This is a genomic window from Paracoccus aminovorans, from assembly GCF_001546115.1.
Lineage (GTDB): Bacteria > Pseudomonadota > Alphaproteobacteria > Rhodobacterales > Rhodobacteraceae > Paracoccus > Paracoccus aminovorans_B.
Genome location: NZ_KQ955208.1, coordinates 916,021 through 969,935 on the forward strand (window position 1 = coordinate 916,021; position 53,915 = coordinate 969,935).

Genomic DNA, 53,915 nt, shown 5'->3' on the forward strand with positions numbered 1-53,915 from the left:
CAGATGAATTTGTAAACTCCTTGTCCCCGATAAATGTGAAATCTTGGTTTCCGAAGGTGTTTGTGTTGGCGTCGATATTTCTTAGATCGACAATATCCCCGTCCAAACGGTTGAAGTCTACGATCACATCGCGTTCCGCGCCCACTGGAGATACGAATTGATCGATGAAGACAAACGTGTCTGCGCCTAGTCCACCATGCAACCAGTCTTTCCCCAAGCCTCCGTCGAGAATGTCATTACCTTCGCCTCCGTAGAGGAAATCGCGACCCGGATTGCCGAAAAGCATGTCGTTGCCCGAGCCTCCGAAAAGGGTGTCGCTTCCTGTTCCGCCGTAAAGCGTATCCTGCCCAGCTCCACCTTGAAGAATGTCGTTATCCGCCCGGCCAACTAGGTAGTCTGCACCAGCCCCGCCATATATCGTGTCATTCCCCGACCCACCACGAGCAAAGTCATTTCCATCACCTCCAAAAATGAGGTCATTGCCTGCTCCGCCAAATATTTTGTCGTTATCGTTGTTGCCGTGAAGGGTGTCGTTACCATGACCGCCGTGGAGTTCATCCGACCCGGCCCCGCCCTCAACTACGTCAGCCCCTCCTCCGGCGAATATTGTGTCATTGCCGGTGCCTCCTGACATGAAATCGTTTCCGTTGTTGCCTTGGATCAGATCGTTGCCCGCCTCGCCCCTGATTGTGTCATTCCCAGGCCCGCCATTCAGACGATCATTGCCGTTTCCGCCAAGAATAAAGTCATTCTCCGAGCCGCCGAATATCAGATCGTTCCCATCACCCCCACGGATCGTATCAGCATCGGAGCCGCCCGCTATCGTATCATGCCCCGCTCCGCCGAATATCAGATCGAAGCCCTTACCACCTTCGATCATGTCATTGCCATCGCCCCCGAAGACAGTATCGTTTCCCATATGCGCCCTGATGTAGTCTTGACCGCCTCCTCCATAAATCAGGTCGTCCCCGCGCCGGGCATCGATCAACTCGTCGGCCGCGCTACCGGAAATGTTTACACTCTGGTGCACTCCTTCAGTCGCGTTGATCACGCGTGTTGGATTGAAACGAGAAGTAATGGACGATGACAGAGAGTTTGCCGGATTTTCATACTGAATGGTCGGAAGCACGCTGGGCAGCTCGTGATTCCAAGCTAGGAAGTGCTCCTCGTCATGCCATGTTCCGTCCGCACCTTTCACCTGTCGTGCACCCTCCAGAGCATACAAGGCGCGGCCGCCTTGCTTGTTGATGATCTGCAGCCATTGCTGTCCAAGATATTCAACAAAGGAAACGTTAACGCCAGTAATCGCTTCCGGTTTGTTCAGGTCGAGCTTTTGATTTGCGATCCATATTTCGTCGGAGTTGCCGTCGAAGTCATCCAGTCGGCCGACTACCGTTCCTTTCATGTTGGCAACGTTGTCGAAGTAGAACTTATCGTTTCCAGCCTCAGCGAAGATGTGGTGTCCGTGCTGAATCGACCGCGAGCCGGACACGCCCATATCTAGTCTGAATGTGTCATTTCCTCCACCCGCATGGATGTGGATTTGGTTCGCGGGCTGGCCGTCGGTCTTGACGAAAAACGTGTCGTCGCCTTCGGTTCCGACCCCATGCGCTGAACCGCCGTTGCGCGAATCGATCCTGTATGCCGATCCGCCTGAATCGCCGCCGCCATCGTCGGGATGGTGGCCGCCGTGGAAAATCACAGTCATGGATATGCCCTCTTGCTGTGGTGGGTTGAGTGTTTTGCACCATAGCCAGAGTAGAATTAAGATAGCGCTGGGATCACCTACCTATATACCTTCAAATAGATTGTAATTTTAAATGACTTTTCGTTGTTTACCAAAACGACGGCAAGGCGCTCCTCGCAGAGCGCCTTTATCGTCCGTTAGCAGCTTCAGCAATTTGATAAGTTTATTGGACCGCGCATGACTTGTCTTTGCGATCAATGAATTTGTACCGGTTGGATCCTAATTTTTCGTGAAGATGAAGTTAATTAATCATTGATTTTGAAAATTTTAGATAGCGCAAAGATTTGCCGCTCCGACTAACCCGCCCCGCCTCGCGCGGGGCTTTTTCATGAGGACACCATGACCAATCCCATCGCCGCGCTTTTTGCGTGGCTCTCCGGCGTGTTCGGCTCCCAGGCCAATGCGAAGAAGGCGGCCGGCGCGACCGGCGCGGCCGGGGTCATCGCCGCAGCCGCCATCTTCATCGGACCATGGGAAGGCGAGCGCACCGAGGCCTACCTCGACCGCATCGCCCAGCCGCCCGTCTGGACCGTCTGCTACGGCGAGACGCGCGGCGTGAAGGCCGGCGACCGCTACACCAGCGCGCAATGCACCGACATGCTCATGGCGGCGCTTGCGACCTATCGCGACGGCCTGACCCGGTGCGTCCCGGCGCTGCCGCAGCAGCCCGAGGGCGTGCAGGTGGCGCTGGTGTCCTGGTCCTACAACGTCGGGACGAGCGCGGCCTGTGGCTCGACGCTCGCGAAGAAGGCCAATGCCGGCGACTGGCAGGGCGCCTGCAACCAGCTCCCGCGCTGGGACAAGGTCGGCGGCAAGCCCGTCAAGGGCCTGACCAACCGGCGCGCGGCTGAAACGAAACTCTGCCTCAATGCACTGAAAGGACAGTGACCATGCTCAAAGGCTCCATCGCGCTCGTCATTCGCTACCTGCTGCTGATCGGTGGCGGTGGCCTGGCCTCGGCCGGCATCATCACCGCGACCCCTGACCTCGGCTATTACTGCTTCGACACCAAGGTTGTCGCCGATGCGACTGCCACCGGCATCGCCCTGGCTCTGGGCGGCGGTGTCTCCGTGGTCGGCGGCATCGGCTGGCGGTTCTGGGCCAAGAAGGGCGGCGGAGTGACGTGAATATCCGTGCCTAGAGGTCGGGCATAGCCCTAGAACTATTTCTTGCGCTTCTTTTTTGCGGAAGCAGCCCCGCGGGCGGCTTCCAGCGCTTCCCTACCAAGACGCGCGGCTTTTAATGATGCGGTCAATTCGGCCCGCTTCCGAGTTTGCTCATCAATTATCAGTCTTGCCTCGGACGCGGTTCGATCCATGGCCCTCAGGGGCGTGGGGGTGCGAAAAAGGGCATTTGTCTTATTCAACATTCTACGTCTCCAAATGAATTCAGCCCGGATATAATCCGGGCTGGTTCAAAATCAGGCCAACATCAGGTTGCTGGCAGATTGGCGGCCATCCCGCCCGGATTCGACTTCGAAAGTCACGGCTTGACCATCAGAAATGCTGTGAAGGCCCGCACGCTCAAGCGCAGAAACATGCAGGAAAACATCCTTGCTGCTCTGGTCGGGAGCGATGAAGCCGAAGCCTTTGTTGGCGTTGAACCATTTCACGGTGCCATTGGCCATCGTGATATCTCCTTGTGGATTTGTCGCTCGCTGATTGCAGCGACCTGGCTTGATCAGTTCAAAAGCAGACTGAAGCCAAAAGGAGACAGGATGCAGAGGAAATAACGTAGCAAGCCCTCTATGCGCCCATGCAAGGAATAAAGCAAACACTTCCTTTTTTAATTTTTTTCCACCAATGTCGTGGGCGAGGAAATGCCGGATGCAGGCTGAGATTTTGAAGATTAATCGATGAATAAACAGATGCTTGCAAGATAGTCTGTTCCGCAATGATGTAATTTGGCGCGACGCAGCCTATGTTTGGATCGTGCCTTCCACCACGCAAAGGGCCAAGCAAATAAGTATGGCCTTCAGGTTGCGCCGCTGGGTTCAGCCTGATTGCAGCACTCCCGGTGAAGCGGCGCAACAAGGCATGACGATTCCTTTGTGCCGGCATGCGTTGCAGCTAGTAGCCGAGGGGCGTGGCGGTGGGTTCATCCCACCGCCATTGTTTGTCCTTAAGCAGGAGATCCGAACATGATCAGATGCGTGTCGCTGACAGATACATTGAGCGGGTTGACCGAAGTTTTCCAGAATCCACCCTGGCATCTGGACGGCATCAGGCACCATGTCAGAGGAAGCCTCGTGAAGCTGCGGCATGACGACGGCCGCGAGAGAATGATTCCGGTAAAGCTTGGCACAACCGGCTTGGACGAGCGCTTTGCAGGATGGACAGGGGGCGGGAGGTCAGTCCTCCCCATCTCCTGATCAGGCGGTCATGGCGTCTGAGGCTAGCGGGTATCGAGGCCGAGGGCGGCTCTTTTGCGTTCAACGTGTCGCGAATGTCGCGGGTGTCGCAGGGGTCCGACCTGTAAAACTGTCGAAATATGCAGGGCGCTTTGGCAGCCGGCATACGCTAACCAGGACAGAGTTCACACGTTAAGACATTGTGCCATGAAGCATTTATTCGCCGCCGTCGCCCTCGTCGCCATATCTGGCTGCTACCCGGCGGCCCCCGAGATCAACGCCCCAGCCAGCGACAGCATCAAGGGCGTGGCCTCGGTCATCGATGGCGACACCATCGACATCCACGGCGCGCGCATCCGTCTGAACGGCATCGACACACCGGAAAGCGGGCAGCTGTGTCAGGACGCACGCGGCAAGGATTGGCGCTGCGGCCAGCAAGCCGCCCTGGCCCTCTCGGATCGGATCGGCCGGCAACCCGTCAGCTGCAACCCGACCGACACCGACCGCTACGGCCGGGTGGTGGCGGATTGCTTCGCCGGTGGCGAGAACCTGAACCGCTGGATGGTCCACCAGGGATGGGCGGTGGCCTATCGGCAGTATTCGACGGCCTATGTCTCGGCCGAGGACAGCGCCAGAACCGGGCGACGCGGGCTCTGGCAGGGACAGTTTGACATGCCCTGGGACTGGCGGTCGCAGCGCCGTAACCGGGCCGAGGCGCCGATGCCCCGCCTGCTGCAACTAGCCGGGCGGTCCTATTCCTGTAGCCCCCGCAAGACCTGCAAGGCCATCGGCAGCTGCGAAGAGGCCCGCTGGTATCTGGAGAACTGCTCCTGGGGCGGCAAGCTGGACCGCGACAACGATGGCATTCCCTGCGAGAGCATCTGCTGATCAGCCCGCCGCCGGCTGCCACTTGGCCACCATGCCCTTGATCTGCGTCGGCGGGTCGATCCGATACCAGTGCCCGTCGTCGTGCAGGAAGTATTTGCCGGGGACATCGTAAGCCCCCAGCGAGTCCCGCATCCTCACCTTGCAAATGGTTCCGTCAGGGACGGCCTCACGCACCGGGCGCCAGTCTGTCATTCCCCTTCCCTCCAAGGGGCCATGGGCGGCATGTCGTCGCTGATCTCGATGCTGTGCAATGCGCCCCTCAGCTGGTGCCACAGCTCTAGCAGCGCCGCCCACCACGCGAGATAGGCCCGGTGCTGAGCCGCGACGCTGGCCGCCGTGCCGGTGTAGATGATTGGGCACACGTCGCCCAGCCGTTCGCGCCTCTTGCGCTGCCGGGAACGCCAGATCCACGGGCTGCCCGCCTTGGGCCTGACCGTTGCCGTCCAGCGGCCCTCCTGCTCGCACCAGGACCAGCTTGCCGGGGCGACGCCGGGCTTGACCGCAGGCTCCCAGTCGGGGACGCGACGCGCGCGGGCCAGCTCGGCGATCTGCGTGGCCATCCTGCGGCCGCCCAGGTTCTCGGGCAGGCCCTCGACCACGGCCGCGATAATCTGCGCGTCAGTCGCCGGGGAACTGCTCCCGCCACCGTCGACCTTGCAGCCGAGTTCCGCGCGGCGGGCCATGACCCAGATCGGGCCGACCGCGACCCGCTCGAATTCCCGGGCGCCGTATTCATCGAAATCGAGCTGGGCCTTTTCCGTGGCGAAGGCCCATTCCAAAGCCTGCTGGATCGTCATCGCGCGAGCGGGACGGCTGGCCTTGGGCACATGCTGGTGCATGGTCATTTGCGCCTCCTGGCTTTCTCCTTGCGCGCGATTGCACGCTCGTCCGCGAGTTGTTGAAGCTCGTCGGCAATCGCCGGGCTGTAGGCGATGAGGCCCAGCCATTCGGGGATGTCGGGAACAAGGCCGATCCGGTGCGCCTCGGGCTTCGGATCGGGCATCCAAGGCTCAGGATGGCGACGCGGGTGGCGATGCAAGGTCAATTGCCCATCCAGGTCGCGGGACATGCTGAACACGTCCACCGCGCCGGATTGGCAGCGGCAGAACACGTTCACCTGCGAAAAGTTGTCGGGATCGAACAGGTTTGCCGCGTGGCTTAGAAAGCGCAGGCCGATTTCAAGCTGCGCGTCAACTTTGGCCGCCTCGCGCATCACCGCTACCAGATCTTTCCCGGTCACCGCCTGCGCGTCGATTTCCATCCAGGCCGCAAGGCGCTCGCGTCCGTATGCGATGCGTGCCGGTGCCCCTCCCGATAGCAGGGCAGTAATGCCGGGAATGTCCCGATGCCTCAGCGAGAAGCGGCTCGTTTCGTGGCTGATCATCTTCACCGCGCACAACGCGGCCTTTTCAAACTGCACCAAGGCCGGCGTGAGCAGGTCCAGCAGCGTCGGGATTGCCGCCTGCAAGTTCGCCACGGCCTGCCGCAGCATCGCCAGCCTGTGTCTTTGCAGATAGTCGCTGCTCAGAGCCGCTGCCTTCTCCTTGCCAAAAAACCGATCAGCGCAGCAATGGCCGCAAAGCGCGATCCGCCCATCAGCCAGGGAGACGGTATACCCCCGCTTGTGCGGGGTGCGCTTGGCGCAGAAGGCGCAGGGCTGCTCATCGTCGGCGACGTAGGAGTTGAGATAGGAGACCGGGACCACACCGCGCTCCACGACCGGCGTCAGGTCCGGTTGAAGATCCGGCCGCGAGATGACAAGGCCAGTGCCGTCATCGGCCCGCAGGGCGCCTGCATATCCTTTGCGAACGTGCCGCATGGCTTATCCTTCCTCGTTAATGGGGGTGCGGGTGGCGGCGAAGACGGCGAAGTCCTCCCGCAGGGCGGTGATCAGCGCCTTGTCCGGGTCAATGCCCCGGGTGAAATCGCGGTTGGCCAGAAAATCCATCCACTCCAGCCGGGCGGCGATGCCTTCCGCAGTCGGGGTGCGCAGATTGTCCAGCAGGTGCTCCAGTGCGGAACGCCACGCTTCTGACCACCTCTCCGGCGTGTAATCCGGGTCGAAGGCAATCCGGTCGTCGGTGCGCGCCTCCTGGGCCAGGAAAGCCGCCCAAGCGCTTGGGACCGCGTCGGGGACGAGACCAGTGGCCCGCATGGCCGCCCACATTTCGGGGGTCGGGCCGTCCGAATATCTGAAATCTCGATAGCCCCAGGAAGTATTGCCCGGCTCGGTCAACGGTTCGATGGCATCCCGGATCGCCGCCTCTAGATCGGTCGGGGCGAAAACCGCATCCTCGGACCCATAGACCTCCAGAAGCTCACGGCAGCGCGCCAGCCTCTTGGATTCCTTCTCGGCACGGCGGGCGGCCTCGCGGGCTTTGTATCCCGGTTCGCGCTCTTCCATCCAGTCGGCAAACCCCGTGAAGAAATTGGCCGACTGAGGCTGGACGGGTGCGTCTAGCTGGGCCAAAGCCCTGGCGAGGGTCAGCCCTGCCTTGGCCGCCACCAGCGTCGCTTGGGCGCGGGCTGCCTCGCGCTCCCCGGCCGTCGCCCCCCTGTCGATCAGGGCGCGCAGCTTGCGGAGTTTCGCCTTGTCCAATTCGGACATGGTTGCATGTGCGGTCATAGCTGTTCCTTGAAATTGAGCATCTGCATGGCCCGCAGCAGATCGGCCGCGAGACAGAGGGCTGCGCTGGGCGTGAGACGGACGGCTGCCACCTGCTGGCCTTCGCGCCAGACGTGAAGGACTGGCCCGGGACGGACGGTAATCAGCTGGGCCGGCAGAATCGCAGAATCGCAAGAATCGCAACGGCGTCGGGCGCTTTCGGGGCGCTGGCTCCGAGGGTCAAAAGGCATGCCCGGCCCTCACGATGCGATAGGCTTCCTTCCGCGCCGCACCCCTGATCACCTCGCCCTCAGGCAATGGCATGAGCCAGCCATTCAGGACGAGTTGCATCAACGGCTTGGACAGCCTGGCTCGGTCACGAATCGAATTCGGCCCCCGATTCAGGATTTCCGAAGGCGTCACGTCCTGATGCGGCCAGCTATCAAGCAGCCAGCGGCGCAGCATCTCGGCCCGGTTGGTTTCCTCGGATATGGCCCCGGCCTCGGCCAGCCGCCGAGCTTCCCCTAGATAGAAGCGGGCAAGCTCGATGCCCCATGTCATCGCCTCGGGCGCCACCTCTTGGGTGTCCAGATCAGTCCAGAGGGTCAGCACCCCGGCGATGCGCGCGGCCTGTTCCGCCGCCTTGGAGCCATAGGACCGGATCTGCTCCAGCGCACCGCCCTGTGCCTGGGCCAGTTCGGTTTCCTCGTAGAACCGCCAGAGCAGATCGCGCGCCCGAGCCGAGAGCGGCAGCGTGACGGGCCGCAACTCGCGTTCCGTGTCGCCGGTCGGCATGGGGATGGCGAGGATCTGGGCCAGCCGGGCCGTGAAGGCATCGAGGTTCAACCGGCTGCCAGCGTCATGGCCCCGGCGCAACCGCGTGCCGATGGCGCTGGGCGGCTCGGTGATCAGGAACCGCGCCAGGAAGCCTTGGCCCGCTGCCAGCGGATCGGCCAGGAAGGGATGGGCGATGATGGGCTGCACCATGACGTGCATGGACAGGCGGCGGCCGGGATAATCGCTGGTGCCGTCGCCGGCCCGCATCCGGGTCAGCTTGTCGCCGTTCCAGAGGCTCGAATAGCCGGCGATGGTCTTGAGCCGGTTGTCGGTGTTCATTCCGTGCCCGCCGATGAAGCTGCCGCCCTCGTCGGTGAACAGCCCGACCGAGGGCCGTCCGGCCTGGTAGAACTTGAACAGCCCTTCAATGGTCGGTTCCTGAAAAGTCAGGTTCGGTTTCAGGGGTTCGACCGGCCCCGGGCCGAGGTTCTGCAAATCGGCCTGGGCCTTGAGCGCCTTGCCGGGGTCAGCCCCGGCGGCCTCGCTCATGAGGCGCTTGCGCTTGCCCTGCCAGATCTCGGCGACCACCTCATATTCGCGAAACGCTTCGCGATAGGTCACGGCTTCGCGGGCTTCATGTTCGCGGATGCCTGCCATCAACAGACGGTCGCAGGTGGACTTGCGCTCCCCGCTCTCCGCTATGGTCAAGCAGAACAGTGAGCACGGCGCGGTGCCGCCCCCGAGGATTTCCACATCGGCGAAGCCCTGCACCGCCAGCGCGGCAATGGAGAGCGCCGACTGCGCGGCGATGGCGGCGGGCGCCTGGGAAATGTCCTGCACCGCCTCCACGGCCGCCAACAGCGGGCCGAGGGCATGCACGGGATAGGGCTCGCCCGGCGGGATTTCCCGCATGAGCGGCTGCGGCCCCTCGGTCTTGAACGGGATAGGTTCGGGCATCGCATTCATGCGCTGGCCTCTTTCTTGTTCAGGACATCGTTCCAGTCCCGTCCCTCGGGGGCTGGCAAAAGACTGACGGACCAGCCCATGGCGCTGGCGCGTTCGGCCAGCTTGTTGGCGGCTTCCCTGCCCGCCTTGTCACCATCATTGGCAATGGTCAGACGCCTGGGAGGGGAAGGCAGGCGAAGACCAGCGATGCCGGCACAGGACAGTGCCGCCCAGATCGTCGCGGGGCGGCCCAGCAGGCCGCAGGCGAGGCTCAGCGCCGTCTCGATGCCCTCGGCTACCACTAGCGTTTCACCGCCTTCTGCCAGCCGCACAGCGCCACCGAGCGCCGCGCCCAGCATGGCCTTGGGCGGAGCTAGCTCGGCCTTGCCGTTACCGCTCGGGCGCAGATAGGTCCGATGCACCGCCAGCCGGGAAAGCCCCTCGATCCGCGCCACCATGGCCGGGACGCGGCGGGCGCTGGGGTGCCAGCAGTCGGGATGGAAGCGCAGGCTATCCGGCAGGACGCAGGTGATGCCCCGGCCCCGCAGGTAGGATTCCGCGATGGTGCCATGAATCGGCAGCGCCTCGCGCCAGCAGGCCAGGGCGCGCTTTTCCGCTGCATCGGCGGCGGCGTCATCCTCGGCCTTGCGCTTGGCTATTTCGGCCGGGCTCAGAGGCTCGGGGCGATAGTCCCGCGACAGCGCGCCCCGCGCGCGCAGAGCATCCAGAATGTCGATAAAGGCGCAGCCGGTCTTGCAGTTCAGCAGCAACCGGCCGTCCGGGGCATCGGCCAGCGAGAGCGAAGGCTTGCGGTCACCATGGGCCGGGCAGCAGGCAAGGCCATAGCGGCCATACCACTTGCCCCCCAGCGATTGCGTGAGGGTGTGGGCGTCTGTCATGCCGCGCCGCTCTTGCTGGCCTTGCCCAGCGTTTCCATGACCGTCGGCAACAGGTCGAGCCGAAAGGCCATGCCCTGCTTGCCCGGCCGCATCGTCCCCGTTCCGTCGTCAAACCAGACGCGGATATTGATCAGGTCATGGCCCTTGAAGTTCTCCGCTGTGATGCGGATTTCTTCGCGGCCGTTCTTCTTGATGATGCCCAGGTCCGTCATTCGGCGGCCTCGCGACCAGGGGTCACGCTGGACCGAAGGACATAGCGCGCGTGATGGCCGGGGAACGGGCCGTCATGGCTCTCGTGGATCGTCTCGATGCAGACACCGGCCTTTTTCAGCTTGAATACATAGGCCGACCAGCGCGGCCCAGGCTGCTCGATGGGCGTGCAGCCCTTCGACCCGGTGCGCATCAAGTGCTCCAAGGCCCAGCGAGCCCGGCCTTGAACAGCGACCACGCGGGGTTCCGAATCCCCGTCGCGAATAGTGAATGCCCGTGCGGGCCATTGCTCTTTAAAGCTCATTCCTTGCCTCATGTATTGCGGGCAAGGGCGCTGGGCGCTATATTCGCGGTAACCATCTTACCGCTAAACGAATGCGCCGCCGCCCTACTTCCCGGGGGTGGCGGTTTCGTTATGCGACGCCGGCCAGTTCGGCGCGGCCGCGTTCCCATGCTTCAAGCTCCGAGAGCTTCCAGCGGGTGCATCCGGGCGTCAGGGTGATGGGCTTCGGAAAGCTCGGGTCGATTTTCGGCCAGCGCCACGGGGTCTTAGGATGAACTCCGTAGCGTTGAGCAACTTGAGAGGCAGATAGGTATGTAACAGACATGTTGCCCTCCAATCGGTAGCGATTGGAGGCAATATGCCTGGATTAGCAGCACGCGAGAACAATGGCAGAACACGCAAAATTTTCATCGGGGTTTTGCACATGCCTCTGCCAGAAACTATCATCTCTTGCCTAAGGTTTTGCTCACTTCTGCCCTAAGCTTCGTTTGATCGTGTCGATAGAGATGCGCTCGCCCAACTTTTCTTCGATCCTTCGCGCCACCGTGGGCCAACTGTCGCGTCCTTTGCCTGATGGATAAATTTCAGTGAATGCTTCGGCCGCGATGTCCTGCTTGCGGGGCCGCCCCCCGATGTTTGGCACGTCTCCGTGCAGGATGCTTCTCATCACTTTTTGATGTTTTTGCCCCCTGTTCTCGCAGAAGCTACGCCATTCATCCCCAGCGAGTCGCTCTGGCAGACAGAAAAACCAACCTTCATAGGGAGCAAGCAGGTCTATCAGTAACTGTAAAGAATGGGTTCCTTCGGAACTCATTTTTTCGATAAGCCTAGGTCATGTTGACAAATGGCGGAGCCAGAGGCGGATCGACGTGATATCGATGAAGCCAAGGAAGCTTTCGGCGGTCTTGTCGTAGCGGGTGGCGACACGGCGAGCGTTCTTGAGCTTGTTGAAGCGCCGCTCGACAAGGTTCCGCAGCCGGTAGAGCCTGCGATCGACAGCGACACGGAGCCTGCGAGACTTGCGCATCGGGACCACCGGCAGGATGCTACGCGCCTCCATGGTTTTGCGAACCTTGGCGGAGTCATAGCCGCGATCGGCCAGCAGGATGCAAGGCTCCGGCAGGTTGTCGTCCATGACCAGATCAAAGCCCAGGTAGTCCGATGTCTGGCCCGGCGTGATGTCCGACCTCATTGGCAGCCCGGCAGCATTGACGCGCAGGTGGACCTTGGTCGTGAAACCACCTCTTGAACGGCCAAAACCCTGTCTTGGAGTCCCCCTTTTGCGCCCGCTGCCTGATGATGGGCGCGGATCACGGTGCTGTCGATCATCTGGAGCGCATCCGGCACGATCCGACTTTCGTTCAGCGCTTCGAGGATCTGCTCCCACAACCCCGCCAGGGTCCAGCGCCGGAACTGGCGGTAGACACTGGACCACTTCCCGAACTCTTCTGGGAGGTCGCGCCAAGGAGAGCCGGTCCGCGCGATCCAGAAAATCCCATCAAGAACAAGGCGGTGATTTGCGGGCTTGCGCCCGTTCGGGGCGCGCACGGCCAGAATGAAGCGCTCATGAAACGCCCATTCCTCGTCCGACATCAGGTCTCGTGCCAAGCTGGTCTCCATTGCAGGTACCAGCTTGAATCACGATCAGGCCACCCTGTGAATCCCTTTTGTCAACACCACCTAGGTTCTGTTGCAAGAACCCGAAGAAGCGAAAACGAAATTCTTCCGGAATGTGATGCAAAAAGCATCGGGGCTTTCGTAAATCCATTTGTTTCCGCCGCACCGTCGATTATCGAAAGAATTTCTTTCTCCGCCGCGCTGCTAACTAACTCATTTTTCGAGTAAAATTTATCCACCAAGCTATTGAAGGCATCAATGGCTTCCTCAGTGAGGGGGTCGCACAAGTTAAAGTCACGCTTGATGTTAGCCGGTATCGAGATGGAGGGCAGTTCAGACAAGGTTCGACCCGATATGTCCACGTAGTGCCTGACTCCGAACACGCTAGCGGCGTTTATCGCCATCACCCGGCATGACGACGGATCAAATATGTGAAGGCTGTCCACACAGTAATCCAGAACCCACCTTAGAATGAGGTCATCCTTTCTTTGCACTGCAAAACTAATGATCGATTTCGCCTCATCCCTCACCACGTCTTTTGCCTGCTGATAAAGACTGTCGTCCAAAGCATCTCCCAGTATTGAGGTGAAAGGCGCATACCCCGCTGGTGCAAACATCAGCCTATCCTCACAACTTTAGCCCCGATCCGGTCTTTCCCGGTCAGGTAATCCGCCCAAGCCGCCATCATCGCGCGGCGCTTCTCAACCATGTCTCCGCGCCGATACGACGCCTCGACCGCGTTCCCGACCTTATGGGCAAGCGCAACCTCAGCCATATCGCCGGGGAAATGGGTTTCCTCTGCAATCCAGTCCCGGAAGGTTGACCGCAGACCATGGGGCACCGCAGGGCGCTTACTGGCCCTGTCGATGAAGCCGGGACCGTTCTCGGCCAGGTCAGCAGCATGCAGCCGTTTCATGGTGGCGCTCAGCGTCATGTCGGACATTTCCCCGCCACGGGGCGCGGGGAACACCAGCGAGTTATCCGCGAACCGGGGAAGCGCCTTGAGCAGATCGACGGCGTCCTTGGTCAGCGGCACCCGATGCTCTCGATCCATCTTCATACGCTCGGCCGGGATAGTCCACATCGCTGCCGAAAGGTCGATTTCATCCCAGCGCGCGCCGCGAACTTCTTGCGACCGCACCGCGGTCAGTGCCGTGAACTCAAGCGCACGGCTTCCTATGCCCTCGCGCTGCCGAAGGGCAGCAAACCAGCGCGGGGCATCCTTGATCTGCACCGCTGGATGATTGCCTTCCTTCGCGACTTTAGATGGGGCCGGCAGCAGCTCTTTCAGGTTGCCCGCCCAGCGGGCCGGATTGTCACCCGCCCGATGCCCCGCCACCGTGGCCCAGGATAGAACTGCCTCGATCCGCCCGCGCAGCCGCGTGGCGGTTTCGGTTTTGGTCGACCAGATCGGCTGCAACACGCGCAGCACGTCTTGCACGGCGATGTCGTGAACCAGCATGGAGCCCAGTTCAGGCATGGCGTAGCTCTTGAGCGTGTTGCCCCACTGCTGCTTGTGCTTTTCGTTCTTGAAGGCGTCGAGCTTGGCGGCAAGATACTGGTCGATGGCGTCCGCAAAGGTCAGGCCTCGCAACTGCGCAGCAGCGAGCGCCGCCTTGGCAGCCTTCCTTTCCTCGACCGGATCAATCCCGCTTCGAATCTTGTCTTTTGCCTCCCGGGCGCGCTCTCGCGCCATCGCAAGGGATACCTCAGGGAAGCCGCCCAGTCCGATTTCGCGACGCTTGACCCCGACCACCGCCCGAAGCAACCATGTGCGCGAACCCGTTGGCGTGATCTGCAAAAGCAGCCCCGAGACGCCGCCGACCGCGAACGTGACATTGCCCCCCTTGCCGGGGTGCTTCAATCGCTTCACCTCCAGCGGCAAAAGCTCCTTAGCGAGACGCGGCAATCCAAGCCCTCCATCATACCCGCCAAAGATATTGCGAACTGTCGCGACCGATTGCAACCACATGCACCGCCTTCGATAGATATTTTCTGTAGTCGTTGGGGGTTTTGCTACCGATAACTACCAGACCGCCCTGTGCGCTGGCAGCCACCCTCTCCGCCACTTGCCCTAACGAAAGCGTTCTCCCGATCCGGCTGCGGCCGGATTTTTTCGTTGTTTCGAGGTTATGCGGCAGGGGCTGAGCACTGACAGTGGCGCCGGGTGGCCCGGAAGCGGTCTCTCTGGGCCGATATTCTCCGGACCTGATGACTTCGCCAGTTTAGTGAATTTCTCATAAGACCATGTAGTATTGGTTAAATTCAAGCCGTTGGAATTGCTTGGATTGGAGTCGCGTTTGCGTCTGCCGCGACCGGGGTTCCGAATTTCTCATGCCATGGCCCGTTCCAACCTCTGCTTCCGACGCTTCCAATCGGGCATCACCTTGTCTAGGAGATCAAGGAAGGCAGACCCGTGATGGGGCTCGGCTACGTGGCAGAGCTCGTTGGTGATCACATAGTCGATTGCGTCGACCGGTGCCAACGAGGCGGCGGTTGAGCAGCAGGCGTCCGGCCGGTGACATCGACCCCCATCGTTGGCGGATTTGGTCCACGATGAGCCCCTTCGGCCGAAATGCCTCGGGATCCGGGAAGAGACCGAGGCAGAGTTCGATCCGCTCGGAAACTTGATGTGGGCCCGATCCCGGTATCATGCGACCGGTTCGCGCGTTACTTCCGGTCTGGTCGGCCGGTGAATCTGCACGACGATGAAGCCGCGGATCATTTTCACGCCTTCCTGCATGTGTGGGACGACCTTCAGCCGGTACTGGCGCCCCAGGTATCCGAATTTGTCGTCCATCGACCGCCCACGCACGCATCTCCTCACCATTCCAGGCAAATTCGCCCAGTCCGCGCGGAGCTGCGGCTGAATCCCCGCGTCCATGTAACGCGAGAGAGGCCGGAATGTCGTTTCCGAAAAAGGGCAAGTTCTTTCCGAAAGATAATGGGTATACTGGGAATGGTCGGCACGAGCCGAACAACTGGTTCGCCGCTGAGATCGCATCGACCCTGAAGCGATCACTCGGAGGTTAGCCGGGCGGGGGCGAAGATCGTCGCCTTCTGGACCGGCGCCAACGAGAAGACAGTGAAGACTGGTTCGCCGGCAGATACGGACCGAGCGGAGAGCATCTGGTCGCTCTGGCGCGACACTCCGATGAGGTGCTGGGGGTGTTCCTCGCAATGGCCGGTCGGGAGGAACTCATGGCGGCCACGAAGCTCGCGGCTGCGGAACGGGCGATCGAGGGACTGCTGGCGGCAGTCCGCCGGCTGACGGCCGACGATGGACCCGACGCACCGAGACATCGCCTGACGGGGCCGATTTTGCCGTCCGCCAATGACGCGCAGGGTTTCGCGACGCTCCCGTGCTATCTGATATGGCACGGGAGAGTTGGGTGCCCGAGTCAGCCACTCCGCTTTCAAGTCGCAAACAAAATCGTCGTTCTCGGGCGAGCACACCCTTTTGGGGGCCTGTCACCGAAGCCCTTACGGCGGCCTCGGGTTCCGGTGTTGCGGCGCTAATGCCGGGCCAGCCATTCGGTGATGCAGCGGCGCAGGTTGGTCTCGCCCAGGTCGCGGGCATCGTCGATCACCCGGCGCAGGTCGGCCAGGTTCACCCGCCGGATCAGGTGCTTGACCGGCCCGACCGAGGCCGGGCGCATCGACAATCGCCGGAAACCCAGCGCCGCGAAGGTCACCGCCTCGATCGGGCGGCCGGCATCCTCGCCGCAGAACGACACCGGCACCCGCGCCTCGTCGCAGCGCTGCACGATCTGGTCCAGAAGCGTGATGAACGAGGTGTTCAGCGTGTCGTAGCGCCGGCGCACGCGCTCGTTCTCGCGGTCGGCGGCAAAGAAGAACTGCTTCAGGTCGTTGCCGCCGACCGAGATGAAATCGCACATCTGGAAGAACTTCTTCGGCGCGAAGGCCAGCGAGGGCGTCTCCAGCATGGCGCCGACGCGCACGTCGGTCGGCATGGCATGGCCGAGCCGCTGCTCGCGGGCGATCTGCTCCATCAAGAGCCGGTGCGCCTCTTCGAACTCGCCCATCTCGGTGACGAAGGGAAACATCACGTAAAGCGGCCGGCCGACCGCGGCGCGGATCAGCGCCTGCAGCTGCATGCGCAGGACGCCGCGCTTGTCCAGGCCCACGCGGATCGCCCGCCAGCCCATGGCCGGGTTCGGCTCGTCCTGCGGCTTCATATAGGGCAGCACCTTGTCCGAGCCGATGTCGAGCGTGCGGAACATCACCGGCTTGCCATGGGCACTGTCGAGCACATGGGCATAAAGCTGCGCCAGCTCGCCCCGGCGCGGCACCCGGGTCCGGGTCAGGAACTGCAATTCGGTCCGGAACAGGCCCACGCCCTCGGCGCCCGAGCTTTCCAGGCTCGGCAGGTCGGCCATCAGCCCGGCATTCATGTAGAGCTGCACCGTGATCCCGGCCAGATCGGTCGCCGGCAGGTCGCGCAACCCGGCATAGCGGCTCTGCGCCTCGGCCTGCATGGCCATCTTGTCGCGGAAGGCCTTGGCGACCGATTCCTCGGGGCGCAGGTGCACGGTGCCCATGTCGCCATCGACCAGGATCGGATCGCCGTTCAGCGCCTCGGCGATGATGCGCTCGGCGTGGATGACCAGGGGGATCGCCAGCGCCCTCGCGACGATGGCGGCATGGCTGCCGACCGAGCCCTCCTCCAGCACCACGCCCTTCAGCCGGCGGCCGTATTCCAGCAGTTCGGCCGGGCCGATGTTGCGGGCGACCAGGATCGGGTTTTCCGGCATCTCGGCGCCGGTGTCGCGGCCCTGCCCGGTCAGGATGCGCAGAAGCCGGTTCGACAGGTCGTCGAGGTCGTGCAGCCGGTCGCGCAGATAGGGATCGGCGGCGCTTTCCAGCCGCGACCGGGCCTGGCTCTGTTCCTTTTCCACCGCCGCCTCGGCGGAAAGCCCGGCGTCGATGCTTTCCTCCATCCGCCGCAGCCAGCTGCGGGAATGGGCGAACATGCGATAGGTCTCCATGACCTCGGCGCTGTCGCCCTTGGCCATGTCGGTCTCGGCCAGCATGGAATCGACCTTGGTGCGCAGCATGGCGACAGCCTCGGTCAGCCGGGCCCTTTCCTTCAGCGGATCGTCGGCGACCGGGTTGGTCACCACCACGCGCGGCTCGTGCAGCCAGACCCGGCCCTCGGCGCAGCCCTCCTGGCCGGTGCCGCCGCGCAGCATGACCGGGAAGCGATGCGCCGGCGGCATGCTGTCGGATTGCGAGCCCAGGAAGGCGCCCAGTTCGGCCATCTCGGCCAGCACCATGGCGACCACCTCCAGGCCATAGATCTCGTCCTCGGAGAACTGCCGCGCCTCGCGCGACTGCACGACCAGCACGCCCAGCTTTTCGCCGACGCGCTGGATCGGCACGCCCAGGAAGCTGGGATAGACCTCCTCGCCGGTCTCGGGCATGTAGCGGAAGCCGGGCTCGCCGGGGGCATTCGCGGTGTTCACATACCGGCCCGTGCGGGCGACGCGGCCGACCAGCCCCTCGCCCAGCCGCAGCCGGGTCTTGTGGACCGATTCCGGCTTCAGCCCCTCGGTCGCGCAAAGCTCCAGCGTGTCGGGATCGCGGAACAGGTAGATCGAGCAGACCTGCGTTCCCATCGAATCGGCGATATGGTGGGTGATCTGGTCGAGACGATGCTGACCGCTCCCCGGAGCGGCCAGTGTCTCGCGCAGCCGCAACAGCAGCCGACGCGATTCGCTTTCCTTGCGTTCGGCCATGATCCTCCCGCTTCAGGCTGGGGCCCGGTCTGGGGCCTGGGGATCAGGCCCGTTCCAGCTCGAAGGCATCATGCAGCGCCTGCACGGCCAGTTCCATATATTTGCGGTCGATCAACACCGAAATCTTGATCTCGCTGGTGGAGATCACCTTGATGTTGATGTTTTCATCGGCCAGTGCCTTGAACATGCGCGCGGCCACCCCGGCATGGCTGCGCATGCCGATGCCCACGACCGAGACCTTGGCGACCTCGGTATCGACCACCAGGTCGTCATAGGCGATATGGCCGGCGGCCTTGGCCTCTTCCATCGCCTTGCGGGCGCGGGCGACCTGGTTCACCGGGCAGGAAAAGGTCATGTCGGTCACCGAACCCGGGTGATCCTCATAGTCCTTTTCCGAGATGTTCTGCACGATCATGTCGACGTTCACGCCGGCCTCGGCCAGGGGCGCGAAGATCGCGGCCGAGATGCCCGGGCGGTCCTCGACGGTGACCAGGGTGATCTTGGCCTCCTCGCGGGAATAGGCGACGCCGCTGACGACTTTCGATTCCATGATTTCATCCTCATCGCAGACCAGGGTGCCGCTGGTCTCATCCGTATCCTCGAACGAGCTCAGAACCCGCAGGCGGACCTTGTAACGCATCGCCAGCTCGACCGAGCGGGTCTGCAGGACCTTGGCGCCCAGGCTGGCCAGTTCCAGCATTTCCTCGAAGGCGATCTTGTCAAGCTTGCGCGCCTTCGAGGTGATGCGCGGGTCGGTGGTATAGACCCCGTCCACATCGGTATAGATGTCGCAGCGCTCGGCGCCGAAGGCGGCGGCAAAGGCGACGGCGGTGGTGTCCGAGCCGCCGCGGCCCAGCGTGGTGATGCGGCCCTCGGGCGACAGGCCCTGGAAGCCCGCGACCACGGCGACCTTCATGCCCTCGACGAATTTCTGGTCGATGTTGTGGCGCGGAATGTCCACGAAGCGGGCCGAGCTGTGCTGCGAGGTGGTGTTGATCGGCACCTGCCAGCCCTGCCAGCTGCGCGCCGGCACGCCCATTTCCTGCAGCGTCAGCGCCATCAGCCCGGCGGTCACGTTCTCGCCCGAGGCGACCACGGCGTCGTATTCGCGCGCGTCGAACAGCGGCGAGGTCGCCTCGACCCAACCGACCAGCTCGTTGGTCTTGCCCGACATGGCGCTGACGATGACGATGACGTCATAGCCGCGCGCGACCTCGCGTTGAACCTTCAGCGCGGCGTTCTTGATGCGGTCCAGGTCGGCCACCGAAGTGCCGCCGAATTTCATCACCAGAAGCGGCATTCCTTGCCCCCCAGCAGTTTCCGGGGCGGGTTCTATGGGCGGGCCGGGGAAAGAACAAGGGGCGGCAGCGATTTCCGAGCGTTTCGCCCGCATTATTTTGCCAGGGCCGGGCGGCGCCTTGATGCCGGCGCGGCCCGGCCGCAAAAGGCGGGCATGAAAGCGACGCATGACGATTCCACCTTCACCCTGATCGGCAAGGTCTGGTCCGCCACCTATCCGCTGGAGGAACTGCCGGGCTGGCTGGCCTTCTATCGCAGCCGCCGCAGCCGCTGCCCGCGCGCCGGCGACAGCTACGAGGCGACCATAGCCGCGCTCGAGGCACTCGAGCGCGGCCTGGCCGGGCGCGGCTGACGCCCGCTCAGGTGCCGCTGAGATCGCGCCAGCGGCTGTGGATGGTCTCGCAATGCGCGCTCTCGGCGAAAGCCCGGTCCATCAGCACCATGAAGACGCTGCGCCACCGCGACGGCGGCTGACGATAGACCCGCGAGCACAAAGGCTCGGATGGCTTTCCGCCCAGGCTGCGGTTGATGCAGACGGAAACGCTCCACCAGGCGTTCATGGCAACCTCACTGACTCATCAAATACCTTCGAGCAGAGAAAGGTGACGCTTCGAAAACAAATCGCGGCACATGGAACATGAATCGCACCTGGTGCAGGAAAGTCACGCTGGCTTTTTGGGCAAGAACGAGGCGGGAAGCCGCCGGCGCGGCAAGGCGCGCGGGCCTTCGCGGGATGGTCGGGGCGAGAGGATTCGAACCTCCGGCCTACGGTACCCAAAACCGTCGCGCTACCAGGCTGCGCTACGCCCCGAACCTGCGGCTGTTACTAACGGCTGGCCGCGCGGGGGGAAAGCGAAAAACCGCGCGGCTCAGTCGCAGGGCGCCAGGGCCGTGGCCTGCGGCAGGCGCGGATGCGCCAGCACCATGCCCGGCACGATGCCCAGCCGGGCCGCGTCGCCCCCGGGCAGTTCCAGCACCATCAGCCGCTCGGGCGCCGGATCGCCCGGCGCGGCGCCGGGGATCGCCGTCTCGTCCAGCGGCCGGGCCATGGCATGGACATGCCGCACCGCGCCACGGGCGTCGATAAAGATCATGTCCAGCGGAATCAGGGTGTTGCGCATCCAAAAGCTGACGGGTTGCGGCGATTCATAGATGAACAGCATGCCCTGCCCCGCCGGCAGGTCGCGGCGGAACATCAGCCCGCGCGCACGTTCTTCGGCCGTATCGGCGATCTCGACCGGAACGCTCGCGGTGGACGCCCGGCCCTGGAACAGGGCCTGATCGGCAAGACAGGTCGCCGCCTGGGCGGCAAGAGGACTGGAATTTGTCAGAAGGAGCGTCGCGACGGCCAGACTGGCCCGCAACGTCATACCGCGCCCGCGACCAGCCGCAATTTAGCGAGCGCGGCCCCCCCCCCCGGTTGCACCAGGCGGGCTTCGGCCACCGCCCTTTCCCAGGACAGGATCTGCGCCGCCATCAGGCCGCGCCGGCCGTCGACCACGCGCAGCGCGATCGCCTCGCCCACCGCCAGGTCGGAAAAGCCGGAATGCCGCAGCACCTCGATATGCAGGAACACATCGGCCTTGTCGGCGAAGACATTGGCGAAGCCGAAGCCCTTGGCCTTGTCGAACCATTTCACCCGCGCCGGCAGCAGCGGCAGCAGCGCGACCTCCTCGGGCGTGGCCGAGCACAGGTCGGCGATGGCCGGCATCGGCTCGGCGGCCGGCGGCCGGATCTCCAGCACCTCCAGCGCCTGCATGCCGCGCGGCGTCTTCTGAATGATCGCGGTGACCTGAGACCCTTCGGCGACCGAGCTCTGACCGAAATTCCGCAGCACATTGGCATGCAGCAGGATATCGGCGCCGCCCTCGGGATCGGTCAGGAAACCGAAGCCCTTGCCGCCGTCAAACCACTTCACGACGCCCGCAATCTTACGCTGTTGTTCGTCGTTTTCTTCCATCTCTCTTCGTCACCCGTGTGAAAACCGCAATGACCCGAAACTCCGACGCACGGCCTTCGGCAAGTGAACCAAGGTGTGCCCGGATTGGTCAGGTTTTCCATACCATGGATAAAACCCGACTGCGCATCAAGGGCTAAGACGGTCGACGTGCCAGAAACTTTCCACCACTTCTTGCGGAGCCGCCTCCACGGCATTGTTTTCGCGGGCATAATCCGCGCGCAGCCAGCGAAAGCGGTCGTGCAGGCGAAAGGCGCCATCTGCCCAGAACTCGATCTGCACCGGCCGGATGCGATAGCCGCCCCAATGCTCGGGACGGCGCGGTTTCAATCCAAGGTTGATTCCCATCCGCGCCACCTCGGCCATCAGCGCGCCGCGGCTCTCCAGCGGCCGGCTCTGGCGCGAGGCCCAGGCGCCGATGCGCGATTGCAGCGCACGCGAATCGTAATAGGCATCGGCCAGTTCCGGCTCGACCCGGCTGACGGGGCCGCGCACCCGCACCTGCCGGCGCAGCGATTTCCAGTGCATGACGAAGGCCGCCGTGCCGGTCGCCTCGATTTCGACCGCCTTGGCGCTTTCGAAATTGGTGTAGAAGACGAAGGCGCCGTCGGTGCCCGCACCCTCGATCTCCTTCAGCAGCACCATGCGCACGTCGGGCAGGCCGGCGGCGTCCACCGTCGCCAGCGCGATGGCATTGGGGTCGTTCGGCTCGACCTTCTCGGCCTCGGCCAGCCAGGCCCTGGCGATGGCAAACGGGTCGTCGCCCGCGAAAATTCCGCTCCGGTCGCTCATGGCAGCGCAATCACCGACACTTGATGCCTCCCTGCAGTTGTCCTAATCCTGCTGAAAACCGAAGAAGCGCGAGGGGCAGCATCATGTCAAGTGAAGCCGGGAACGGGCTGATGAAAGGGCGTCGCGGCCTGATCATGGGGCTGGCGAACGACAAGTCGATCGCCTGGGGCATCGCCAAGGCGCTGGCCGACCAGGGGGCCGAGTTGGCCTTTTCCTATCAGGGCGAGGCGCTGAAGCGCCGGGTCGAGCCGCTGGCCGCGCAGCTCGGCTCGGACCTGCTGGCGGAATGCGACGTCTCGGACGAGGCGTCCATCGACTCGCTTTTCGCCGCGATCCGCGAACGCTGGGACAGCATCGACTTCATCGTCCATGCCATCGGCTTCTCGGACAAGGAGCAGCTGCGCGGCCGCTATGCCGATACAACGCGCGACAACTTCCTGATGACCATGGACATTTCGGTCTATTCCTTCACCGCCGTCGCCCGCCGCGCGGCCGCGATGATGCCGCCGGGCGGGTCCATGCTGACCCTGACCTATTACGGGGCCGAGCGCGTCATGCCGCATTACAACGTCATGGGCGTGGCCAAGGCGGCGCTGGAGGCCTCGGTGCGCTACCTGGCCGAGGATTTCGGCAAGGACGGCATCCGCGTCAACGCCATCTCGGCCGGGCCGATCAAGACGCTGGCCGCCAGCGGCATCGGCGATTTCCGCTATATCCTGAAATGGAACGAGCTGAACTCGCCCCTGCGCCGCAACGTCAGCCAGGACGAGGTCGGCAAGTCGGCGCTGTACCTGCTGTCGGACCTGGGCTCGGGCGTGACCGGCGAGACGCATCACGTTGATTCGGGCTATCACATCGTCGGCATGAAGGCCGTCGACGCCCCCGACATCGCCACCACGAAAAAGGACTGATCCCCGGCGATGAGCGTCGAGCAGGTCATCGCGCTTGTCTCGGCGCTGTCGCTGGCGATCCTGACGCCGGGGCCGGCGATCATCGCCACGGTGCAGACCGCCTTTGCCCATGGCCGCGAACGCGCCCTGCCCTATGCGCTGGGGCTGGCGGTGGGCGCCTCGCTGTGGTGCATCGCGGCGCTTTTGGGCCTGGCCGTGGTGTTCCGGCTGCATCCGGGCTGGTTCGCCGGGATGAAGGTCTTCGGCGGGCTTTACCTGCTGTGGTTCGCCTGGGGGCTGTGGCGCGCCTCGACCCGGCCGCTGCCGCCGGCCGCCGGCGGCGCGCGCGGCTTTTTCGGCGGCATCGCGCTGAATCTTTCCAACCCGAAGCCGGCGCTGTTCTATGCCGCGCTGATCCTGTCGGTCTTTCCCGAGCCGATGGCGCCCGCGCGCCAGGGGCTGGTCTATGCGCTGTGCCTGGCGACCGAACTCAGCTGGTATGCGCTGGTCGCGGTTCTGATGTCGACAGCACCCATGCGGGCGCGCTATTTTGCCGCGAAATCCTGGATCGACCGGGCCGCCAGCATTGCCATGGCCTTGCTGGGTTTGTTGTTGATCTTCAACCACTAAGGAACCAGCATGAACGATCGCCTGCCCCATGAACGCGGATTCCACATCAGCTGGGACCAGATCCATCGCGATTCCCGCGCGCTTGCCTGGCGCCTGGAAGACCGCGAATGGCGGGCGATCCTGGCCATCACCCGCGGCGGGCTGGTGCCGGCGATGATCGTCGCGCGCGAGCTCGACATCCGCGTCATCGACACGGTCTCGGTCAAGTCCTATCACGGCAAGGGCGGCCAGGACCGCGGCGAGATCAAGGTGCTGAAGGAACCCGACCCGGCGGTGATGCAGGACGGCGAGGGCATCCTGGTCATCGACGACCTGGTCGATTCCGGCCGCACGCTGGAGCATGTGCGCATGCTTTACCCCAAGGCGCATTTCGCCACCGTCTATGCCAAGCCCAAGGGCCGGCCGATGGTGCAGACCTATGTCACCGAGGTCAGCCAGGACACCTGGATCTTCTTTCCCTGGGACATGGCGCTGCAATATGTCCAGCCGTATCGCGGCGAGGATTGATGAAGCATATCAAGGGGAAGCGCGGACCGCTGCACTGGCTGTTCGAGTCGACCCTGCTGCTGAAGGCCGTCTTCGCGCTGTTCGAGATCATGGCCGGCGCCGGTCTGTGGTGGCTGCCGCACCGGCGCCTTGCCGATTTCACCGCATGGCTGACCCGCAACGAGTTGATCGAGGGCCACCGCAGCCCGGTCTATGGCCGCGTGGCGGCGGCGCTGGCCGAGTTCTCGGCGACGAGCCAGCATTTCTATGCGCTCTACCTGCTCGGCCATGGCGCGATCAAGCTGGTGATCGTGGCTTTGCTGATGCGGCGGGTGGCCTTCGCCTATCCGCTGGGGATCGCGGTCTTCGCCGGCTTCATCGTCATGCAGATGCATCGCTGGACGCATACGCAGGCGCCCGCCCTGCTGGCGCTTTCGGCCCTGGACGCGGTGGTGATCGCGCTGACCTGGCGCGAGTGGCGCGGCAAGACCGGCTGAGGTTGCCGAGCGACTGCGTGCAACGCACGCAGCCGCGTGGCGGGACGCAATCCGAAAACCCCAGCATTTGCTGGGGTTTTCGCTGTGACCGACGTGCAGGGGGCGTACACCGCGCGTACACCGGGCATGCACCGCCCGGGGCCTGCGGCGCGCGACACCGAGGCTAGATGACGCCGTGCTGTTTCAGCAGCGCGTTCTCGTCGCCCGACATCCAGCCGAAGACCTTGGCATCGCCGTCCCGCAGCTGAACCAGGTAGTGGACATCGAAGTCTATCGCCGTCTCGGGCAGGTCGTCGCGGGCATAGGTCGCCGTCCAGGCAACGTGCGCGACGCAATGCAGATCGTCTATCGGCGAAAGGCGCAGGCCGCGGATCCGCATGTCCCGCATGCCGATCCTGCGATTGTGGTCATAGCCTTGCACCATGGCCTGGATCAGCGTCTCGTCGTTCTTGCCGGCCATGACGCCGGCCGGGGTGGCCGCGATGAATTCGGAGGCATAGAGTTCCGCGACCTGTGCCTTGTCGAAATTGCCGGCGAGGGAACGCCTGAAGAAGCGTTCGTATCGCTGGAACAGCTTGCGCACTTCCGCTTCCATGGCCCCGCTCCGCTATGGCACGATGTTGCGGGGAATATGGCGCCTGGCGCTGCGTCGAACAATGTCAAACGCGCAGCCCCGGAAGGGCCGGCGGATGCCCTACCCGTTCCCGCGCACGAAGCGGGCCGCCTCCTCCGCCGCCCGGCGCAGGGCGCGGCTCTTGTTCACCGTCTCCATGAATTCGGCCTCGGGGTCGCTGTCATAGACCACCCCGCCGCCGGCCTGGATGTAAAGCTGGCCGTCCTTGATCACCCCGGTGCGCAGCGCGATGCACATGTCCATCTCGCCATTCGCAGCGAAATAGCCGACGCCGCCGGCATAGACGCCGCGCTTTTCCGGCTCCAGCTCGTCGATGATCTGCATCGCCCGGACCTTGGGCGCGCCCGAGACGGTGCCGGCCGGCATCCCCGCCAGCAGCGCCGACAGCGCATCCTCGCCCTCGCGCAGCTCGCCCACCACGTTCGAGACGATGTGCATGACATGCGAATACCGCTCGACAATGAACTGCTCGGTGGGGGTGACGGTGCCCATCTTGGCGACACGGCCGACGTCGTTGCGGCCCAGGTCCAGAAGCATCAGGTGCTCGGCCAGTTCCTTCTGGTCGGCCAGCAGGTCGGCTTCCAGCGCGTCGTCCTCGGCCGGGGTCGCGCCGCGCGGGCGGGTGCCGGCGATGGGGCGGACGGTGACCTGGCCCTCGCGCAGGCGCACCAGGATCTCGGGCGAGGCGCCGCAGATCTGGAAGCCGCCGAAGTTCAGGAAGAACATGAAGGGCGAGGGGTTGGTGCGGCGCAGCGAGCGATAGAGCGCGAAGGGCGGCAGCGGGAAATCCATCGACCAGCGCTGGCTGGGGACGACCTGGAAGATGTCGCCGGCGCGGATGTAGTCCTTGGCCTTTTCCACCGCCGCGAGATAGGCCGGCTTGCTGAAATTGCTGCGCAGCTCGCCGATCTTCAGGTCGTGGCCCAAGGCGCGCGGCTCGCTCGGCTGGCGGTCCAGCGCGCGCAGCGCCTCCATCAGCCGCTCGGCCGCCTGGGCATAGGCGGCACGGACCGGGATGCCCGCGTCGTGCCAGGCGGGGGCGCAAAGCGCCACCTCGCCCTTGACGCCGTCGAGGACGGCGACGACCGAGGGGCGCAGCATCATCGCGTCGGGCAGGCCCAGCGGGTCGGGGTTCACGTCGGGCAGCCGCTCGACCAGCCGGATCATGTCATAGCCGAGATAGCCGAAAAGCCCCGCCGCCCCGGCCGGCACGCCCTCGGGCATGTCGATGCGGGTCTCGGCGATCAGGGCGCGCAGGCTGTCCAGCGCCGGGCGGTCCTCGGCCACGAATTCCTCGGAATAGCGGGCTTGGCGGTTGATGCGGGCGCGGCCGTCGCGGCATTCCCAGATCAGGTCGGGCTTCATGCCGACAAAGGAATAGCGGCCGCGGATTTCGCCGCCGGTGACGGATTCCAGCATGAAGGAATTCGGCGCCGCCTCGGCCAGCTTCAGCATCAGGCTGACCGGCGTGTCGAGGTCAGCGGCCAGGCGGATGGTCAGCAGCTGGTTGCGGCCCTGGGCCCAGCCCTGCTCGAATGCCGCGAAATCGGGCGAGATGTCCATCACTGGACCTGTGCATTCACCGCATCGACGGCGGTCTGGTTGATGGTGGTGCCGCTTTGCGCCTGCAGGGCGCGGGAGAAATAGTCGAACACGTCCTGGTGCAGGCTGTCGACCAGCCGGGCACTGATGCCGTCGCGGATCTGGCTGGCCTCGTCGCCCTCGGTGGCGGCGGGGTGGATCTTGTCCAGCGTGACCAGGAAGACCCGGCCGTCGGCATCGACCACCTCGGCGTCGCCCGGCTCCTTGATCTGGAAGGCCTGGGCGACGACGTCCTGCGGCACGCCGTTGATGAAGCCGCCGCGCGCCAGGTTGGTCTCGGGCGTGCCGCGATCCGCCGCGGGCGGGGCGGCGGCTTCCGGCGGGGCGGCTGGCGGCGTGGTCGCGGTATTGCCGACCGCGGCGCCGACGGCCTGGGCGACCGGCACGGTCGCCGCCGTCGGGGCCGGCTCGATGCCGGGCGCGACGGCCGCCTCGGCCGCGAGCTTGCGTTCCTCGGCCAGGGCCAGCAGTTGGCGGCGGGTTTCGTTGCGAGTCCAGTCCTCGGCCACGCGGTCACGCACCTCGGCAAAGGGGATCAGCGCCGGGGGCTGGATGGCATCCAGCCGCATGGCGAAGACGCCGCCGTCGTCGAAGGTCAGCAGTTCCGGAAAGTCCTTCTCGGTCGCCTGCGCCGCGTGCTGGCGGAATTCGGGATAGGCGTCGATGCTGTCGGGCGCGGCCTCGGCGCCGGCGCTCCAGTCGATCTGGCCCAGCTTCATCTCGGTCTCCTTGGCCAGGTCCTCCAGCGTGGCGCCGCCGGCCAGCAGGTCCGAGAATTCGCCGGCCTTGTCCTCGATCACCCGGCGGGCACGGTCGACCGCCGCCTCGATGCGCAGGTCGGCGCGGGCCTGCTCGAAGGGCACGTTCACCGGCTCGAGGATGGCGTTCATGGAAAACAGCGCCGGGCCCAGGTCCGAACTGGCCGGCCCGGCGACGCCCGGCTGCTCCAGCGCAAAGACCGCCTCGCCGGCGGCGCCCAGCTCGGCCTGGGTCACCTCGCCCAGGTCGATGTCATTGAGCGACAGCCCGCGCTCGGCGGCCAGCGCCTCGATGCTGGTCTCGCCCCTGTCGATCCGGGCCTTGGCTTCCTCGGCGGCGGCCATGGTCGGGAAGACCAGGCGCTCGACCATGCGGCGCTCGGGGCGCTGGAATTCGTCGATGCGGCTCTGGTAGAGATCGCGCAGCGCCTGCTCGTCGACCTCGACCTCGCCTTCCAGCATCTCGGGGGTCAGCCAGACATAGGTGATCTTGCGGATCTCGGGCGCGGTGAAGCGGTCGGCATTGGCCTTGTGCCAGGCCTCCAGCGTGGCGTCGTCGGGGGTGGCGATGGGCGCGGCCAGGTCGGCCGCGGTCAGCTCGCGCCAGTGGATGTCGCGGGTCTCCATCAGCCAGCCCTGCGAGCGGGCGGTGACCGCCTCGGGCGCGGTGACGCCGGCCAGCACCGCCTGCTGCAGGATCAGCCGGGCCTGGTCCATGCGCAGGTCGTGCTCGAACTCGGCCTCGCGGATGCCCTCGCGCTTCAGCACGTCGGCATAGACATTGCGGTCGAACTGGCCGTTCATGCCGCGGAAGGCCTGCGAGGCGGTGATCTGGTCGGCCACCGCCTTGTCGCCGACCGAGACGCCCAGCCGGTTCGCCTCGTCTTCCAGCGCGGCCCCGGTATAGAGCCGCGCCAGCGCCGCCTGGTCGATGCCGATGGTGCGGGCCTCGGCGCCGGTGACCTGGCGGCCGGTGCGGGCCGAGAAGTCCTGCATCTCGGCGCGTAGCGTGCGGGCATAGTCCTGCGACGAGATCGAGACATCGCCCACCGTGCCGATATCCGCCGTGCCGCCCGAGAAATTGGTGACGCCGAAGCCGCCCAATCCCAGGACCAGCATCCCCATCAGCAACCAGACGATCGTGGATTTGCCCTTGCCGCGCATGATGATGCCGTCCCGTTCTGAATTCTTGTCTCTAGCCGCGTGTTTAGGGTGCGCGCGCCCCGGCGGCAAGGGCCGCGGCGGGCCCGGCCCGCGCCGCCGGCTCACAAAGCCGCAAGCCGTGCGTCAGGCGCGGAAGCCCGCGAGCCGGTCCATCAGCGCGGCGATCCCGTCCACGTCGGCATTGGCGAAGGCGATGCGCAGGTGGCGCGCGCCCTCGGCGTCGCCCTGGGGCATGAACATGGTGCCGGGCAGCGCCAGCACGCCGGCCTCGGCCACCAGCCGGCGGGCAAGATCGGGCGAGGCGAGGTCGAACGGATGCTCGACCCAGGCGAAATAGGCGCCGCAACCCTTGACCCGCCAGCCCGCAAGGCCGGCCATGCCCGAGGCGGTGGCGGCGCGGCGGCGCAGGATTTCCGCGCGCTCGGCCGCGAGCCATGGGCCCAGGTTCGCCATGCCCCAGGCGGCGCCGATCTGGCCGATCTGGCTGGCGCAGATGGCGACGGTGTCGAGGAATTTCTCGATCTCGACCATGCGGGCCGGGCTCGCGATCACCGCGCCGACGCGGTGGCCGGTCAGCCGATAGGCCTTGGAAAAGCTGTAGAGATGGATCAGCGTGTCGCCCCAGTCGGGGTCGGCGAACAGGTCGTGCGGCGCGCCGGTGCGGCTGTCGAAATCGCGGTAGGTCTCATCGACGACCAGCGCGAGGCCACGGGCGCGGGCCAGCTCCATGAAGCCGCGCAGCACCTCGGCCGGGTATTCCGCGCCCGAGGGGTTGTTGGGGCTGACCAGCACGATGGCGCGGGTGCGGGCGGTGACCAGGCGTTCGGCCTCGGCCGGGTCGGGGACCATGCCCGGACCGCAGCGCAACCCGACGGTGGCGATGCCCTGCATGTCGAGCCACATCTTGTGGTTGAAATACCACGGCATCGGCAGGATGACCTCGTCCCCGGCCGCGGCGAGGGTCTGGATCGCGGCGCAGAAGGCCTGGTTGCAGCCCTGGGTGATCGCGACCTCTTCGGGACGGATGCTGCCGCCATAGGCCGCCGACCAGGCGCGGGCCACCGCCTCGCGCAGCTCCGGCCGGCCCAGCACCGGGCCGTAGAGATGCGCGTCGGGCTGGTTCAGCGCCGCCTCGGCCATGGCGCGGCGCAGGGGCTCGGGCGGCGGATCGACCGGGGCGGCCTGGCTCACGTTGATGAGCGGGCGCTCGGGCGGGAAGCTGACGCCGTCGAGCCAGCGCCGCGCCTCCATCACCGGAGGGCGAAAGGTCGCGGCAAGCGCGGGGTTCAGCGGCAGCATGGCAAGCTCTAGTCGTTGAGGCGCAGGGCGCCGAAATCAGGGGGCGTCGACAGGTCGGGCGCGGTGTCGCGGGCCGGAGAGGCCGGGGTTTCGGCTGGGGTTTCTGCGGGCACCTCGGCCGGTGCTTCGGCGGCGGCAAGCGTGGCCGGCGCGGTGGCGGCGGGGCTGCGCTCGGGCGCGCGGTCCAGCCCCGGCGTCACCACCTTGCCGGGCGGCGGCACCGGGATCGGCGCCTCGCCGGCCGGTTCGGGCAGGTCGATGGGATCGGGCGCGGGCAGCGCCATCTCGGGCGCGGCGGGGGCCTCGGGCGGCGGCGGGCGCGCGGCGGCGGCATCGGTCCCGGCGGGCGCGGGCTCGGCCGAGGGGCGCGGCGCGGCGGCGGGCTGGGCCGGCTGCGGCGCCTGCGCGGAGAGCGCCGTCGGCAGTTGCGGCGGCTGGTCGGTCGCGGCGGCAAAGCCCGAGCCGGCGGGCAGCGTCAGGGTCTCGGCCACGGCGGCCTCGGGTTCGGCGGCCTCGGGCGCGGCGGCCGGGGGCTCAGCGGTCGGGGCGGCCGAAACAACGGCGTCCGGTCCGGGCGCCTGGGCTTCGGGCGCGATCGGCTCGGCCGAGACCGGCCCGGCAGGCGCGAGCGCAACCGCAGGCGTCTCGGCGGGCAGGTCCGCGACCGGCTCGGCCGGCACCGGCGCGACCGTTGCCGGTTCGGCCGGCGGCTCGGTAGGGGTTGCCGCGACCGGCTCCAGGGCCATATCGGCGGCAGGCGCCGGGCTCTCGCCAGGCCGCGGCGGTTGCGGCAGCGCCAGCGACAGCCCCGCCAGCGCGGCGCCGCAGATCAGCATGCCGTGAACAAACCCTGCCGCGAATCGCCTTGCCATGCCTCGACCGTCCCGCCCTTGGCCCCGCGCGCCGTTTTTCTTGCCCGGCGGGCTTGACCCCCCAAGGCGCTTTAGCCCATCTATAGCGGCAGATTTTGCGGGGTTCATCCCCCTTTGCAAGGCCCCGATCCCCAAGGCCCCCATCCAAGGCCCAATCCAAGGCGCGCGCCATGATCCTGCTCATCGACAATTACGACAGCTTTACCTGGAACCTGGTGCATTACATGGGCGAAGCCGGCGCGGATGTGGTGGTGCGCCGCAACGACGTGCTGACGGTCGAGGAGGCGCTGGACATGGGCGCCCAGGGCATCGTGATCTCGCCCGGGCCCTGCGATCCGGCACAGGCCGGGATCATCGTGCCGCTGATCCGGGCGGCGGCGGAACGCGGCGTGCCGCTCTTTGGCGTCTGCCTGGGCCACCAGGCCATCGGCGAGGCCTTCGGTGGCAAGGTGGTGCGCGCCAGCCGCATCGTCCACGGCAAGACCGACGCGGTCAGCCATGACGGCACCGGGGTCTTTTCCGGCCTGCCCTCGCCCCTGACCGCGACGCGCTATCATTCGCTGACGGTCGAGCCGGAAAGCCTGCCCGACTGCCTGCGCGTCACCGCGACCTGCGCCGACGGCACCATCATGGGGCTGGTGCACAGGACGCTGCCCATCGAGGGCGTGCAGTTCCACCCGGAAAGCATCGCCTCGGAATACGGCCACGACATGATCCGCAACTTCCTGCGCCGCTGCTCGAACCTGGACGCGGCGGCATGAGCGTGACCGACATCCGCCCGCTGATCGGCATCGCCGCCACCCGCCCGCTGACCGGGGCCGAGGCCGAGGCCGCCTTCGGCGCGCTGTTCGAGGGCGCGGCGACTCCGGCGCAGATCGGCGGGCTGCTGATGGCGCTCCGCGTGCGCGGCGAGACGGTCGAGGAAATGGCCGCCGCCACCCGCGCCATGCGCGCGCGGATGAACCGCATCAAGGCCCCCGTGGGCGCCATCGACATCGTCGGCACCGGCGGCGACGGCAAGGGCACGCTGAACATCTCGACCGCCACGGCCTTCGTGGTCGCGGGCGCCGGCGTGCCGGTCGCCAAGCACGGCAACCGCAACCTGTCGTCGAAATCCGGCAGCGCCGATGCGATCACCCATCTGGGGCTGAACGTGATGACGCCGCCCGAGGTGGCCGAGCGCGCGCTGGCCGAGACCGGGATCTGCTTCATGATGGCGCCGATGCATCACCCCGCCATGCGCCATGTCGGCCCGGCGCGGGCCGAGTTGGGCACCCGGACGATCTTCAACCTGCTGGGGCCGATGACCAATCCGGGCGGGGTCAAGCGGCAGCTGACCGGCACCTTCGACCGGGTCTGGAACCGGCCGATGGCCGAGACGCTGCGCGCGCTGGGCTCGGAGGTCGCCTGGCTGATCCATGGCGGCGACGGCACCGACGAGCTGTCGATCGCCGCGCCGAGCTGGGTGGCGGCGCTGAAGGACGGCGAGATCACCGAATTCGAGATCGCCCCCGAGGATGCCGGCCTGCCGCGCCATCCGTTCGAGGCGATCCTGGGCGGCGATCCCGTCCATAACGCCAATGCGCTGCGCGCGCTGCTGGCGGGCGAGACCGGCGCCTATCGCGACGCGGTGCTGCTGAATGCCGCCGCCGCGCTGCTGATCGCCGGCAAGGCGGCTTCGCTGCCCGAGGGGGCCGAGATCGCGGCCGAAGCCATCGACAGCGGCAAGGCGGCGGCGAAGCTCGCCGCCCTGGCCGCGCAGGTCGGCGCGCCCGAGCCGCAAGCCTGATGGCGGCGCTGGTCCCGCCGGAATGGGCCGGCCTGCCGTTCTTTCGCCAGGACTGGCCGGGCATCGCCGCGCGGCTGGACGGTCACGACTGGCTGCCCGGCCCGGCCCGGGTCTTTGCCGCGCTGGCGCTGACGCCGCCCGGGTCGGCGCGGGTGGTGATCCTGGGCCAGGACCCCTATCCGACGCCCGGCCATGCCAATGGGCTGGCGTTCTCGGTGACGCCCGAGACCGCCCTGCCCCGCTCGCTGCGGAACATCCATGCCGAGATGCAGGCCGACCTGGGCGCCGCGCCGCCCGACGGCGACCTGTCGGGCTGGGCGCGGCAAGGGGTGCTGCTGCTGAACACCGCGCTTTCGGTGCTGCCCGGCCAAGCCGGCGCGCATGCGAAATGGGGCTGGGAGCGGCTGGTGCGCCAGGCCATCGCCCGGGCGCAGGACGAGCGGCCGCTGGCCTTCGTGCTGTGGGGCGCGCATGCACAAAAGGCGGTGGCGGGCCTGCCGCGCGGCTGCGACCTGGTGATCGAAAGCGCGCATCCCTCGCCGCTGTCGGCGCGGCGCGGCTTCTTCGGGTCCAGGCCGTTCAGCCGGGTGAACGACTGGCTGCGCGCGCGTGGCGAGGCGCCGATCGACTGGGCCCTTTCCCGGCCGGCCGCGGCGGAGTAAGGAAAACCATGAACATTCTCGACCGCATCAAAGCCTACAAGCTGGAAGAAATCGCCGCCGCCAAGGCCGCCCGGCCGCTGGCCGAGCTCGAGGCCCAGGCCCGCGCCGCCGAGGCGCCGCGCGGCTTTGCCCGGGCCTTGGCCGCAAAGGCCGCGCATGGCCATGCCCTGATCGCCGAGATCAAGAAGGCGAGCCCCTCCAAGGGCTTGATCCGCCCAGATTTCGACCCGCCGGCGCTGGCCCGCGCCTATGAGGCCGGCGGCGCGGCCTGCCTGTCGGTGCTGACCGACGGCCCCAGCTTCCAGGGCGCGCCGGCCTTCCTGACCGCCGCCCGCGCCGCCTGCGACCTGCCGGCGCTGCGCAAGGATTTCCTTTACGATCCCTATCAGGTCGCCGAGGCCCGCGCCTGGGGCGCCGATTGCATCCTGATCATCATGGCCTCGGTCGAGGATACGCTCGCCGCCGAGCTCGAGGACGCCGCGAGCCATTGGGGCATGGACGCGCTGATCGAGGTCCATGACGAGGCCGAGATGGAACGCGCCCTGCGCCTGAAATCGCCGCTGATCGGGGTGAACAACCGCAACCTGAAGACCTTTGACATCAGCCTCGACACCACGCTGCGGCTGGCGCCGATGCTGCCGCCGGACCGCGACCTGGTCTGCGAAAGCGGCCTTTTCGTGGCAGCCGACCTGGACCGCATGGCAGAGGCCGGGGTGAAGCGCTTCCTGATCGGCGAAAGCCTGATGCGCCAGGCCGACGTGACCGCGGCGACGCGCGGCATCCTGGGGCTGGCGGCATGAGCCTGACGCATTTCGACGCCCAGGGTCAGGCGCATATGGTCGACGTGTCGCAAAAGCCCGACACCGCGCGCGAGGCGGTGGCCGAGGGCCTGGTCGTCATGGCGCCCGAGACGCTGGCCCTGGCGCAGGGTGGCGCGGCCAAGGGCGACGTCATGGGCGTGGCGCGGCTCGCCGGCATCATGGGCGCCAAGCGTACCTCGGACCTGATCCCGCTGTGCCATCCGCTGCCGATCACCAAGGTCGCGGTCGACCTCGTGGCCGACCCGGCCCTGCCCGGCATCCGCATCACCGCGACCGTGCGCACCGCCGGCAAGACCGGCGTGGAGATGGAGGCGCTGACCGCCGTTTCCACCGCCTGCCTGACCGTCTATGACATGCTGAAAGCCGCGCAGAAGGACATGCGCATCGAAGGAATCCGCCTGCTGGCGAAAAGCGGCGGCAAATCGGGCGACTTCCGCGCGCCCTGAAAGGGGAACCGATGATCAGCGTCGACGAAGCCCGCACCCTGGTGCTGGCCCTTGCCCATCCGCCGCAGGCCGAGGAGATCGCGGTGCAGGACGCGCTGGGCCGCGCGCTGGCCGCACCCGCGGTCGCGCGGCTGACGCAGCCGCCCTTCGACGCCGCCGCCATGGACGGCTATGCGCTGCGCTCGGTCGATTTGCCGGGGCCGCTGGCGGTGATCGGCACGGCGGCGGCCGGCGTGCCCTATGCGGGCGAGACGCCCCCCGGCAGCGCGATCCGCATCTTTACCGGCGCGCCGGTGCCGGCCGGCTATGACCGCGTGGTGATGCAGGAGATCGTGACCCGCGACGGCGACCGCATCACCGTCGCCGATGCGGGATCGAACCTGAACATCCGCCTGCAAGGCAATGATTTTTCCGCAGATTCCGCGTTCCGGCCGGCCCGGCCGCTGCGCCCGGCCGACCTCGCGCTGATCGCGGCGATGAACGTGGCGCGGGTCTCGGTCGCGCGGCGGCCGCGGGTCGCGGTGCTGGCCGGCGGCGATGAGCTGGTGCGGCCCGGCGCCACGCCGGCGGCCGGGCAGATCATCAGCTCGAACGACATCGCCATTGCCGCGCTGGCCCGCGAGGCCGGGGCCGAACCCGTGGTCCTGCCGCTGGCCCGCGATACCGAGGAAAGCCTGCGCGACCGCTTCGCCGAGGCCGAGGGCTGCGACCTGATCGTGACCATCGGCGGCGCCTCGGTGGGCGATCACGACCTGGTGGCCAAGGTCTCGGCCGATCTGGGGATGCAGCGCAGTTTCTACAAGCTGGCGATGCGGCCGGGCAAGCCGCTGATGGCCGGGCGCATGGGCGATGCCGCCATGCTGGGCCTGCCGGGAAATCCCGTCTCGGCCGTGGTTTGCGCGAAACTGTTCATGCAGCCGCTGCTGCGCGCCATGCAGGGCCTGCCGCCCGGGCCAGAGCCGGCGCGGGCCCGGCTTGCCGCCGACCTGCCGCCCGAGGGCAATCGCCAGCACTATCTGCGCGCGCGGCTGGCGCCGGGCGACGCGCTGCCGCTGATCGCGCCCTTTGCCGAGCAGGACAGCGCCCGGCTGTGGTTGCTGGCCGAGGCCGACGCGCTGCTGGTCCGTCCCGCGCATGATCCAGGCCGCGCGGCCGGCGAGATCATGGAATTTCTGCCGCTTTAACGGCTTCTTTACCCGAATCGGCTTAATCGTTGACGGAAGGGCCCCCAGGCGCTAGAACATTCAAGGAACATGATGGCACTCGCAGCAGAGCAGGGAAAAACCATGCTGACCAAGAAGCAAATCCAGCTGCTTGAATTCATTCAGGCGCGCATGGCCCGCGACGGGGTGCCGCCCTCGTTCGACGAAATGAAGCTGGCGCTGGACCTGCGCTCGAAATCGGGAATTCATCGCCTCGTGACCGCCCTTGAAGAACGCGGCTTCATCCGCCGCCTGCCGCATCGCGCCCGGGCGCTGGAAATCGTCCGCCTGCCCGACAGCCTCAGCAAGGGCCCGGGCTTCCAGCCGCGGGTGATCGAGGGCGATGCCCGCCCCGCCCAGCCGCTGCCGCGCGGCGCCTTCGAGGTTTCGGTCTCGGCGGTCGACCTGCCGGTGATGGGCCGCATCGCCGCCGGCGTCCCGATCGAGGCGATCTCCGAGGTGTCGCATCACATCGCGGTGCCGGGCTCGATGCTGTCGGGCAAGGAGCGGCACTATGCGCTTGAGGTCAAAGGCGATTCGATGATCGAGGCCGGAATCAACGACGGCGACGTGGTGGTGATCCGCGAACAGGACACGGCCGAGAACGGCGACATCGTCGTGGCGCTGGTCGAGGGGTTCGAGGCGACGCTGAAACGCTATCGCCGCAAGGGCGGCATGATCGCGCTGGAGGCCGCGAACCCGGCCTATGAAACCCGCGTGCTGCCCGAGGACAAGGTGCATGTCCAGGGCCGCCTGGTCGGGCTGATCCGCAGCTACTGAGGCACGGACGCCGCAACCGCCGGTCGTTCACTTGCCCGGCAGATGCACCCGAGCGACGTTGCGGGCCGCGGCCCGCTGCGCTAACCATGGCGCAAACGCGACCGGTCAAGGACAATCCATGCGCGCTCTGACGTTCCGCATCTTCGCTCTCCTCATGGTCCTGGCGCTGCCGGCCCGGGCCTTCGACACCAATGCCCGCGCGGCCTGGGTCTATGACGTGGCGACCGGCACCGTGCTGATGGAGAAGAACGCCGAGGAACCGCTGCCGCCGGCCTCGATGTCCAAGCTGATGACGCTGAACATGCTGTTCGAGGCCCTGCACGAGGGCCGGGTGGCGATGGACACCACCTTCCCGGTCTCGACCAAGGCCTGGCACATGGGCGGCTCGAAGATGTTCGTCGAGCCCGCCGACCGGCCCACGGTCGAGGAGCTGATCCACGGCATCATCATCAATTCGGGCAACGACGCCTGCGTGGTGGTGGCCGAGGGCCTGGCCGGCACCGAGGAGGCCTTTGCCCGGCTGATGAACGAGCGCGCGCAGCAACTGGGCATGACGCAGTCGCATTTCGCCAATGCCTCGGGCTGGCCGGCGCCGGACCACCGCATGTCGATGCACGACCTGGGGATCCTTGCAACGCGGCTGATCACCGAATTTCCCGAGCTTTACAAGAACTTCGGCCTGACCGAATACAATTACAAGGGTCGGGTGCCCTCGAATGCCAACAACCGCAACCCGCTCTTGCGTCTTGGCGGCGGCGACTGGAAGGCCGACGGGCTCAAGACCGGCCACACGCAGGAGGCGGGCTATGGCCTGGTCGGCTCGGCGGTGCAGGGCGACCGCCGCATCGTCTTCGTCATCGCCGGCCTGCCCAGCGACAAGGCCCGGGCCGAGGAATCCGAGCGCATCGTCAACTGGGCCTATCGCCAGTTCACCATGCGCACCATCATCCCCAAGGACGAGATCGTGACCCAGGCCCCGGTCTGGCTGGGCGAGCGCAGCCGCGTCGGCCTGACCACCCGCGACGGCGTGCGGGTGCTGATCCCGGCCGGCTCGCATGACGGCGTCACCGCCGAGGCGGTGTTCAACGGCCCGATCGAGGCGCCGATCGCCAAGGGCGACCGGCTGGGCGAGCTGGTCGTGAACATCCCCGGCACCGGCCAGTCGCGGCTGCCGCTTTTCGCCGCCGCCGACGTGGCCCGTAGCGGCGTCCTCGGCCGCATGCAAAGCGCCGCCTTCCGGCTGGGCGAGCGGGCGATCCAGTCGGTGCGCAACTGACGCGCCGCCGATGTTCATCAGCTTCGAAGGCATAGACGGATCAGGCAAGTCGACCCAGGCGCGCCGCCTTGCCGCGGCGCTGGCCGAGACCGGCACCGAGACGCTGCTGACCCGCGAGCCCGGCGGCAGCGAGGGCGCCGAGGAGATCCGCCGCCTGCTGGTCGAGGGCCGGGGCGAACGCTGGTCGCCGGAGACCGAGCTGCTGCTTTTCACCGCCGCCCGCCGCGACCATGTCGAGCGGCTGATCCGCCCGGCGCTGGCGCGCGGCGCCCATGTCGTCACCGACCGCTTCGCCGATTCCACCCGGGTCTACCAAGGCCTTGCCCGCGCCGACCTGCGCGCGCTGGTCGAGGAATTGCATCGCCTGACCATCGGCATCGAGCCCGACCTGACGTTGCTGATCGACATCGACCCCGCCACCGCGCTGGCCCGCGGCCAGGCCCGCGGCGGCGTCGAGGACCGTTTCGAGACCCTGGGCCTGGATTTCCAGCGCCGGTTGCGCGCGGGTTTCCTGGCATTGGCGGCGGAAAACCCCGGGCGGTTCCGCACCATCGACGGCAGCGGCAGCGCCGACGAGGTCGCCGCCCGTGTCCGGGCCGCCCTGCCATGAGCGACGAGGCCGCCCTGCCCGAACCCGATCGGGTGCCCGGCGCCCCGCACCCGCGCGAGGCGCTTCGCACCATCGGCCAGGACCAGGCGGTCGCGGATTTTCTCGCCGCCGCCCGGGCGCACCGGCTGCATCACGGCTGGCTGATCTCGGGCCCGCGCGGCACCGGCAAGGCGACCTTGGCCTGGAGCATCGCGAAATACCTGCTGAGCGGCTCGGACAGCCCGGACCTGACCGCGCCGCCCGAGGATCCGGCGGTGCGCCGCATCCGGGCCCTGTCCGAGCCGCGGCTGCACCTGGTGCGCCGGCCGCTCGACGACAAGACCCAGCGGCTGCGCAGCGAGATCACCGTGGACGAAATCCGCCGGCTGCACGGCTTCTTTCACATGAGCGCCGCCGAGGGCGGCCGCCGCATCGCCATCATCGACGCCGCCGACGAGATGAACCCGGCCGCCGCCAATGCGCTTCTGAAACTGCTCGAGGAGCCACCGGCCCGGGCCACGTTGCTGCTGGTCGCGCATCAGCCGGCGCGGCTTTTGCCGACCATCCGCTCGCGCTGCCGGGAATTGCGGCTGCATCCGCTGGGGTCCGATGACATGGCGCAGGTGCTGGCCGGACTGGGCGTCGCGCATGACGCGGCGCGGCTTTCGGCGCTGTCGGGCGGCTCGGTCGGCGAGGCGCTGCGGCTAGCCGGCCAGGACGGGCTGGATCTCTATCAGCGCATCACCGGGCTTTTCGCCGACTATCCGCGCATGGACCGCCGCGCCGCGGCCGCACTGGCCGAGCTGGCGGCCGGCCGCGCCGGGGCCGAGGGCGATCCGTTCGACCTGGTGATGACGCTGCTCGACCGCTTCCTGACCCGCGCCGCGCGCACCGGGCTGATGGGCGCCCCCCTGCCCGAGGCCGCCGAGGGCGAGGCCGCGGTGCTGACCCGGCTTTCGCCCGGGCCCGAGGCGGCGCGGCTCTGGGCCGATGCCCAGGCCAGCCTGTCGGCCCGGGCCCGCGCCGGCCGGGCCGTCAACCTTGACCCTTCCGCGCTGGTGTTGGATATGCTGATCGGGCTTGCGAACCAGCCCGCCCTGTAACGGATCCGCCGATGTCCGAGACCCCCTTGCCCGCCCTGGTGGACAGCCACTGCCACCTGGACTTTCCCGATTTCGACGGCCAGCAGGCCGAGCTGGTCGCGCGCGCCCGCGCCGCCGGGGTGACGCGCATGGTCACGATCTGCACCCGCATGGGCAACGAGCCGCGCGTGCGCGCCATCGCCGAGGCGCATCCGGGCGTCTTCTACGCCGCCGGCATCCATCCGATGTATGCCGCCGAAGAGCCCGCCGTCACCGTCGAGGAACTGGTGGCGCTGGCCGCGCATCCGAAATTCGTCGGCATCGGCGAGACCGGCCTCGACTATCACTATACCGCCGAGAGCGCCGCGGTGCAGGCCGAAAGCCTGCGTATCCATATCGAGGCCGCGCGCCGGACCGGCCTGCCGCTGATCATCCATTCCCGCGACGCCGATGCCGACATGGCCCGCATCCTGACCGAGGAGCACCGCGCCGGCGCCTATTCCTGCGTCATGCATTGCTACACCTCGGGGCCGGAACTGGCCCGCGCCGCGCTGGACCTGGGCTTTTACCTGTCGATGTCGGGCATCGCCGCCTTTCCGCGCTCGACCGAGATCCGCGAGATCTTCCTCGCCGCCCCCCGCGACCGCATCCTGGTCGAGACCGACGCGCCCTATCTGGCGCCGCCGCCGCATCGCGGCAAGCGCAACGAGCCGGCCTTTGTCGCCCATACCGCCCGGGCCGGGGCAAAGGCGCTCGGCCTTTCCGAAGCCGAATTCGCCGCCCTGACCAGCGCGAATTTCGACCGGCTGTTCGCCAAGGCCGCGGCATGATCCGTGCCACGATCCTGGGCTGCGGCTCGTCCGGCGGCGTGCCGCGGCTGGGCGGCCGCTGGGGCGAATGCGACCCGGCGAACCCGCGCAACCGGCGCCGGCGCTGTTCGCTGCTGCTCGAGCGTGTCGGGCCCGGGGGGGTGACGCGGGTGCTGATCGACACCGGCCCGGATTTCGTGCCGCAGATGCTGGACGCCGGCGTGGGCGAATTGGACGCGGTGGTCTATACCCATCCGCATGCCGACCACATCCATGGCATCGACGACCTGCGGCAGGTGGTCTTCAACATGCGCCGCATCATGCCGGTCTGGGCCGATGCGCAGACCGAGGCCGCGTTGCGCAGCCGCTTCGGCTATATCTTCGAGACGCCGGAGGGCTCGTCCTACCCGCCGGTCTGCGAGATCGCCCCGATCCGCGGCCGCTTCGCGGTCGAGGGCGCGGGCGGCGCGATCGACTTCCTGCCCTTCGCGGTGAACCACGGCGACATTCCGGCGCTGGGGTTCCGCATCGGCGCGGGCGCGGGCCTCGTCTATCTGCCCGACGTGCTGGCGATCCCCGAGGCGGCCTGGCCCGCCATCCAAGGCTGCGAGGTCTTCATCTGCGATGCCTTGCGCCGCACGCCGCATCCCAGCCACGCGCATCTGGCGCTGGCGCTGGAGTGGATTGCGCGTTCGGGCTGCGCGCGGGGCGTCATCACCAACATGCATATCGAGCTGGATTACGACGCGGTGATGGCCGAGACGCCCGCCCATGTCGTGCCGGCCCATGACGGGCTGCAGATCGAGCTGGCATGACGATCCTTTTCGAGGTCATCCTGCCGGTCTTCATCGTCATCGGCTTCGGCTACCTGGTGGCCTGGCGCCGGATGTTCAACGAGGTGGCGGTCGACGGGCTGATGCGTTTCGCGCAGAATTTCGCGGTGCCGGTGCTGCTGTTCGTGAACGTGGCCCGGCTGGACATGGCCGAGAATTTCAGCATCGGCATGTGGGTGGCCTTCTATAGCGGCGCCTTCGCCTCGTATTTCATCGGCTGGGGGTTGGCGCTCTACTGGCTGAAGCGCAGCCCCGAGGATGCGGTCGCCATCGGCTTCTGCTGCCTGTTCTCGAACTCGCTGCTTCTGGGCATCCCGATCATGGAGCGCGCCTATGGCGCCGAGGCGCTGGCCGGCAACGTCGCGATCATCGCGATCCATTCGCCGCTGCTCTACACCTTCGGCATCACCATGATGGAGGTGACGCGGGCGCGCGGGCAGAGCCTTTCGGCCGGGCGCATCGCCATGCGGGCGCTGTCCGGGGTGCTGCATACGCCGCTGATCATCGGCATCCTGTGCGGCGTGGCGATGAACCTGCTGATGCAGGCCGGGCTGGTGATGCCCGAGGGCTTCTGGGCCGCGGCCGAGATGATGGCGCGGGCGGCGCTGCCGGCGGCGCTGTTCGGGCTGGGCGGCGTGCTTTATCGCTATCGCCCCGAAGGCGACGGCAAGGCCATCGCGGTCTGCTGCCTGGCCTCGCTGCTGGTCCATCCGACCATCACCTGGAGCCTGGGGCAGCTTTTCCAGCTGCCGGTCGGGCCGCTGCGTTCCGCTGTCATCACCGCCAGCATGGCGCCGGGGGTGAATGCCTATCTCTTTGCCTCGATCTATGGCGCGGCGAAGCGGGTGGCGGCGACGACGGTGCTGGTGTCCACCGTGCTGTCGATCCTGTCGATCTGGTTCTGGATCTCGGTCTTGCCCTGAGGGTTCCGCCTCCGGCGGGGGTATTTGCAGAGCAAAGAAATCCGGAGCCTTGCCGCAGGGGCCGTCCTGAAGACGCCGCCCGGCAAGGGCGGCGGGTTCAGGGCCGGGGCATGAGCCGCTCAATGCGGCGTGATGCCCCGCAGCCGTTCCGAGCGGCGGCGCAGCATCTCGACCGTCGCGAGCAGGGCGATCGAGAAGATCACCAGCAGCGTGGCGACGGCCAGGATCGCGGGCGAGATCTGCTCGCGGATGCCGTTCCACATCTGGCGCGGGATGGTCTGCTGGTCGGGGCCGGCGATGAACAGCACCGCCACCACCTCGTCGAAGGAGGTGACGAAGGCGAAGAGCGCGCCCGAGATTACACCGGGCAGGATTAGCGGCATGGTGATGCGGAAGAAGGTGGTGCGCGGGTTGGCCCCGAGGCTCGCCGCGGCGCGGGCCAGCGACTGGTCGAAGCCGATCAGCGTCGCCGTCACCGTGATGATGACGAAGGGGATGCCCAGCGTGGCATGGGCCAGGATCACGCCCAGGTAGGTGCCGGCGAGCTTGCCGCATTGCGGGTTCAGCCCGATCCAGGTCAAGGGCTCGCAGGGGTTCGAGTAGAAGAAGAACATCCCCGTCGCGGTGATGATGATCGGCACGATCATCGGCGAGATCAGCACCGCCATGATGATGCGGCGGAAGGGCATCTCGGGTCGCGACAGGCCCAGCGCCGCCAGCGTGCCCAGCACCGTGGCGAGGATGGTCGAGAAGAAGCCGATGATGATCGACGACTTGGCCGCATTCACCCATTTCGCGTTCTGCCAGGCATCCGCCCACCAGCCGAGCCCGCCCGGCGCATCCGGGTTGGCCATGCCGAAGGTCAGCAGGCTGCGATACCAGCGCATCGAATAGCCCTCGGGGTCGAAGGACAGCATCTTGTCGGTGAAGGTGAAATAGGGCTCGGCGTTGAAGCTGAGCGGGATCACCACCACGATCGGCGCGATCAGGAAGAAGAAGATCGCCGCGCAGATCGCCAGATAGGCGTAATGCCAGACCTTTTCCAGCGGCGAGGCGTAAGTCGGAAGCGCCATGGCGGTTACCCCAGTTTCAGGTTGTCGATGCCGACCAGCCGGTCATAGACCCAGTAGAGCAGCAGGACGCCGCCCAGCAGCAGCGCGGCCAGCGCCGCCGCCATGGACCAGTTCAGCGTCTGGGTCATGTGCATCGCGATCAGGTTCGAGATCAGCTGCCCCGACGAGCCGCCGACCAGCGCCGGGGTGATGTAATAGCCCACGGCCAGGATGAAGACCAGAAGCGCCCCCGCCCCCAGCCCCGGCAGGGTCTGCGGGAAATAGATGCGCCGGAACGCCGTCCAGCTGGTCGCGCCCAGGCTGCGCGCCGCGCGCACATAGCTGGGGTTGATGGTGCGCATCACCGAATAGAGCGGCAGGATCATGAAGGGCAGCAGGATATGCGTCATGGCGATGATCGTGCCAGTCTGGTTGAAGATCATCTGCAGCCGCTGGTCGTTGCCGATCAGCCCCAGCCAGACCAGGATGTCGTTGACCACGCCCTGCTGCTGCAACAGCACCATCCAGGCCGTGGTCCGAACCAGCAGCGAGGTCCAGAACGGCAAGAGCACCAGGATCATCAGCAGGTTCGACTTGCGCATCGGCAGCGTCGCCAGCAGATGCGCGATGGGAAAGCCCAGCAGGAAGGTGGTGAAGGTGATGATCAGCGACAGCCAGAAGGTGCGCTGGAACAGCTTGACATAAATCTGCTGCTGCTCGGGCGCCATGGTGATGTTGCCGTCGTCGTCACGGGTCCGGTCCAGCGCCGCCAGGTAGAAGTTCGAGGTATAGGCCGAGGAAGCCTCGCGCATCACCGACCACAGCTTGGGATCGCCCCATTTCTCGTCCATCGCGAGGATCGCCTCGCGATAGGGCGGCTCGATACCGCCGCGGGCCTTGCGCCCGGCCGAGGTGAAGAGCGAGCGCGTGCCCGGCATGTCGTAGTTCACCCTGGTCCCGACCAGGCCGATGCTGCGCGCCTCGGCCGCGGCGGTCAGGTCGGCGGCCAGCGCCGCCCAGGCGGCGTCGTCGGGCTCGGTGCCGCGCGGGTGTTCATGGAACCAGGCCGAGAGCTGCGGCATATTGGCCGAAAAGCCGTCGTTCTTGACCGAGCGTTGCAGCATCTGCCCGATCGGCAGCAGGAAGGTCAGCAGCACGAACAGCAGCAGCGGCAGCACCAGCAGGAAGGCGCGACGCCGCGCCCGGCGCGAGCTGCGCGCCAGCGCCCGGGTCAGCGGCTGGCCGTCGGCCGTCCGCAGGGGTCCGCCCGGGTCGAGGCCGCCGGCCTCGGTCACGATGGCGGCATGGGGGTCAAGCGCGTTGGACATCTTGATCCTTCGTCAGGCTAAGGGCGGGCATCGTCGGCCGCCGCCGCCCGGACCGGGCCGGGCCGGGCGGCGGCGCAGGGATCAGTTGGCGGCCAGCCAGGCGTTGAAGCGCTCGGCCATCTCGGCGTCGTGGTCGGCCCACCATTCCGGGTCGTCCATGACGGCGGTCTTCATGTGCTCCTCGCTGGTCGGCATATGCGGGGCCATCTCGGTCTTGCCGTCCTGATAGAGCCCGACCAGCGCCGCCGAGGACTTGCGCGACGGGCCATAGGCGATCCATCTGGCCTGGTCGGCCAGGCGCTGGGTGTCGGTGGCGAATTTCAGGTATGCCATCGCCGCCTCGGGGTTGGGCGAGCCCTTGGGGATGGCGAACATGTCCATGTCCATGAACTGGCCGTCCCAGATGATCTCGAAGGGCTTGCCCTCGGCCACCATGGCGTCGAAGAAGCGGCCGTTATAGCCGGTCGCCATCGTGACCTCGCCATCGGCAAGCAGCTGCACCGGCTGGGCGCCGGCTTCCCACCAGACCACGTCCTTCTTGATGGTGTCGAGCTTGGCGAAGGCCTTGTCGACGCCCTCGGGCGTGTCCAGCACCTCATAGACCTGGTCGGGGGCGACGCCATCGGCGATCAGCGCCAGGTAGAGTGTGCGCTTGGGGTTTTTCGGCAGGCCGCGCTTGCCCGGGAACTTGGCGGTGTCGAAGAAATCCGCGGCGGTGGTCGGCGGGCCGTCGGGGAACTTGGTCTTGTCATAGGCGATGACCGTGCCCCAGAAGATGTTCGCCACCGCGCAGTCGCGCAGCGCGCCGGGGATGAAGTCCTCGGACGCGGGCGTGCCGTCCGGCGCCGGCGGCAGGCTGGCCGGGTCGATCTCGACCAGCGCGCCCTCGTCGCAGAGGCGGATCGCGTCCGAGACCTCGATGTCGAACACGTCGCCGGTGATGTTCTTGGCCTCGATCTGGGCCTTGAGCGGGGTGGCCGGGTTGTCGGCGGCCATCATGTTGACCTTGATCCCCGTCTCCTTGGCGAAGGGGATGTTATAGGCCTCGACCTGCGATTTCTCATAGGCGCCGCCCCAGGAGACCACGTTGACCTCCTTGTCCTGGGCCTGCGCCGCAACGCCCAACCCGCACAAGGCCGTGGTCAGGATCAACACTTTCTTCATGACGAACTCCCGTTGGTTTTATGCGGCTCGTTGGCCGGTTCGCGCCCGTTCGGGCTTCACGGATCGCGGCGGGTTGATCCCGCCGCGACCGGATTGGCGTCAGTTCGCCGCCAGCCAGGCGTTGAACCGCTCTTGCAGTTCGGCGTCGTGGTCGACCCAGAAGTCCAGGTTCGAGGCGAGCGCCCCGGCCATGTTGTCGGCGAAGGTCGGCAGGTTCGGGCCCATCGCCACCTCGGTGCCCTCGACATTGCCGACCAGCGCGGCGGCCGATTTGCGCGGCGGGCCATAGCTGATGAATTCGGCGGCGCGGGCCTGCGGCTCGGGCGAGGTCGAGAAGGTGACGAACTCCTTGGCCGCCTCGAGGTGCGGGGCGCCCTTCGGGATCACCCAGCCTTCCATTTCATAGATCTGGCCGTCCCAGACGATCTTGAAGGGCTTGCCCTCTTTCTGGGCCGCGTCGAAGATCCGGCCGTTGAAGGCGAAGGCCATGCTGACCTCGCCATCGGCCAGAAGCTGCGGCGGCTGCGCGCCGGCTTCCCACCAGATCACGTTGTTCTTGATGGTGTCGAGCTTGGCGAAGGCCTGGTCGACGCCCTCGGGCGTGCCCAGCACCTCATAGACCTTGTCCGGCGCCACGCCATCGGCCAGCAGCGCGTATTCCAGGTTGAACTTGGCGCCCTTGCGCATGGTGCGCTTGCCGGGGAATTTCGCGGTGTCGAAGAAATCGGCCGGACCGGCGGGCTTGGCGTCGGTGAACTTGCTGTCGTCATAGGCCAGGATCATCGAATAGACGTCGGTGCCGACGAAACAGTCGGTCACCGCGCCCTCGATGAAGTCGTCGGCCGCCGCGGCGCCGTCCGGCGCGGGTGCCAGGATCGCCGGGTCGATGGTTTCCAGCAGCCCCTCGTCGCACAGCCGCACCGCGTCGGCATATTCCACCGAGGCCACGTCGGTGGTGACATTGCCGGCCTCGACCTGCGCCTTGAGCGGCGTGGCCGGGTTGTCGGCGTCGGCGACCGTGACCTTGATGCCGGTCTTGGCCTCGAACGGCTTGGCATAGGCCTGGACGTGGCTGTTGCCATAGGCACCGCCCCAGGACAGCAGGTTCACCTGCTTGTCCTGCGCCTGGGCCACGGACGCCGAGGCGACCAGGGCCGAGGTCAGGATCAACATGCGTTTCATCATAGCTCCTTATTTCGATGCGAAATCAGACCGGATCCAGCGCCCGCGCATCCTCGGGGTGCCAGCCGATGCGGATGGTCTGGCCGGGCGACAGCTTCACCTGGCCCAGCGTATTGCGGTATTTCATCACGAAATCGTCCTGGCCGGCGACGTTCAGCCGGGCCCGCAGGATGTCGCCCATATAGACCACGTCGCGGACCTGAGCCTCGACGGTATGGGCGCCGGCGGGCATCAGGTCGGGCTTGAACTCGACCCGCTCGGGCCGGATCGAGACCGTGGTGGTCTGGCCGCTTTCGCGGATGTTGACGGCGGTGGCGTCGATCACCTCGCCATTCTGCAGCCGGACCAGGGCCTTGTCGCCCTGAAGCTGCTCGATGGTGCCGCGCAGCGCGTTGTTTTCGCCGATGAAGCCGGCGACGAAGCTGTTCTCGGGCTGTTCGTACAGCACCGGCGGCGCCGCCAGCTGCTGGATGCGGCCGTCGTTGAACACGGCGATGCGGTCCGACATGGTCAGCGCCTCGCCCTGGTCATGGGTGACATAGACCACCGTGATGCCCAGCCGGTCGTGCAGGGCCTTGATCTCGAACTGCATATGCTCGCGCAGCTGCTTGTCGAGCGCGCCCAGCGGCTCGTCCATCAAGACCAGCTTGGGGTCGAAGACCAGCGCGCGGGCCAGCGCGATGCGCTGCTGCTGGCCGCCCGAAAGCTGCGCCGGGCGGCGGCTGGCGAAGCGGCCCATCTGCACCATGTCGAGCGCGCGGGCGACCCGGCTCTCGCGCTCGGCCTTGGCCATGCCGCGCACCTGCAGCGGAAAGGCCAGGTTCTCGCCCACGGTCATGTGCGGGAACAGGGCATAGTTCTGAAACACCATGCCGATGCCGCGCTTGTGCGGCGGCACGTCGTTGATGTTGCGACCGTCCAGCCGGATCTCGCCATGGGTGGCGGTCTCGAATCCGGCCAGCATCATCAGGCAGGTGGTCTTGCCCGAGCCGGACGGACCCAGCATGGTCAGAAACTCGCCCTTGCCGATGGAAAGGTTCAGGTCCTTCACCACAAGCGTCTGGCCGTCATAGCTTTTCTGGACGTGGTCGAAGACAACGAAAGCCTCGTTGCCGGTTGGCGAAGTCACGATGCGGGCCCCCTGTTTTCTATGGTTCTTTATTCCGCCCTGTCAGACTAATCGGCGGTGCTTGCGGATTGCAACCGGCTTCTATGCACAATGCCGGGCCCGGCCTGCGGATTTTCCGGACTGCCCGTCTGCCGCCCGCCAGGCGGGGTGGAAATGGTCAATCCGCGGACGGCAGCGGGCGCGGACGGCCGTCGGCGTCCAGCGCCACGAAGACGAAGCTCGCCCGGGTCACGCACTGGGTCTCCTCGCCCTCGCGCGAGCGGCGCCAGGCCTCGACATGCAGCTGCATCGAGCTGCGGCCTTCGCGCAGGATGGTCGCGAAAACAGAGACTTCGTCGCCGACCTTGACCGGCTGGTGGAAGGTGAAGCTGTCCACGGCGACCGTGGCGCAGCGCCCGCGCGCGCGGCGGGCCGCGACACTGCCGGCGGCCAGGTCCATCTGCGACATCAGCCAGCCGCCGAAGATGTCGCCGGCCGGGTTGGTGTCGGCCGGCATGGCGGTGGTGCGGATCGCGGGCTGGCCCTGCGGGTGCTCCGGCTGCGTCATCTTGTCCCTCACTGGCGCGCTGCTGGCGTGGCGCCAGATTGCGGCACCGCGGCACGGCGCGCAAGCGCCCGTCAGCGCCGCGCCGAGGGCCGGGCCAAGGACACGATCGAAATGTCCGGGGTCTCGGCCCGGAAGGAATGGCCGCTGCGCAATTGGCGCTTCAGCGTCGCTTGCCGTCGTTCATCGGCGTTCGGCCCAGGCCATTTCCCGCGCCGGCAGCACCGGCGGCTGGTAAAGCCCCTCGCCGCCATGCTCGCCATGCTTCAGGATCGAGATGCCGCCGTCCGCCTCGAGGATGGCGAATTTCACCTGCGCCAGGTCCTCGATGCCGCATTGGCGCAGCTTGCTGTAGAGTTCGTGCACGCCGATGCCCTGCCGGCGCAGCCGGTCGGCATGCACCCGGCCCTGGCTGACGACGATGCGCGGCCGGCCCTCGAAGACGCGGCAAGACCAGGGCGAGGCCAGCATCGCCTTGTCGATGAACTTGTTGTAGATCGAGACGATCAGGATCGCGAACATCGCCGGCAGCATCGGCACCTCGGGGTAGAAGAGCGAGTCGCCCACCGCCGAGCCGATGGCGATCACCAGCAGGAATTCGACGATGGAAAGCTGTGCCACCGTGCGCCCGCCCAGCCAGCGCATCAGCATCAGCGTGTAGAAATAGACGATGGTGGTGCGGAACAGGACCTCGAGCGCGAAGCGCATGTCCTGTTCGCCCATGAGAATGCGCTGCATCTCGTCAAACATGGCGACTGTCCCCTGCCGGCGTTGCGCGGGCCTTTCGCAAACGCCGTGGCCCGGGGGGCTTACCGGGCTGCGCGAGCCGGGGGCGCTTCGCCCCCCGGACCCCCCGAGGATATTTGTGCAAGAAAGAAGCCGGGCGGATTTTCGTCGCCTTGGGCAGGGGCGCGGCCTATGGTTGGCGGAAACGGAAGGGGGCGGCATGATCCGGCGCATCTTCATGGGGCTCGCAGTGCTGGTCGTGCTGGCCGCGGCGGGCGTGGCGATCTGGGGCCCGGGCTTCGTCGAGCGGCGGCTGAACCCGGTGACCATGCCCGAGGCGGGCTGGCCGGTCTCGCCCGAGGCCGAGGCGCTGCATCGGCGGCTGGTCATCGGCGACTGGCATTCGGACGCGCTGCTGTGGGATCGCGACCTGCTGGACCGGGCCGGGCGGGGTCACGTCGACGTGCCGCGACTGGCCGAAGGCAATGTCGCGGTCCAGGTCTTCACCACCGTCACCAAAAGCCCGCGCGGCCAGAACTACAGCCGGAATTCCGCCGAGGCTCCCGACAATATCACGCCGCTGTTTATCGGCCAGCTTCGGCCGTTCTCGGCCTGGTTCAGCCTGAAGGAGCGCGCGCTGGTCCAGGCCGCCGCGCTGCGCCGCGCCGCCGAGCGCGCGCCGGAGGCCTTGATGCTGATCCGCTCGGCCGAGGATCTGCAGGTGCTGCTGGAGGCGCGGCAGAACGGCGCCCAGACCGTCGGCGCCCTGCTGGGCACCGAGGGCGGCCATCCGCTGGAGGGCAATATCGCCAATCTGCAGGTGCTTTACGGCGCCGGCTTCCGGCTGGTCGGGCTGACGCATTTCTTCGACAACGAGCTTGGCGGCAGCCTGCATGGCGAGGGCGGGGCGGAATCGGGCCTGTCCGATTTCGGCCGCGAGGTGGTGGCCGAGATGATGGCCAAGCACATGATCATCGACCTGGCGCACGCGAGCCCGCAGCTGGTGCGCGACGTGCTGGCCATTCCCGGCACGCGGCCGATCCTGTCCCATACCGGCATCCACGGCCAATGCGCCAGCCCGCGCAACCTGCCCGACGACCTGGTGCAGGCCATTGCCGCCAAGGGCGGCGTGATCGGCATCGGCTTCTGGGCGGATGTGAACTGCGGCAGGACGCCGGCCGACATCGCCGCCTCGATCCAGGCCGCCATCGCGCTGGTGGGCGAGGACGCGGTCTCGCTGGGGTCGGACTACGACGGTTCGGTCGACGCGCCCTTCGACGTGGCGCATCTGGCGGCGCTGACCCAGGCGCTGATGGACGCGGGTCTCGGCGACGAGCAGATCGCCAAGGTCATGGGCGGCAACATGATGCGCTATCTTGCCCAGGTGCTGTAAGCGGGCCTAACCTGCGCCCAGGCATCACGGGAGAGAACCATGCTGACCGTCTATGGCGTCACCCGCTCGCGCGCCTCGCGCATCATCTGGCTGTGTCACGAGCTGGGCCTGCCGTTCAAGCAGGTGCCGGTGATCCAGGCCTATCGGCTGGAGGATGCCGGGGCGCCCGGGGCGCCGCTTAACACCCGCTCGGAGAGCTTCCTGAAGCTGTCGCCCGCCGGGGCGATCCCGGTGATCCAGGACGGCGACCTGGTGCTGTCCGAATCGCTGGCCTGCACGCTGCACCTGGCGCGCAAGCACGGCCAGCCCTTCGGCCCCGCCGACATGGTGGAAGATGCGCTGATGCTGCAATGGAGCTTCTACGCCGCCACCATGATCGAGCCGGACGCGCTCGCGATCCTGTTCAACCACCGCCCCGGCCAGGCCCAGCCCGGCGCGGCGCAGGCCGCCGTCGGCCATGCGGCCGAGCGGCTGGTGCGGCCGCTGGCGGTCCTGGACGCACATCTGGCGCGGCACGGCCACCTGGTCGGCGGCCGCTTCACCGTGGCCGACCTGAACGTGGCCGAGATCCTGCGCTATGCCCAGGGCTATGGCGCGCTGATCGAGCAGTTCCCGGCCGCGGGGGCCTGGCTGGACGACTGCCAGGCCCGGCCGGCCTTCCGGAAGATGTGGCAGGAGCGGCTGGCCGAACCCGAATAGCCCGGGCAAGCCCGCGCCGAACATGCTCTGGGGGCGTCCATTGTAGCGCCATTGGTCCGAGCCCAATGGACGACGATTTCACCTATGTCGCCATCTGGAAGGGTTTCGCCTCTGTGGCGTTCGTCATCGACGCCTATGCCCGGCGGATCGTCGGCTGGCGGGTCGGCGCTTCCGCCCATGCAGGATTCGTGCTCGATGCCTCAACAGGTGATCCATGATCGCCGCCCGGTCAAGGGCGCTGTTGTTTGACACGAATATCTGCACCAAGGCGGAAGACACCGGTGGACATAGGAAGACCCCGGATGCGAAGTGGTGCGAAGTCCTGCGAATATCCGCGAAGGGCCAGCAAAATAAGGCAAAAGCAAGGTGTGGATTGCTGGCGCTCTAAGAGGTGGTTCGATTGATCTGAACAGGTTCTGGGCGATTTCCAAGTGGTTTTCTGCCTCGGTTATGCCGCTGCCGCTTCGGGCATTGGCGGGGTGAAGTAGGCCTGATCGGGCGTTTTCCCGTCAAGCGATGAATGCGGACGGCGGCTGTTGTAAAAGCCGAGATAGCGGCCGATCCCGGCGCGGGGCTCAGACACGCTGGCATAGGCCCGCAGGTAGACCTCCTCGTATTTGACCGTCCGCCACAGACGCTCGACGAAGACGTTGTCGCGCCAGGCGCCTTTGCCATCCATGTGGACTTGATCTCTCGGGCGGCCAGAACCTTGATGAAGTCGATGGACGTAAACTGGCTTCCCTGAGCCGTGTTGAATAGCTCGGGCGTGCCGTGACGTGCCAGTACCTCCGCGACGGCTTCCTTGCAGAACTCGGCCTCCAGCGTGATCGACACCCGGCATGCCAGGACACGGCTTCGGTGAACCAGTCGAGCACGGCAGCCAGATAGATGAACCCGCGGGCCATGGGAATGTAGGTGATGTCCATCGCCCAGACCTGATTGGGGCGGGTGATCGGCAGCTTCCTGAGCAGATAGGGGTAGATCTTGTGCCCCCGGCGCTGGCTTCGAGGTGTTAGGTCGGGTAGAGCGCCTCGATGCCCATGCGCTTCATCAGCGTGGCAACGTGCAGCCGCCCGACCTTGAACCCTTCCTGGATCAGCAGGCCCTGCAGCATCCGGCTGCCCGCGAAGGGGAATTCCATGTGCAGCTTGTCGATGCGGTGCATCAGCTTCAGGTCCGCGTCCGACACCGGGCGGGGCTTGTAGTAGACGCTGCCCCGGCTGATCCCCAGCACGATGGCCTGTCGGCTGACGCTCAGCTTGGCCGAGGGATCGATCATCTTTTTGCGCTCGGCAACAGACCCGCCTTGCCGAGCGCGCCGGACAAAAAATCGTTCTCCAGCGTCAGCTCTCCGATCTTTGCATGCAGGGTCTTCACATCGACGATCGGTTCTGGCTCAGCTTTCGCGGCTTCGCCGAACACCCCGGTCGCGCCCTCGAGCAGCTGGTCACGCCACTGCTTGATCTGGTTCGGATGCACGTCGAAATCCTGCGCCAGCTCGATCAGCGTCTTCTCGCCCTTGATCGCAGCTGCCGCCACTTTCGCCTTGAAGGCCGGGTGTGGTTCCGGCGCGGTCGTCTTCCCATGGTCTTCTCCTCGCTCGCAACATCATGCTGCCCAATCGCCGGGAAATTGATCCACTGGATCAATTTCTGGCCCGGCTCATACGCGGAAAATCCACTTATCCCGGCTGTTCAGATTTCCGGAGCCACCTCTTTTCGTGCCCTTGGTGATGGAGGGTGGGTCGCCCGCGTCGGCGGGGCAACCCTCGTGGGAAGCCGACGACGGTCGGATCGACATCACGCTGACGAACGGGCGCCGCATGACGATCCCTGCGTCTCTGGCTCCAGCGCATCTCGCAGCGCTGTTGGGCGTGCTGGATCCTCGATGATTGCCTGCCGGAGTGAAGGTCTGGATCGCGAGTGGTGTGACCGACATGCGGTGCGGGATGAACAGCCTGGGGGCGTGATCCGCACGGCGGAGAGATCTTCTGCTTCCGGGGACGCAAGGGCGACCTGATCAAGCTGCTCTGGCACGATGGCGTCGGGATGTCGCCCTATGTGAAGCGGCTGGAGGCCGGGACGTTCATCTGGCCGGTGAGCCAGAATGGCTCGGCCGTTCCGGTCTCGGTGGCGCAGCTCGGCTCTCTTCCGGAGTGAGCGGACGAACGCCACTGGTTCGAGTGAGGCCGCGAACATCGACTGGCGCAATCCACGCTGGACACAGCGGCCTGCATCGGGTGATGCGCTACAATCCCCTTGTTTCATTGGCATTATATCGACATGGGGCAAGTCTTCGGCATGTCGGAGACCCCTTCGGAGATCGCTGTCCTGCGCGCCGCCTTGCCGCGGCAGAGGCCCGCGCATCTGCCGCGGAGGGCGCTCTGGTCGCCGCCAGGAGCGAACTGATCCAGGCCCAGGCCGTCGTCTCGGCCGCCGAGGAGATGATCCGGCACCTGCGGCTCCAGATCGCCAAACTCCGGCGCGATCGATATGGCCACAGTGCCGAACGTCATGCCCGGCTGAT

At 66.5% G+C, this 53,915-nt stretch carries 59 protein-coding genes, 1 tRNA gene and 3 pseudogenes (1 of these 63 running past the window's edge); 26 read left to right on the forward strand and 37 right to left on the reverse strand.

Annotated features, from left to right (window positions below):
• Positions 1-1,708: calcium-binding protein (locus tag ASV56_RS22530; protein ID WP_301336089.1), on the reverse strand; the 1,708-nt coding region annotated here is incomplete at its 3' end.
• Positions 1,709-2,086: 378 nt separating this feature from the next.
• Here ASV56_RS22530 and ASV56_RS04745 point away from each other — a divergent pair.
• Complete coding sequence (locus ASV56_RS04745; protein WP_062560996.1) at positions 2,087-2,635, forward strand: lysozyme; 549 nt, start codon at positions 2,087-2,089, stop codon at positions 2,633-2,635.
• A gap of 2 nt (positions 2,636-2,637) precedes the next feature.
• Positions 2,638-2,874: a Pam3-gp28 family putative phage holin gene (locus ASV56_RS04750; RefSeq protein ID WP_062560997.1), complete on the forward strand. Its 237-nt coding sequence runs from the start codon at positions 2,638-2,640 to the stop codon at positions 2,872-2,874.
• 293 nt (positions 2,875-3,167) lie between these two features.
• On the opposite strand, the gene ASV56_RS04755 is transcribed toward ASV56_RS04750, so the two are convergent.
• Entirely contained in the window at positions 3,168-3,374 is a 207-nt protein-coding gene (locus tag ASV56_RS04755) for a cold-shock protein (RefSeq protein WP_062560998.1), read from the reverse strand.
• Positions 3,375-3,492: 118 nt separating this feature from the next.
• The gene (locus ASV56_RS23420) at positions 3,493-3,780 is read right to left on the reverse strand and encodes a hypothetical protein (protein ID WP_156429069.1); all 288 of its coding nucleotides are present in this window, start codon (positions 3,778-3,780) and stop codon (positions 3,493-3,495) included.
• Between the two features lie 524 nt (positions 3,781-4,304).
• On the opposite strand from ASV56_RS23420, the gene ASV56_RS04760 reads away from it, so the two are divergent.
• The gene (locus ASV56_RS04760) at positions 4,305-4,985 is read left to right on the forward strand and encodes a thermonuclease family protein (RefSeq protein ID WP_156429070.1); all 681 of its coding nucleotides are present in this window, start codon (positions 4,305-4,307) and stop codon (positions 4,983-4,985) included.
• Here the strand turns inward: ASV56_RS04760 and ASV56_RS24785 are convergent, their stop codons facing one another.
• The 16 genes from ASV56_RS24785 to ASV56_RS04835 form a co-directional block, all read right to left on the reverse strand.
• The gene (locus tag ASV56_RS24785; protein ID WP_301336090.1) at positions 4,986-5,117 is read right to left on the reverse strand and encodes a hypothetical protein; all 132 of its coding nucleotides are present in this window, start codon (positions 5,115-5,117) and stop codon (positions 4,986-4,988) included. It abuts the gene before it with no gap.
• A gap of 56 nt (positions 5,118-5,173) precedes the next feature.
• Positions 5,174-5,830, reverse strand: a complete 657-nt coding sequence (locus ASV56_RS04770) for a hypothetical protein (RefSeq protein WP_062561000.1) — start codon at positions 5,828-5,830, stop codon at positions 5,174-5,176.
• Positions 5,827-6,804, reverse strand: coding sequence for a hypothetical protein (locus ASV56_RS04775; protein ID WP_062561001.1), 978 nt, complete (start codon positions 6,802-6,804; stop codon positions 5,827-5,829). The genes ASV56_RS04770 and ASV56_RS04775 overlap by 4 nt, the downstream gene beginning before the upstream one ends.
• A 3-nt stretch (positions 6,805-6,807) precedes the next feature.
• The gene (locus ASV56_RS23425; RefSeq protein ID WP_062561002.1) at positions 6,808-7,611 is read right to left on the reverse strand and encodes a hypothetical protein; all 804 of its coding nucleotides are present in this window, start codon (positions 7,609-7,611) and stop codon (positions 6,808-6,810) included.
• A 219-nt stretch (positions 7,612-7,830) separates the two neighbouring features.
• Positions 7,831-9,324, reverse strand: coding sequence for a YfjI family protein (locus ASV56_RS04785; protein ID WP_172823731.1), 1,494 nt, complete (start codon positions 9,322-9,324; stop codon positions 7,831-7,833).
• Positions 9,325-9,329: 5 nt separating this feature from the next.
• Complete coding sequence (locus ASV56_RS04790) at positions 9,330-10,211, reverse strand: DUF7146 domain-containing protein (protein ID WP_062561004.1); 882 nt, start codon at positions 10,209-10,211, stop codon at positions 9,330-9,332.
• On the reverse strand, positions 10,208-10,423 hold the full coding sequence (locus tag ASV56_RS04795; RefSeq protein ID WP_062561005.1) for a transcriptional coactivator p15/PC4 family protein: 216 nt from the start codon (positions 10,421-10,423) through the stop codon (positions 10,208-10,210). The genes ASV56_RS04790 and ASV56_RS04795 overlap by 4 nt, the downstream gene beginning before the upstream one ends.
• On the reverse strand, positions 10,420-10,725 hold the full coding sequence (locus ASV56_RS04800) for a winged helix domain-containing protein (RefSeq protein ID WP_062561006.1): 306 nt from the start codon (positions 10,723-10,725) through the stop codon (positions 10,420-10,422). Before ASV56_RS04800 ends, ASV56_RS04795 begins: the two co-directional genes overlap by 4 nt.
• Positions 10,726-11,170: 445 nt before the next feature.
• Positions 11,171-11,371 carry a hypothetical protein gene (locus tag ASV56_RS23430; RefSeq protein ID WP_156429071.1) on the reverse strand — a complete coding sequence of 67 codons (201 nt, stop codon included), beginning with the start codon at positions 11,369-11,371 and terminating at the stop codon, positions 11,171-11,173.
• A 165-nt stretch (positions 11,372-11,536) separates the two neighbouring features.
• Positions 11,537-12,324, reverse strand: a protein-coding gene (locus ASV56_RS22555) for an IS5 family transposase (RefSeq protein WP_156429072.1) whose coding sequence is annotated in 2 segments (ribosomal slippage) — positions 11,537-11,988 and positions 11,988-12,324 — 789 coding nt in all. Because the reading frame shifts where the segments join, the coding sequence is not laid out codon by codon here.
• A gap of 50 nt (positions 12,325-12,374) precedes the next feature.
• A complete protein-coding gene (locus ASV56_RS23435; RefSeq protein ID WP_156429073.1) occupies positions 12,375-12,938 on the reverse strand; it encodes a hypothetical protein in 564 nt (187 codons plus the stop codon).
• On the reverse strand, positions 12,938-14,230 hold the full coding sequence (locus ASV56_RS04815; RefSeq protein WP_062562238.1) for a tyrosine-type recombinase/integrase: 1,293 nt from the start codon (positions 14,228-14,230) through the stop codon (positions 12,938-12,940). The genes ASV56_RS23435 and ASV56_RS04815 overlap by 1 nt, the downstream gene beginning before the upstream one ends.
• Positions 14,231-14,653: 423 nt before the next feature.
• The gene (locus ASV56_RS24330) at positions 14,654-14,806 is read right to left on the reverse strand and encodes a M48 metallopeptidase family protein (RefSeq protein WP_301336091.1); all 153 of its coding nucleotides are present in this window, start codon (positions 14,804-14,806) and stop codon (positions 14,654-14,656) included.
• Between the two features lie 165 nt (positions 14,807-14,971).
• Entirely contained in the window at positions 14,972-15,121 is a 150-nt protein-coding gene (locus ASV56_RS24335; protein ID WP_253879867.1) for a hypothetical protein, read from the reverse strand.
• 715 nt (positions 15,122-15,836) lie between these two features.
• Complete coding sequence (gene ptsP, locus ASV56_RS04830; protein ID WP_062561009.1) at positions 15,837-18,080, reverse strand: phosphoenolpyruvate--protein phosphotransferase; 2,244 nt, start codon at positions 18,078-18,080, stop codon at positions 15,837-15,839.
• A 43-nt stretch (positions 18,081-18,123) separates the two neighbouring features.
• Positions 18,124-19,380 (reverse strand): aspartate kinase, encoded by a 1,257-nt coding sequence (locus ASV56_RS04835; protein WP_017999953.1) that lies wholly within the window; start codon positions 19,378-19,380, stop codon positions 18,124-18,126.
• A 153-nt stretch (positions 19,381-19,533) separates the two neighbouring features.
• Between ASV56_RS04835 and ASV56_RS04840 the strand changes: the two genes are divergently transcribed.
• Positions 19,534-19,731, forward strand: coding sequence for a hypothetical protein (locus ASV56_RS04840; protein WP_062561010.1), 198 nt, complete (start codon positions 19,534-19,536; stop codon positions 19,729-19,731).
• Between the two features lie 7 nt (positions 19,732-19,738).
• Here ASV56_RS04840 and ASV56_RS23440 read toward each other — a convergent pair whose 3' ends face one another.
• The 5 genes from ASV56_RS23440 to pdxH form a co-directional block, all read right to left on the reverse strand.
• Entirely contained in the window at positions 19,739-19,939 is a 201-nt protein-coding gene (locus ASV56_RS23440; RefSeq protein ID WP_156429075.1) for a hypothetical protein, read from the reverse strand.
• Between the two features lie 174 nt (positions 19,940-20,113).
• Positions 20,114-20,190 (reverse strand) — tRNA-Pro (locus tag ASV56_RS04845).
• A gap of 58 nt (positions 20,191-20,248) precedes the next feature.
• The gene (locus tag ASV56_RS04850) at positions 20,249-20,749 is read right to left on the reverse strand and encodes a DUF192 domain-containing protein (RefSeq protein ID WP_062561011.1); all 501 of its coding nucleotides are present in this window, start codon (positions 20,747-20,749) and stop codon (positions 20,249-20,251) included.
• Positions 20,746-21,339, reverse strand: coding sequence for a cold-shock protein (locus ASV56_RS04855; protein WP_017999888.1), 594 nt, complete (start codon positions 21,337-21,339; stop codon positions 20,746-20,748). Before ASV56_RS04855 ends, ASV56_RS04850 begins: the two co-directional genes overlap by 4 nt.
• A 126-nt stretch (positions 21,340-21,465) precedes the next feature.
• Positions 21,466-22,128: a pyridoxamine 5'-phosphate oxidase gene (gene pdxH, locus ASV56_RS04860; protein ID WP_062561012.1), complete on the reverse strand. Its 663-nt coding sequence runs from the start codon at positions 22,126-22,128 to the stop codon at positions 21,466-21,468.
• A gap of 83 nt (positions 22,129-22,211) precedes the next feature.
• On the opposite strand from pdxH, the gene fabI reads away from it, so the two are divergent.
• Genes fabI through ASV56_RS04880 form a run of 4 tightly spaced genes read left to right on the forward strand, consistent with a single transcriptional unit; the run spans position 22,212 to position 24,631 of the window.
• Entirely contained in the window at positions 22,212-23,039 is an 828-nt protein-coding gene (gene fabI, locus ASV56_RS04865; protein WP_062561013.1) for an enoyl-ACP reductase FabI, read from the forward strand.
• Positions 23,040-23,048: 9 nt separating this feature from the next.
• Positions 23,049-23,648 carry a LysE family translocator gene (locus ASV56_RS04870; protein WP_062561014.1) on the forward strand — a complete coding sequence of 200 codons (600 nt, stop codon included), beginning with the start codon at positions 23,049-23,051 and terminating at the stop codon, positions 23,646-23,648.
• Positions 23,649-23,657: 9 nt separating this feature from the next.
• Entirely contained in the window at positions 23,658-24,155 is a 498-nt protein-coding gene (gene gpt, locus ASV56_RS04875) for a xanthine phosphoribosyltransferase (protein WP_062561015.1), read from the forward strand.
• Complete coding sequence (locus ASV56_RS04880) at positions 24,155-24,631, forward strand: DUF2127 domain-containing protein (RefSeq protein WP_062561016.1); 477 nt, start codon at positions 24,155-24,157, stop codon at positions 24,629-24,631. The genes gpt and ASV56_RS04880 overlap by 1 nt, the downstream gene beginning before the upstream one ends.
• Before the next feature lie 163 nt (positions 24,632-24,794).
• On the opposite strand, the gene ASV56_RS04885 is transcribed toward ASV56_RS04880, so the two are convergent.
• The 5 genes from ASV56_RS04885 to ASV56_RS04905 all read right to left on the reverse strand — a co-directional run bounded on the left by ASV56_RS04885 (position 24,795) and on the right by ASV56_RS04905 (position 30,960).
• Positions 24,795-25,226, reverse strand: a complete 432-nt coding sequence (locus ASV56_RS04885) for a nuclear transport factor 2 family protein (RefSeq protein WP_062561017.1) — start codon at positions 25,224-25,226, stop codon at positions 24,795-24,797.
• A gap of 99 nt (positions 25,227-25,325) precedes the next feature.
• A complete protein-coding gene (gene trpE, locus ASV56_RS04890) occupies positions 25,326-26,828 on the reverse strand; it encodes an anthranilate synthase component I (protein WP_062561018.1) in 1,503 nt (500 codons plus the stop codon).
• Complete coding sequence (locus tag ASV56_RS04895; RefSeq protein ID WP_062561019.1) at positions 26,828-28,789, reverse strand: peptidylprolyl isomerase; 1,962 nt, start codon at positions 28,787-28,789, stop codon at positions 26,828-26,830. The genes trpE and ASV56_RS04895 overlap by 1 nt, the downstream gene beginning before the upstream one ends.
• Positions 28,790-28,912: 123 nt before the next feature.
• Complete coding sequence (locus ASV56_RS04900; RefSeq protein WP_062561020.1) at positions 28,913-30,088, reverse strand: aminotransferase; 1,176 nt, start codon at positions 30,086-30,088, stop codon at positions 28,913-28,915.
• Positions 30,089-30,096: 8 nt separating this feature from the next.
• Positions 30,097-30,960, reverse strand: a complete 864-nt coding sequence (locus tag ASV56_RS04905; RefSeq protein WP_156429076.1) for a hypothetical protein — start codon at positions 30,958-30,960, stop codon at positions 30,097-30,099.
• A 170-nt stretch (positions 30,961-31,130) separates the two neighbouring features.
• Between ASV56_RS04905 and ASV56_RS04910 the strand changes: the two genes are divergently transcribed.
• The 13 genes from ASV56_RS04910 (at position 31,131) to ASV56_RS04970 (ending at position 42,172) form a co-directional block, all read left to right on the forward strand.
• On the forward strand, positions 31,131-31,721 hold the full coding sequence (locus ASV56_RS04910) for an anthranilate synthase component II (protein ID WP_062561022.1): 591 nt from the start codon (positions 31,131-31,133) through the stop codon (positions 31,719-31,721).
• On the forward strand, positions 31,718-32,749 hold the full coding sequence (trpD, locus tag ASV56_RS04915; RefSeq protein WP_156429077.1) for an anthranilate phosphoribosyltransferase: 1,032 nt from the start codon (positions 31,718-31,720) through the stop codon (positions 32,747-32,749). Before ASV56_RS04910 ends, trpD begins: the two co-directional genes overlap by 4 nt.
• Positions 32,749-33,411 carry a uracil-DNA glycosylase gene (locus ASV56_RS04920; protein ID WP_062561024.1) on the forward strand — a complete coding sequence of 221 codons (663 nt, stop codon included), beginning with the start codon at positions 32,749-32,751 and terminating at the stop codon, positions 33,409-33,411. Before trpD ends, ASV56_RS04920 begins: the two co-directional genes overlap by 1 nt.
• A gap of 8 nt (positions 33,412-33,419) precedes the next feature.
• On the forward strand, positions 33,420-34,211 hold the full coding sequence (gene trpC, locus ASV56_RS04925; protein ID WP_062561025.1) for an indole-3-glycerol phosphate synthase TrpC: 792 nt from the start codon (positions 33,420-33,422) through the stop codon (positions 34,209-34,211).
• Positions 34,208-34,678: a cyclic pyranopterin monophosphate synthase MoaC gene (gene moaC, locus ASV56_RS04930; protein ID WP_062561026.1), complete on the forward strand. Its 471-nt coding sequence runs from the start codon at positions 34,208-34,210 to the stop codon at positions 34,676-34,678. Before trpC ends, moaC begins: the two co-directional genes overlap by 4 nt.
• An 11-nt stretch (positions 34,679-34,689) precedes the next feature.
• Positions 34,690-35,862 (forward strand): molybdopterin molybdotransferase MoeA, encoded by a 1,173-nt coding sequence (locus ASV56_RS04935; RefSeq protein ID WP_062561027.1) that lies wholly within the window; start codon positions 34,690-34,692, stop codon positions 35,860-35,862.
• Positions 35,863-35,964: 102 nt separating this feature from the next.
• Positions 35,965-36,660, forward strand: a complete 696-nt coding sequence (lexA, locus tag ASV56_RS04940) for a transcriptional repressor LexA (protein WP_017999871.1) — start codon at positions 35,965-35,967, stop codon at positions 36,658-36,660.
• Between the two features lie 118 nt (positions 36,661-36,778).
• Positions 36,779-37,936, forward strand: a complete 1,158-nt coding sequence (locus tag ASV56_RS04945; protein WP_062561028.1) for a D-alanyl-D-alanine carboxypeptidase family protein — start codon at positions 36,779-36,781, stop codon at positions 37,934-37,936.
• Positions 37,937-37,946: 10 nt separating this feature from the next.
• The gene (gene tmk, locus ASV56_RS04950; protein WP_062561029.1) at positions 37,947-38,546 is read left to right on the forward strand and encodes a dTMP kinase; all 600 of its coding nucleotides are present in this window, start codon (positions 37,947-37,949) and stop codon (positions 38,544-38,546) included.
• The gene (locus ASV56_RS04955; RefSeq protein WP_062561030.1) at positions 38,543-39,628 is read left to right on the forward strand and encodes a DNA polymerase III subunit delta'; all 1,086 of its coding nucleotides are present in this window, start codon (positions 38,543-38,545) and stop codon (positions 39,626-39,628) included. The genes tmk and ASV56_RS04955 overlap by 4 nt, the downstream gene beginning before the upstream one ends.
• Before the next feature lie 11 nt (positions 39,629-39,639).
• Positions 39,640-40,437 (forward strand): TatD family hydrolase, encoded by a 798-nt coding sequence (locus tag ASV56_RS04960; RefSeq protein WP_062561031.1) that lies wholly within the window; start codon positions 39,640-39,642, stop codon positions 40,435-40,437.
• Positions 40,434-41,231, forward strand: coding sequence for an MBL fold metallo-hydrolase (locus ASV56_RS04965; protein ID WP_062561032.1), 798 nt, complete (start codon positions 40,434-40,436; stop codon positions 41,229-41,231). Before ASV56_RS04960 ends, ASV56_RS04965 begins: the two co-directional genes overlap by 4 nt.
• Positions 41,228-42,172, forward strand: coding sequence for an AEC family transporter (locus ASV56_RS04970; RefSeq protein ID WP_062561033.1), 945 nt, complete (start codon positions 41,228-41,230; stop codon positions 42,170-42,172). The genes ASV56_RS04965 and ASV56_RS04970 overlap by 4 nt, the downstream gene beginning before the upstream one ends.
• A 119-nt stretch (positions 42,173-42,291) precedes the next feature.
• Here ASV56_RS04970 and ASV56_RS04975 read toward each other — a convergent pair whose 3' ends face one another.
• From ASV56_RS04975 to ASV56_RS23930, 7 genes are all read right to left on the reverse strand, one after another.
• Positions 42,292-43,245, reverse strand: a complete 954-nt coding sequence (locus ASV56_RS04975; RefSeq protein WP_062561034.1) for an ABC transporter permease — start codon at positions 43,243-43,245, stop codon at positions 42,292-42,294.
• Positions 43,246-43,250: 5 nt separating this feature from the next.
• Entirely contained in the window at positions 43,251-44,552 is a 1,302-nt protein-coding gene (locus tag ASV56_RS04980) for an ABC transporter permease (protein ID WP_062561035.1), read from the reverse strand.
• Positions 44,553-44,633: 81 nt separating this feature from the next.
• The gene (locus ASV56_RS04985; protein WP_062561036.1) at positions 44,634-45,716 is read right to left on the reverse strand and encodes an ABC transporter substrate-binding protein; all 1,083 of its coding nucleotides are present in this window, start codon (positions 45,714-45,716) and stop codon (positions 44,634-44,636) included.
• 99 nt (positions 45,717-45,815) lie between these two features.
• Positions 45,816-46,898 (reverse strand): ABC transporter substrate-binding protein, encoded by a 1,083-nt coding sequence (locus ASV56_RS04990; protein WP_082724735.1) that lies wholly within the window; start codon positions 46,896-46,898, stop codon positions 45,816-45,818.
• Between the two features lie 25 nt (positions 46,899-46,923).
• Complete coding sequence (locus ASV56_RS04995) at positions 46,924-48,027, reverse strand: ABC transporter ATP-binding protein (RefSeq protein ID WP_062561038.1); 1,104 nt, start codon at positions 48,025-48,027, stop codon at positions 46,924-46,926.
• A 157-nt stretch (positions 48,028-48,184) separates the two neighbouring features.
• Positions 48,185-48,574 carry an acyl-CoA thioesterase gene (locus ASV56_RS05000; protein WP_062561039.1) on the reverse strand — a complete coding sequence of 130 codons (390 nt, stop codon included), beginning with the start codon at positions 48,572-48,574 and terminating at the stop codon, positions 48,185-48,187.
• A gap of 180 nt (positions 48,575-48,754) precedes the next feature.
• On the reverse strand, positions 48,755-49,321 hold the full coding sequence (locus ASV56_RS23930) for a DUF421 domain-containing protein (RefSeq protein ID WP_062561040.1): 567 nt from the start codon (positions 49,319-49,321) through the stop codon (positions 48,755-48,757).
• 196 nt (positions 49,322-49,517) lie between these two features.
• Here ASV56_RS23930 and ASV56_RS05010 point away from each other — a divergent pair, with 196 nt between their 5' ends.
• The 3 genes and pseudogenes from ASV56_RS05010 to ASV56_RS23445 form a co-directional block, all read left to right on the forward strand.
• Positions 49,518-50,690 carry a dipeptidase gene (locus tag ASV56_RS05010; RefSeq protein ID WP_062561041.1) on the forward strand — a complete coding sequence of 391 codons (1,173 nt, stop codon included), beginning with the start codon at positions 49,518-49,520 and terminating at the stop codon, positions 50,688-50,690.
• 39 nt (positions 50,691-50,729) lie between these two features.
• The gene (locus ASV56_RS05015) at positions 50,730-51,389 is read left to right on the forward strand and encodes a glutathione S-transferase family protein (RefSeq protein ID WP_062561042.1); all 660 of its coding nucleotides are present in this window, start codon (positions 50,730-50,732) and stop codon (positions 51,387-51,389) included.
• A gap of 74 nt (positions 51,390-51,463) precedes the next feature.
• A pseudogene (locus ASV56_RS23445) lies at positions 51,464-51,620 on the forward strand (IS3 family transposase); the annotation flags it as partial.
• A gap of 217 nt (positions 51,621-51,837) precedes the next feature.
• Here ASV56_RS23445 and ASV56_RS05020 read toward each other — a convergent pair.
• Positions 51,838-52,975: pseudogene (locus ASV56_RS05020) on the reverse strand (IS3 family transposase).
• 432 nt (positions 52,976-53,407) lie between these two features.
• Here ASV56_RS05020 and tnpB point away from each other — a divergent pair.
• Together tnpB and tnpC are read left to right on the forward strand one after the other, a co-directional pair.
• The gene (gene tnpB, locus ASV56_RS24340; protein ID WP_253879986.1) at positions 53,408-53,548 is read left to right on the forward strand and encodes a transposase; all 141 of its coding nucleotides are present in this window, start codon (positions 53,408-53,410) and stop codon (positions 53,546-53,548) included.
• 141 nt (positions 53,549-53,689) lie between these two features.
• Positions 53,690-53,915: pseudogene (gene tnpC / locus ASV56_RS05035) on the forward strand (IS66 family transposase) (its annotated part continues 1,440 nt past the right edge of the window); the annotation flags it as partial.

What these genes read in the sequence shown, in the direction of transcription:
- ASV56_RS04990 (WP_082724735.1), bottom strand. Translation starts at nt 46,898, where the DNA reads ATGAAACGCATGTTGATCCTGACCTCGGCCCTGGTCGCCTCGGCGTCC.
- ASV56_RS04975 (WP_062561034.1), bottom strand. Translation starts at nt 43,245, where the DNA reads ATGGCGCTTCCGACTTACGCCTCGCCGCTGGAAAAGGTCTGGCATTAC.
- ASV56_RS04755 (WP_062560998.1), bottom strand. Translation starts at nt 3,374, where the DNA reads ATGGCCAATGGCACCGTGAAATGGTTCAACGCCAACAAAGGCTTCGGC.
- ASV56_RS04905 (WP_156429076.1), bottom strand. Translation starts at nt 30,960, where the DNA reads ATGGCAAGGCGATTCGCGGCAGGGTTTGTTCACGGCATGCTGATCTGC.
- ASV56_RS04785 (WP_172823731.1), bottom strand. Translation starts at nt 9,324, where the DNA reads ATGCCCGAACCTATCCCGTTCAAGACCGAGGGGCCGCAGCCGCTCATG.
- lexA (WP_017999871.1), top strand. Translation starts at nt 35,965, where the DNA reads ATGCTGACCAAGAAGCAAATCCAGCTGCTTGAATTCATTCAGGCGCGC.
- ASV56_RS04885 (WP_062561017.1), bottom strand. Translation starts at nt 25,226, where the DNA reads ATGGAAGCGGAAGTGCGCAAGCTGTTCCAGCGATACGAACGCTTCTTC.
- ASV56_RS04855 (WP_017999888.1), bottom strand. Translation starts at nt 21,339, where the DNA reads ATGGAAGAAAACGACGAACAACAGCGTAAGATTGCGGGCGTCGTGAAG.
- ASV56_RS04790 (WP_062561004.1), bottom strand. Translation starts at nt 10,211, where the DNA reads ATGACAGACGCCCACACCCTCACGCAATCGCTGGGGGGCAAGTGGTAT.
- ASV56_RS04770 (WP_062561000.1), bottom strand. Translation starts at nt 5,830, where the DNA reads ATGACCATGCACCAGCATGTGCCCAAGGCCAGCCGTCCCGCTCGCGCG.
- ASV56_RS04775 (WP_062561001.1), bottom strand. Translation starts at nt 6,804, where the DNA reads ATGCGGCACGTTCGCAAAGGATATGCAGGCGCCCTGCGGGCCGATGAC.
- ASV56_RS23425 (WP_062561002.1), bottom strand. Translation starts at nt 7,611, where the DNA reads ATGACCGCACATGCAACCATGTCCGAATTGGACAAGGCGAAACTCCGC.
- ASV56_RS05000 (WP_062561039.1), bottom strand. Translation starts at nt 48,574, where the DNA reads ATGACGCAGCCGGAGCACCCGCAGGGCCAGCCCGCGATCCGCACCACC.
- ASV56_RS04980 (WP_062561035.1), bottom strand. Translation starts at nt 44,552, where the DNA reads ATGTCCAACGCGCTTGACCCCCATGCCGCCATCGTGACCGAGGCCGGC.
- ASV56_RS04935 (WP_062561027.1), top strand. Translation starts at nt 34,690, where the DNA reads ATGATCAGCGTCGACGAAGCCCGCACCCTGGTGCTGGCCCTTGCCCAT.
- ASV56_RS24785 (WP_301336090.1), bottom strand. Translation starts at nt 5,117, where the DNA reads ATGCGGGACTCGCTGGGGGCTTACGATGTCCCCGGCAAATACTTCCTG.
- ASV56_RS23930 (WP_062561040.1), bottom strand. Translation starts at nt 49,321, where the DNA reads ATGTTTGACGAGATGCAGCGCATTCTCATGGGCGAACAGGACATGCGC.
- ASV56_RS04970 (WP_062561033.1), top strand. Translation starts at nt 41,228, where the DNA reads ATGACGATCCTTTTCGAGGTCATCCTGCCGGTCTTCATCGTCATCGGC.
- pdxH (WP_062561012.1), bottom strand. Translation starts at nt 22,128, where the DNA reads ATGAGCGACCGGAGCGGAATTTTCGCGGGCGACGACCCGTTTGCCATC.
- ptsP (WP_062561009.1), bottom strand. Translation starts at nt 18,080, where the DNA reads ATGGCCGAACGCAAGGAAAGCGAATCGCGTCGGCTGCTGTTGCGGCTG.
- ASV56_RS04795 (WP_062561005.1), bottom strand. Translation starts at nt 10,423, where the DNA reads ATGACGGACCTGGGCATCATCAAGAAGAACGGCCGCGAAGAAATCCGC.
- ASV56_RS04960 (WP_062561031.1), top strand. Translation starts at nt 39,640, where the DNA reads ATGTCCGAGACCCCCTTGCCCGCCCTGGTGGACAGCCACTGCCACCTG.
- ASV56_RS04870 (WP_062561014.1), top strand. Translation starts at nt 23,049, where the DNA reads ATGAGCGTCGAGCAGGTCATCGCGCTTGTCTCGGCGCTGTCGCTGGCG.
- ASV56_RS04800 (WP_062561006.1), bottom strand. Translation starts at nt 10,725, where the DNA reads ATGAGCTTTAAAGAGCAATGGCCCGCACGGGCATTCACTATTCGCGAC.
- ASV56_RS04760 (WP_156429070.1), top strand. Translation starts at nt 4,305, where the DNA reads ATGAAGCATTTATTCGCCGCCGTCGCCCTCGTCGCCATATCTGGCTGC.
- ASV56_RS04880 (WP_062561016.1), top strand. Translation starts at nt 24,155, where the DNA reads ATGAAGCATATCAAGGGGAAGCGCGGACCGCTGCACTGGCTGTTCGAG.
- ASV56_RS04895 (WP_062561019.1), bottom strand. Translation starts at nt 28,789, where the DNA reads ATGCGCGGCAAGGGCAAATCCACGATCGTCTGGTTGCTGATGGGGATG.
- ASV56_RS04945 (WP_062561028.1), top strand. Translation starts at nt 36,779, where the DNA reads ATGCGCGCTCTGACGTTCCGCATCTTCGCTCTCCTCATGGTCCTGGCG.
- ASV56_RS23440 (WP_156429075.1), bottom strand. Translation starts at nt 19,939, where the DNA reads ATGAACGCCTGGTGGAGCGTTTCCGTCTGCATCAACCGCAGCCTGGGC.
- ASV56_RS04985 (WP_062561036.1), bottom strand. Translation starts at nt 45,716, where the DNA reads ATGAAGAAAGTGTTGATCCTGACCACGGCCTTGTGCGGGTTGGGCGTT.
- ASV56_RS04900 (WP_062561020.1), bottom strand. Translation starts at nt 30,088, where the DNA reads ATGCTGCCGCTGAACCCCGCGCTTGCCGCGACCTTTCGCCCTCCGGTG.
- fabI (WP_062561013.1), top strand. Translation starts at nt 22,212, where the DNA reads ATGTCAAGTGAAGCCGGGAACGGGCTGATGAAAGGGCGTCGCGGCCTG.
- ASV56_RS05015 (WP_062561042.1), top strand. Translation starts at nt 50,730, where the DNA reads ATGCTGACCGTCTATGGCGTCACCCGCTCGCGCGCCTCGCGCATCATC.
- ASV56_RS04955 (WP_062561030.1), top strand. Translation starts at nt 38,543, where the DNA reads ATGAGCGACGAGGCCGCCCTGCCCGAACCCGATCGGGTGCCCGGCGCC.
- trpC (WP_062561025.1), top strand. Translation starts at nt 33,420, where the DNA reads ATGAACATTCTCGACCGCATCAAAGCCTACAAGCTGGAAGAAATCGCC.
- ASV56_RS04965 (WP_062561032.1), top strand. Translation starts at nt 40,434, where the DNA reads ATGATCCGTGCCACGATCCTGGGCTGCGGCTCGTCCGGCGGCGTGCCG.
- ASV56_RS04920 (WP_062561024.1), top strand. Translation starts at nt 32,749, where the DNA reads ATGGCGGCGCTGGTCCCGCCGGAATGGGCCGGCCTGCCGTTCTTTCGC.
- ASV56_RS04850 (WP_062561011.1), bottom strand. Translation starts at nt 20,749, where the DNA reads ATGACGTTGCGGGCCAGTCTGGCCGTCGCGACGCTCCTTCTGACAAAT.
- ASV56_RS04840 (WP_062561010.1), top strand. Translation starts at nt 19,534, where the DNA reads ATGAAAGCGACGCATGACGATTCCACCTTCACCCTGATCGGCAAGGTC.
- trpD (WP_156429077.1), top strand. Translation starts at nt 31,718, where the DNA reads ATGAGCGTGACCGACATCCGCCCGCTGATCGGCATCGCCGCCACCCGC.
- ASV56_RS23435 (WP_156429073.1), bottom strand. Translation starts at nt 12,938, where the DNA reads ATGTTTGCACCAGCGGGGTATGCGCCTTTCACCTCAATACTGGGAGAT.
- trpE (WP_062561018.1), bottom strand. Translation starts at nt 26,828, where the DNA reads ATGGACATCTCGCCCGATTTCGCGGCATTCGAGCAGGGCTGGGCCCAG.
- ASV56_RS24335 (WP_253879867.1), bottom strand. Translation starts at nt 15,121, where the DNA reads ATGGACGACAAATTCGGATACCTGGGGCGCCAGTACCGGCTGAAGGTC.
- gpt (WP_062561015.1), top strand. Translation starts at nt 23,658, where the DNA reads ATGAACGATCGCCTGCCCCATGAACGCGGATTCCACATCAGCTGGGAC.
- ASV56_RS04835 (WP_017999953.1), bottom strand. Translation starts at nt 19,380, where the DNA reads ATGCCGCTTCTGGTGATGAAATTCGGCGGCACTTCGGTGGCCGACCTG.
- tmk (WP_062561029.1), top strand. Translation starts at nt 37,947, where the DNA reads ATGTTCATCAGCTTCGAAGGCATAGACGGATCAGGCAAGTCGACCCAG.
- ASV56_RS04910 (WP_062561022.1), top strand. Translation starts at nt 31,131, where the DNA reads ATGATCCTGCTCATCGACAATTACGACAGCTTTACCTGGAACCTGGTG.
- ASV56_RS04750 (WP_062560997.1), top strand. Translation starts at nt 2,638, where the DNA reads ATGCTCAAAGGCTCCATCGCGCTCGTCATTCGCTACCTGCTGCTGATC.
- ASV56_RS04745 (WP_062560996.1), top strand. Translation starts at nt 2,087, where the DNA reads ATGACCAATCCCATCGCCGCGCTTTTTGCGTGGCTCTCCGGCGTGTTC.
- moaC (WP_062561026.1), top strand. Translation starts at nt 34,208, where the DNA reads ATGAGCCTGACGCATTTCGACGCCCAGGGTCAGGCGCATATGGTCGAC.
- ASV56_RS23430 (WP_156429071.1), bottom strand. Translation starts at nt 11,371, where the DNA reads ATGAGAAGCATCCTGCACGGAGACGTGCCAAACATCGGGGGGCGGCCC.
- ASV56_RS05010 (WP_062561041.1), top strand. Translation starts at nt 49,518, where the DNA reads ATGATCCGGCGCATCTTCATGGGGCTCGCAGTGCTGGTCGTGCTGGCC.